This is a genomic window from Paenibacillus sp. TSM33 (assembly GCF_056099025.1).
On record NZ_JBLZXB010000018.1, the window covers coordinates 288,358 to 346,028 of the forward strand.

A 57,671-nucleotide genomic window follows, 5' to 3' on the forward strand; every position below is an offset into this window, starting at 1 on the left:
CCGACAAGGATTGTTCTGCTTGTTGGACCAGCTTTTTCGTGATGTATCCCCCAAGAGAACCTGTTTCGCGGGAAACGACATTACCGAAGTAACCGTCCTGAGGGATGGTGATGCCAAGTTCTTGAGCTGCCTCATATTTTAATTGTTGTAAAGCGGCGTTGGCCTGCGGTACTTGCAGGTTGTTTGAACGACGTCTGCTCATATTTGAATCTCCTTTCAGTTCTTTGTGAGTGAGGTTCATTGCAAGCTTGCAAGATTATTATGGCTCACTTACATCTACTTATTCCTGAAATTCAACATTCGAAGGCTGGAGGTTTTTACCATGAGCAAAGGTCTATCCCTATGGTTCGCCGTATCATCCATTGTCCTGCTGACAGCAGCCGCTATCTCCATCAGCTATTCTGCATGGCTTGCAATATTACTGGGACTTTTATCTGTCGGCAATATCGGCTGGGGCTTTGTAATCAAGGCCCGACAACGTCGCTCTTAAGTCAATTTGTAAAAGACCCGATATGTCTTGTTTTCAATAACCTCTAGCGTAGACGTGGCAAAAAGCCCATGCGCTCTTTGACCGCAGACAGCGTGACTTCAGCAGCTTCTTGAGCACGCTCTGCGGATTGGGCCAAAATATGCCCAATTTCACCGGATTCCCGGATATCGCGATAGCGCTGTTGAATCGGTTCAAGCATAGCTACAACCGTCTCTGCCAGTTCTTTTTTAAATGTCCCGTACATTTGGCCTTCATAGCGATCCTGCACTTCTTGGAGCGACAAACCAGAACATTGGCTGTAAATGCCCATCAGATTACTAATTTCCGGTTTATTGGCCGGATCATATCTAACCTCACTGCCCGAATCGGTAGTAGCGCGGCTGATTTTTTTGCGTATGACTTTTGGATCGTCCAGCAGCGCAATAAAACTGCCTGCATTCGGATTACTCTTACTCATTTTTTTGGATGCATCATCCAGGGACATAATTCTCGCCCCTACTTCAGGGATATACGGCTCGGGAACAGTAAAATAATCTCCATAACGGTGATTAAAGCGGCCCGCCAAATCACGTGTCAGCTCCAGATGCTGTTTTTGGTCGTCGCCTACTGGGACAAGGTCTGCATTGTAGAGCAAAATGTCAGCTGCCATCAATGACGGATATACGAACAGCCCTGCTCCTACAGAATCCTTGCCAGCAGCTTTGTCCTTAAACTGAGTCATACGCTCCAGCTCGCCCATATTCGTCAGTGTTGTCATCAACCATCCCAGCTCAGCGTGCTGAGGAACATGGGATTGTAAAAAGACATTGGATTTCTCTGGGTTAATACCCGCTGCGATAAATAATGCCGCTACCGCCTCCGACTGCTCACGTAATTGAGCTGGTTCCTGCGGTACAGTAATCGCATGAAGGTCTACGACCATAAAGTAACATTGATGATCCTCTTGCAATTTGACAAAGTTTTTCATTGCGCCGATGTAATTACCCAAAGTAAGTTGCCCACTAGGCTGAATACCTGAAAGTACGGTTTTCATATTCTTCCTCCTTCGATTATTTCAATATTTTAGAACGCAAAAAGGCCCCGCATCCTCAAGGGACGCGAGACCGTGGTACCACCCTTATTCATTGCTGTCAGCCTATGAGTTGTCGGAGCTATCCTCCGTGGCCGCTGCAATCTTGAAGCTCCGTTAACGAGGAGCAATCGGCCGTCATACTGAGGAAAGTAAAATCCTGTTCTGTACGGCACTCCAAGGTCCATTCAGCAGTGCAGGCTCACCGGTTCTCATCCACCACCAGCTTTCTGAAGAGCTTATGCAAAAGCTTACTTGTCCTCATCATCGTGTTAACCATGTCATTTCTTTCTAAGCTACATTAATGATAATTCCGCTTACTGTTATTGTCAAATGACGATTGTGCCATATGACCAAAAATCTGTTATCATAATGACACGAAGCTTCAACCGATTATAGTGGACAAAGGAGCATGAATATGAAACAAGTGACCAAAGAACACTGGAACGGTTACGACACGTATGTTTTACATAGTGGTGAATTGGAAGTTACAATGATCCCCCGTCTCGGAAATAATATTATCTCCGTGCGTGATCTGAAGCTGAACCGGGATATCGTACGTAAACCTGGCGAGGAAGAATTGGCATTTTATTTACAAAAGCCATATCATTTTGGCTTACCTATTTTGATTCCTCCTGGCCGAATTCGCAAAGGACAATTCGAGTTTGACGGCATCCCATATCAATTCGACCGTAATACAGCCAACGACAATCATATACACGGTCTGCACCGCAATCAATCCTGGCGTTGCAGCGATATTGAAGAGGATGAAGAAGGTTGCAGTGTAGCAACCGAGCTTCTGACAGAAAGTGATCCGCACTGGATGGAACAATACCCCATTCCTTTGCGGCTAGAAATGACGTATCGTTTGCAAGGCCCCGTATTAAGTCAAACGCTGCGCGTCACAAATGTAGGTAAAAAAACAGCTCCTTTCGGCTTGGGATACCACACTTGGTTTATGGTAGATGGAGAGCCTGAGCGCTGGCGTCTAAAGCTGCCGGTGAATGGAGTATACGAACAGGATGCCGAGCAGCTACCTACAGGTGTTATTACTTCTCTAGATCATTTGGAACAGCTCTCCTCAGGTCTATCTTTGAAAGGAACAAATTTGGATACGGTACTGCGAGCAACGGAAGGCCCTGCTGAAGCTGTTTTGACTCGTGATGATGGCTATCAAATCCGCTACACAGCAGATGAGCAATACTTTAAGTATTGGGTACTGTATACCAAAGGGGAATGTGATCAGTATCTTTGTATTGAGCCTTATACCTGGCTGTCTGATGCTCCCAATTTTCCTGACCCAGTCGCAGATGGTGGGCTGATTCGTCTGGAGCCTCAACAATCCATCGACCTCAAAACTCAGATTCATATCATATATCCGTAATTTCCCTATAGTCACTTTTCTTCCTTCGGCGCATATTTTCATAACTCTGTCGCATACTAACCTCATCACAGCCGAAGGAGGTGACTACACATGTATGAAGCCAATCAAGGCAGAGGACGTCGTAGCAATACTCTGGTCGTTCCTCAAGCCAACAACGCATTGCAACAATTGAAATATGAAGCTGCGCAAGAACTGGGCATCACCATTCCGGCAGACGGTTACTATGGTGATATGCCGTCCCGTGAAGCTGGGTCTCTGGGAGGCTATATCACTAAACGCTTAGTACAGCTGGCCGAACAGCAATTATCAGGTCGTTCAGGTCAATAAGCGTCATTATTCCACATGAGCATTCCGTTATCGTAATTTACCAAAATGCGTTATAACGGGTATATAACAAAAGCGGTCTTCCTTCGGAAGGCCGCTTTTCTTTGCTCTTTTTAGTATCGATGATTATTCAGATTTAGCCGCGCGATATGTAGGCTTGTTATAGCGGATCATGAGATTCGCCATGTTGTAGTTGGACTCTAATGTTGCATCTACCAAGATTGTTCCTTGTCTGATGGCAAAATCGAAAGCAATCTCACCATGAGTCCAGCTACGCTTGTGATTTAGCGTTTCCAGGGCCATACGCCGAAAATGGTCCCGATGCTGTACAGATAACCCTGGTTCTACTGCTGCAAATGTGCCACCTTTGCCTGCAATTGGATTATGCCGAATCCCAAATTTACCAACCACATTGTTCCGTATTTGTACAAATACGATACCTGACGATAAACCTGCCAATTCATTATCCAATTCTTTAAAAACAATATCCATCTGCCTCGCCAACGACAATTGACCTACTTCTTCCATCTAAAAACCCTCCTATATACCTTATATAAAAATATTTAATAGGTCTTACGACTCAATTATATGCCAATGTTTTTAAGCTTACAATCAAATTCAACATAATTGGGTATTAATAACTATTTTCTAAGTATATCCATCATTTTAAATTTCGCTAACAGGTAGTGTCAATTGTACTTCGACATTTTGCGACTTTATTCATCATCCTCTGCAAAAATTACAAAAAAGGCCCCCCTTACGGGAGACCTTCCAAAATGTAACTCGGTTATTTTGTCATTTGCAAAAATTGCTCAATATCCTGAACAGTAACTTGTGCGGCGTTGCGCCAGAAGTCAGCCTGTGTTAAATCGCTACCCATGTGCTTGGAGGCCAGTTCTTCTACTGTCATGCGACCTGTATCACGCAGCAAGGCATCATATTGGTCGGCAAAGCCATCCGGATTTTCCTTCGCAAAAGCGTAAATCCCTGCACTGAACATATACCCGAATGTGTATGGGAAGTTATAAAAAGGAGTTTCTGTAATATAGAAGTGCAGCTTGGAAGCCCAAAAATGAGGATGAGCCTCATCCAAAACCCCACAAAACGCTTCACGCTGTGCTTCTTCCATCAACTCGCTTAATTGCTGTGCTCCTACAACACCTTTTTTCCGCAGCTCGTAAAAGCGGGTTTCAAACAGGAAACGGGCATGAATGTTCATAAAGAAGGCTACACCACGCTGAATTTTATCCTCCAGCAAAGCTATCTTCTCCTGACCCTCAGCAGCTTCCAACAAAGCATCTGATACAATCAGTTCTGCCAGCGTCGATGCCGTCTCAGCCACGTTCATAGCATAATTTTGATTCAATGGATGCAATTCATTCATCACATGCTGATGATAACCGTGTCCTAGCTCATGGGCCAGTGTCGAAACGTTAGATGGTGATCCGGCATAGGTCATAAAAATACGGGTTTCTTTGCTTAGACGTAGAGATGTACAAAACCCGCCCGGACGCTTGCCTGGACGATCCTCTGCTTCGATCCAGCTTTTCTCAAAAGCCATCTGGGCAAAGTCAGCCATTCTCGAACTAAATTTACCAAATTGCTCAACAATCGTTGCAGCTGCATCGTCGTAAGGGATTTTAGTGGTCGATGTTCCCAGCGGAGCTTCAATGTCATGCCATGACAGTTTTTCTAAGCCTAGCAGCTTGGCTTTCCGCTCCAGGTATTTGACTACAATAGGCTTTGTTTCATTAATCACCTTCCACATCGTATCCAACGTTTGGGCTGACATACGACTGATTTCCAGCGGTTCCTTGAGCACGTCTGTCCAGCCTCGGTTTTCATATAGCTTGAGGCGAAAGCCTGCCAGATGATTCAGCGTATCGGCACAATAGTCCTCCACCTGAGTCCATGCCTCTTCCCAACGTGCAAATACGTCCTTACGTACGCTGCGATCTGCTTCATCCAGTTTATTCGCTGCCTGACCTACAGACAGGTGTACAATCTCACCGTTTTCAGGCACCGGGATCGTCATATTTTTGACAATGGTATCATAAAAGTCACCCCAGCCATGGTAACCATCCACTGCCAAATCCAATGCAAGGCTTTCCAGCTCAGGAGCCATTTTTTCGCGCGCTTCGTTCCGGTATTCCGTCAGGACAAAAGAAATTGGCTTGATTGCTTCGCGCTCCATCCACTTCTGCCAAATGTCTTCACTGGTTTGTGCCAGCAAGTTCTGGAAAGCGACTAAAGCACTTTTTCCTTGGGCATACAACGAATTGACACGCGCCCCCAGTTGAACAGCCAGCTTGTCATGCTGATTTTGAGCAGTTAAACAAGATACAAAAGAACCTGCCTGCGATGCTCCATTAAACAGCTCCTGTATGCTATTCAGAACACTATCCAGACGCTCGGTATCCAACACCGTTTGTGGCACTTTGGCTACTTTAAGCTGGGATTGCAGCTGTTGGACCTTGCTCTCCAGTTCTTCCAAAAATGCATGAAATGAGGCAGAGGAAGAGCCTCCGCTAAAAATTGATTCCAGATCCCATGTTTGCTTTAACGGTGTTTTCATAATAGTTCCACCTTTCTTTTTTGGCGAATTCATGTGGTTTCATATACAATAAAGCTACATCGTGATGGTACAATCACTACAATTAGGAGGAAAACAGGATGAGACCCTTACAAATTTCGCCGGAAACGGCTGTGAAATTATCCGAAAAACTCGGCATTCCGCTGGAACACCTTATGCATACACCCCAGCACATTTTGATGCAAAAGCTGGCCGAACTGGCTAAAGAAGAAACCGCTGGCTCGAACGGCGGAGAATCGGACAAATCATGATTCCTTTTGATAAAACCTGGCCTTATGACATTGTCATGGGAGATGTTTATGTACAGTCTTGTCCGTTTTGCAACCACGATAACGTCTTGCTGCCCCTGAAGCCCAAAGAGCTTAAGCTCATTCATGAAGGCATGAAAAAGCTGCTTGTGTTTCCATGCTGTCATAACAAGGTTACTTTGGTGGATTGTGACGACGATTATTTGCTGTCAGATACCACGTTGCGCCATCATTAATTATGAGCAGTTGCAAGATAAAATAACTCGTTTTACAAACAAGGTGTGAACCATGAGCCTAAATTGGTCATAGTGCACACCTTTATTTCTTCAAGAGGAGCTTGCGTTTTGCATTTCCTCAGGTAGCTGGAAGTTTTTTGCCAGCATTTGTTCACGCAGGACAGACCACTGTTCACGAGAAGCTCTAATCATCGCTGCATCCATAATTTTCTTGTCATTAATGACACGCGAAAACCAGCGCACTGCTTCGTTAAAGTTACCCGTACGTCGATGCAGTTCACCAATCAGATAAAGCAGTTTGGCATTATTCGCACCGACACCCTCCAGCTCATAGACTCGAACATAGGAATCCAAACTAAATTTGAGAAAGCGAAGTTCCTGCTCCTCATTCCCCTGGTATCTGTACATCCATGCAATATGCTGCAATAGACTGGCTACTACGCGTTCCTTTTCTCCGATGACCTGTGCACAGAGTAAACCCAACTTGTACGTTTCTAACGCCTCTTCCCAGCTACGATGCCCGCCATATTCGCGAGGCTGCCAGCGATTGCCGATTTTATTCTTAAATAACTTGGTTTGCTGATCGCTTAACTGAACGGTAGAGTGCTCTGTCGAAGTAAATCCACAATGAGGACAGACCCGTACGACATAAAAATCCGGATTTTCGTTCTTATAATAAGCGCAAAAATCTGAATCGGTACGAATAGCCTTCTTTAGGCTTGGTCTGACACGGGATGTCTGAAATTCTTGTTCGCATTGCGGGCAGACGATTTTGATCTGATATAACGGTTCAAGTTCCAATGTTTTTACAACCCTCTCCAAAATTCGGCAATCCCCGAAAGCTTACGGGGTATTTACAAAATGATGCGCAGGACCGGACAAACGACTAAGTATGATGGAACGAAGCGGCTCCTCAATTCCCGTATCCGTTAACGCATCTGCCATACAAGACAACCATGCCTCTGCTCGCTCCTCCGTCACGGGGAACTTCATATGTCTGGCACGTAACATCGGATGACCATATGCATCAGAAAAGAGGGACGGCCCTCCAAAAAACTGGCTGAGGAACATAAACTGCTTTTCCTTTACCGGCTCCATGTCTTTAGGAAACAGGGGACTTAACAACGGATCTTTATAAACTCTCGGGTAGAAGGCCTCAATAATAGCACGAATACCTTCCGCACCCCCAAGGTTGTCATAAATGCTCAGGCTAGGATTCACTTTTCCTCCAACTTTCTGTGCTATGGTAATAAATATACACTCGTATTATAACAAAAAACAAAAAATGACGCTAAAAATAAGCGTCATTTTATCAATTTAACATATGAAGAGGTTTGCTTCGCTGCTCATCGCTTCGTCATCATGAATACTACTAATAACTCCGCCAATCCTCTTCACCGGGATGGACGAGAGAGGCACGAATTACATACACAAAAGCACATACAAACAGACCGGCAACGATACTCATCCTGATCACTCCATCCTTAGGGTTATGGAATCGTTGTTTTTTTATTTTAACATACTCTTTACAAAAAAACAGCATTCCATGTAATCGTTTTCTTTACTTTTTTGTACTCTTTGTCCATCCCCGCGACATAGGTATAATAGTACAACTCCAAAGGAGGGGCCTCTATGTCGCTGTACCGCCGTTACTCGCTTCCCCTGCTCATTCTTATGCTGCTATTCCTATTCATACTGATGGCCGCGTATCCGCAATCTTCTCTGAGTGCCGGGCTTCGGGGTCTTGCCATCTGGTGGGACGTGCTATTCCCGTCCTTATTCCCATTTTTCGTTATTTCCGAGCTTCTTCTCGGCTTTGGAATTGTTCATTTCATAGGTGCGCTACTGGACCCACTGATGCAGCCTCTATTCCGTGTACCTGGCTGCGGGGGGTTTGTCGCTGCGGTCAGCTGTGCATCAGGCTATCCTATAGGAGCCAAATTAACCGCTAAGCTGTGGGAGCAAAAATGGATCACGCGCATTGAAGGTGAACGTTTGGTCGCGTTTACGACTTCCTCTGATCCGATATTTCTGATCGGTGCTGTTTCTGTCGGCTTCTTCCACCAACCCGAAATTACACTCGTACTGGGAGCGGCCCATTACGGTGGCGTACTCATCATCGGACTGCTCATGCGCTTCCATGGTTCCCGTTCAGAAAAAAACGATATTCGCAGCGAGCGCTCTCTACCTCCTCAAAAAGCCTGGTCGAAGTCTGCTAACATCATAACAACAGGTCGCAATAAGCAGCCTGGACCACTCCGCCAAGCATTATATGCCATGCATACAGCACGTTTGGAAGACGGCCGTCCATTGGGTGAGTTGCTTCGTCAGGCGATTGCTTCCTCCCTACGTCTTATTATTGTCGTAGGAGGGCTGGTTGTATTCTTCTGCGTCATTTTAGAAGCTTTGACGAACTCCGGCTTAATGAGCGGGCTTCATCTGCTTACGGCTAGCCTATTGTCTGCCTGTGGTCTTCCTCCTACATTAACAGAGTCGATCGTAGGTGGTATTTTTGAAGTCACGTTAGGTGCGCAAGCTGCAGGCGAAGCCGCAACAGCGGCATTACCGTTCAAGGTAGCCGCAGCAGCTTTTGTTCTCTCCTGGGGCGGGCTATCGGTTCATGCACAGGTTGCAAGTATTTTAAATATGACGAATCTCCGCTATATGCCATTTTTGCTGGCCCGAGCTGCGCACGGGATCATCTCTGCACTGCTTGCTCTCGTGTTATGGCGCCCCTTAATGGGGCAGGGAAGCTCTCCGGTGTTTTCTCCTGCACACGATATTGCATGGTCCCCTGGCTTCTCGTCCGCTATGCTGCTGCAAAGTCTGTTGCTTCTTGCCTGTATACTGGCCGGAATGCTGGCTCTCTCCTGGTTAAGCGTGGGTACACGTCGCTTATTCATACGATTGAAAGGCGCACACCGGCAATGAACGATTGTGTTCTTGCTCATAATTGATTATGATCGATATATACCCATGACAAAGGAGCTTTTCATCTTGAGATATTATGTTCTGGATCGCGGGGATCAGCACTCCATGGACTTGAGTCAGCAATTTCACCGTCTTGCCCAAGAAAAGAATTTCAAGCTGGATGCCGAATCGCCGGAAATCGTCGTGTCTATTGGAGGCGATGGTACGATGCTTCATGCGTTTCATACCTTCATTGACCGCATTCCGGATATTGCCTTTGTTGGTGTACATACCGGACATCTGGGCTTTTACGCAGATTGGCGTGCGGACGAGCTGGAGGAGCTAATCCACCTGATGAGCCAAAGCGGATCTGAGGGCCCGCTTAACCCGAGAATCGTTAAGTATCCACTGATTGAGTTGGAAATTCACAAGAAGTCAGGCAATGCTTCTTTTATTGCCCTAAATGAGTTTACATTAAAAGGGGTAGATGGCACGGTCGTTGCCCAAGTAGATATTAACGATATCACTTTCGAGATGTTCCGTGGTGATGGGATATGTGTTTCTACACCTTCAGGAACAACCGCCTATAATAAAGCACTTGGCGGAGCTATGGTTCACCCTACCATCGAAGCATTGCAATTAACTGAGATCGCTTCCATTAATAACCGTGTGTATCGGACACTGGGATCACCACTGCTACTACCAAAACATCATCATTGTGATATTTTTTCACGGAAAGATCAGCGTCTTTTACTGACAGTAGATCACCTGAACTTTCCTGTGGATGACTTAATCTCTGTTCGATGTCAGGTGGCAAGTCAGAAAATCAGCTTCGCTCGTTACCGTCCTTTCCCATTTTGGGATCGGGTACGAAACGCTTTTCTCAATTAGAACTTGTAAAAGAGCCGACCTCGGCTCTTTTTTTAATCGATCAGGAGGACAATCCCCCACTTTAAAACATGCAAAAAGTTGGTCATATACCATTGCTGGCTTAGGAGAAACTTACAAACAAAACGGCTCCTGAAATTCAGGAACCGTTTTGCTGTGGAGATGTGAATGTTTTATTTTTTTGACGCTGGCCCTCGGGTTCACGCGAGACACGAACTTGCCGTCCCTCCCGATTTTCCTTTGGTTGGCGATCATAGCGTGGCCCACGCGATTCTTTTTTATCGAAATTTCCTTGCGGATTGCGTTGCCTACGTGGTTCACGGGCTTGCTGCCCTTCCCCCGAACTTCGCCCATCCTTTGCTTCACGCGGTTCCCTTGGCTGGCGCGAATCACGTGCTTCACGCTGCCGATTTCCTTCACGTCCTTCTCTGGATGGGCGACTTTCACGAGCTTCACGCGGCTGTCGTTCACGTACATCCTGAGCATCCTTCGGTTCCCTGCGTTGCAACTCGCGTGGTTCGCGGGCTTCTGAAGGTTGCTCCACTCGTGACTCCTCTGGAGTTGTGGAATCCTGCTGTGGTTGCGGCCATTCCGTTTGTCGAGCTGTAGGCTGCGAACCTTCTTGACGCTCTTCGAAATCTAACGTCCCCGCTTGTTCCCTTTGAGCATCTACCAACTGCTGGATGTCGGGAGGAACGAAGTCATCACTGGTGCCATTCTTATTTTCAACTTCACGGCTTTTTTGCAGCACAAAATAGGCACAGCCAAAATTACAGTATTCATTAATATAATCGTCCAATACCACAATGGATGTATCCTTATTGGCTTTGGGGTGCCCCTCTCGATAAAACCCCTTCAAACGCAACTGATTGTAACCCCAATCGCCAATAATATAATCATAGCGATCCAACACTTCACTATATCGATCACGAAAAGCTTCGGGATTCCATCCGTTCTTGTGATCCTGCAACACTTCATAGTTTTTACCACCGATTTGAAACAAGCTATTCTGACCGCCTTTCCCGGATCAAACCTGCGAAAGGGCGCTTTCTTCCTTATGCTGAGCGGCCGACTTCACCTGCTCATGCGCTTGGTAGGAGCTGCGGACCATCGGACCGGATTCGACGTGGCTGAATCCTCGCTGTAATCCCTCTTCCTTTAACTTCGCAAAATCTTCCGGTGGATAATATTTTTGCACATATAAATGTTTCTCGGATGGCTGCAAGTATTGGCCAATTGTCATAATGTCACAATCGACTTTACGCAGATCATCCATGGTTTGTAAGATCTCGTCCCACTCTTCTCCGACACCTAACATGATGCTTGATTTCGTTGGGATCTCCGGATTTAATTGCTTTGCACGTTGAAGCAGTTCCAGAGAGCGATGGTATTTTGCTTTAGCCCGAACCTTATCGGACATGCGCTCCACCGTTTCAATATTATGATTCAGAATATCCGGCTTGGCATCCATGACGATTCGCAGCGACTCAATGTCGCCCATAAAGTCAGGAATCAATACTTCTACACTGCAAAGAGGTAATCGGCGGCGAATCGCACGAACCGTTTCTGCAAATATTGTAGCGCCCCCATCTTTCAAATCATCGCGGGCCACACTGGTTACGACACAGTGTTTTAAATTCATGTTCTCAGCCGCTTCCGCGACGCGTTCAGGCTCCTGCAAGTCCAGTTCCGTTGGCATTCCCGTATTTACTGCGCAAAAACGACACGCACGCGTACAAATATCACCCAAAATCATAAATGTAGCTGTCCTGTTGGCCCAGCATTCATATATATTAGGGCATCGTGCCTCCTCACATACGGTATGTAATGTCTTGGAACGCATCATGCTCTTGATTTCCTGATAGTTATCGCCTGTCGTAAGTTTAATACGAATCCAATCGGGTTTAGCTTCCTTCACTTTTTTAGACAATGGCATAGACCTTCTTTCTGATAAGCTTAAGCTGTCATTGCCATACATTATAGCATGAAAGCCATGGAAAAACCTCCATTCATTGTTCCCTTTTTGATATGACATTGATGCCGGAAAAAGTAAACTTTTGAGATGGATAAAAGCGGCGGATATGGCTCAATCTAATCAAAAGCGCCCTATTTACGCGAATACGGGCCAAGAATTAACCGGGCGCTTAAGCCCTTTTATAGGAGGTCGGTTCACGTGTCTTACCCTACGCGGGCAGTCCGCGCTGTTCGTCTGTTATCGCTGCTGTTGTGCGCTACTACACTGACAACGGCTTGTCCGCTTCCTGCTCACGCCTTTACCGAGCACACAAAGTCCTCGTCAGCCGGAAATAACCTGACAACAAATATGGATGCTTCACACGCTTCGTCTTCATTGTATACGTCCAGACTTGCTTTATATCACTCCATCGAAGCCCTGACAGGAGTCCCTTGGTACAGACTGGCTGCCATCGACCAGTACGAACGCACACTTACAGTGGCTCATCCCAAGGATCGCAAGCATGCGGAACGGATCATAGGTATTTTTGTGACGGGACCAGTATGGTCCGGTCTGTTGAACCCTGATTCCGAGGATCAAAATCCGCGTTCCATTGAACTATTTTCCGGGCTGGGGCAAGACGGCTCAGGTGATGGAATCGCTGACCGCAATAATGACAAGGATTTGCTGTTCAGCATCGCTTCTTATCTCGGAAAGTATGGAAATGACGAGGATGAATTTGGTATTGCCGTGTGGGAATATTACCATAACAGCCGCTCGGTTCAAAGAGTTCAGCAGTTTGCCAAGCTGTATCAGACGTATGGCAAGCTTGATCTGGTCAGTCAAGCTTTTCCGCTGCCTCTAGGCAGCATTTATAGCTACCGCAGCACTTGGGGAAGCCGTCGCAGCTGGGGGGGCTACCGTATCCATGAGGGGACTGACCTGTTTGCTGGCTACGGAGTTCCGGTTCGCAGCACCTGCTACGGTGTAGTTGAAATGAAGGGCTGGAATCCCTTTGGAGGCTGGCGAATCGGTATTCGTGATCTCAACAACCGCTATCACTACTATGCACACCTTTCCGGCTTTGATAAAACCGTTCATAACGGAGACATCGTCACACCTGGTCAGACGGTTGGCTGGGTGGGAAGCTCGGGCTATGGAAAACCGGGTACCCAAGGCAAGTTTCCACCCCATCTGCACTATGGTATATACCGGGACAATGGCTGGACAGACTGGTCCTTTGACCCATATCCGTTATTAAGACAGTGGGAGCAGAGCGAACGTAAAGCGCTCAAATCAGGAAAAACCAAAGGGACCTCCTCATAGGTCCCTTTGGTTTTTCTAGATAACTCACGCCAATCCCCTCTTCCTTATGGCGTTGGGGATTGATTGAGGGAATTTGGGTCTTCCTGTATCTCTGGAACACTTTCTATGCTGGAATCTACAGCACCGCTGCTCTCTATGGAATGGGCAGGCAGTGCCAACTGCGGAGCGGTTGCGCCATTTTTGCCGACTGGTTTCCCCTGATTGTCATAGTAGTACATCGGGACGTTGCCCACCACCAACAAATAAGAAACCGGAATTTCCGTCTCCACAATCTGAGGTTGCATCTCAAATGGTATAACCACAGACACTTCCGTCGTAATTCGAATGTACACTTCCACCAAGATCATGTTTATGCCCGCATCCTGCTGACGTGTATTGATATCCACCTTGATTGCTCCATGCGGCTCCACCTTTAGAGGGACCTTGGGTCCATAAGCTGCCAGCAGCGGACTCCCTAATGCCTGACCAATCGGAACGCTCTCGTCAAAATGACTCATACTGTCCATCGTTGCCTTGACTGCTTTGAGCGTGTCTGACGTAATTCTCATATGCTCCGCATAATTTAGGACAAATCCAGAGGTTCTCCCCTGTGTATCCGTTCTCCATTCGATCAAATTATCAGCAGTCTTCCCCTGCTCTACCTGCGCAGTAATGGCTGAATTAATAGCCTCTGTCGCCATTTGTTTGACCCGCACTTTGGCCAGATGCATCATGGGCGGCTTCAAATGCTGTTCCACATAGGCAGCCACCTGTACGATTCCTACCAGCAGCGCCAATGCCACAATGAGCCACATTCTGCGCCTGCCACGTCGCCTTCTGCTCGGTCTGCTGTGCCATTGCGGTTTTCTATTCATTCTGATCCCCCCGCAGCGATGAACTTACTTTAGAAGGATATGCCGCAAATAAACGAAAAAGAAGCCGCCCGTCCGGCAGCTCCTCCTGTAGTAAACATATATAATTTCAAATACGATTCAACTCAACATATTATTTGAAAATGTGGTCAATCTTTTCGATATCAGCCTGGCTCAGTTGCACATTCAGCGTTTTCAGATTCGCCAGAACCTGCTCCGGTCCCTTCGCACCTGGAATGAGGGCATCAATCGAATCGCGAGTCAAATACCATGCGAGCACTACATGAGCAACCTCTGCATTCAACGCATTAGCGATCTCCCGTACCTGCTCCACTTTGTCCAAATTACGAGCAAATGCCTCTCCCTGAAACAATGGATCTTTCGCTCTGATGTCCGTGAAGGTCATGTCTTTTGTATACTTACCACCCAGCAGTCCCGAAGCTAGCGGGAAATACGGTACAAACGAAATGCCATTTTCCTTAGTATAAGGCAGCAGATCCTTTTCAGCTTCCCGTTGCAACAAATTATAATGGGATTGAAGCACATCTACATAACCGTCACTATTCGCATCTTTAAGTTGTTCAATGGTGAAGTTAGATACACCAATAGCTTTAATTTTCCCTTCGTCCTTAAGCTTCTTCAGTTCTCCAACTGCTTCTGCCTTCGGCGTAGCTTCATCTGGGAAATGGATATAGAACAGATCTATATAATCCGTTTGCAATCTTTTCAGACTGGATTCTACGGATTCACGTAAAAAAGCAGGCGAGTTGTCAAAGACTACCTCTCCGTTCACAAATTTATGGGCTCCCTTGGTCGCAATGACAGCTTCCTCACGTTGGCCGCGCTCTTTAAGTACCTCACCGATCAACCGCTCTGAGTGCTCAGGTCCATAAATAAAAGCTGTATCCAAGAAATTGATGCCGTTATCCAAAGCTATGCGAACGACTTCTTTGCCTGTTTCATTGTTCAAACCGGAAAAAAGATTATGTCCTCCTACCTTATTCGCACCCAAACCGATTGGTTTTACATATAAATCTGTTTTGCCAATACGCACTTGCTCTGCCAATTCACGTCATCTCCTTTTCGAAAGTTACTTCCATTTTATTATTGAATTCCAAAAAAAGCAAAGTGCGTACCTGGCTGCTGCTCTTCTCTTATCCCTTGATCCCCGTCAAGGCAATGCCTTCCATAAAATACTTCTGTCCTATGGCAAAAAGAAGGATAGCGGGCAACACGACAATTAAAGAAGCGGCCATCAGAACACCCCATTGCGCCGAATATATTCCCTGAAACTGCTGTAGCCCAATCGCCAACGTAAATTTGCTTTCATCATTAAGATAAACGAGCGGGCCCATAAAATCATTCCATGTGTTCAAAAATGTAAACAATCCGATGACCAAAATCGCTGACCGGGACAAAGGTAAAATAATGCGAGTAAAGATAGTAAAATGGTTGCCCCCATCCACAAATACAGCTTCATCCAGCTCTCGCGGAAGAGTCATGTAAAATTGTCTGAGCAAAAAGATATTAAAAACGCCTCCACCAAAAAACGAAGGTAATACCAATGGTACGTAGGAATTAACCAGGCCTAATGCCTGCCAACCAATAAAAGAAGGAATCAGCGTAACCGCAAACGGCAGCATCATACTGCTTAATAACACGGCAAATACCTTATCTCTTCCAATCCATCTCATCCGCGCAAAGCTATAGGCAGAAATGGTACTAGACAAAAGTACACCTGCTAAAGTACCTGCAACGACGATAAATGTATTTACAAAATAGCGCCCAAACGATAACTCTTCAAACGGCTGTAAGAAGTTCTCAAGTACAAAAGGCTCTGGAATCCATTTGGGCGGGATCAGAAAAATTTGGCTTAAATCCATCATGGAGCTTCTGACCAGCCAGTAAAAAGGAAACATGCAAAAAAGTGAGCCTACAATCAGCACTGTGTAAAGTAATACTCTGCTCCAACGCAAACCGCGTTTTTTCATCCTTATGCCCCCCCGCCTTCGTAATACACCCATTTGCGGGCCGTCTTGAACAGAAAGGCAGTGAATATTAAAACTACAATGAAGAGCACCCAAGCAACCGCACAGGCATAACCCATATTCGAAAAAGTAAATGCCTCGCGGAATAAATAAAATGTATAGAACAAGCTGGAGTTATTGGGTCCACCCTGAGTCATGACGTAAGGCTGGACAAACACCTGAAATCCACCGATGAAGCCCATAATCGTATTAAAAAAAATCGTAGGCGATGTCAACGGAATTGTAATATAAACAAGCTTATGAAAAGCGCTGCCTCCGTCAATTTCAATGGCTTCATAATAATGCCTAGGTATATCTTGCAAGCCGGCCAGAAATATAATCATGGTTCCCCCAACGGTCCACAAACTCATTAAAACCAGCGTAGGAACTACCGACCCTTCACTATAAATCCATTGACTTTCCGGCAAATGCAGCGCACGCAGCACCACATTCAGCAAGCCAAGATCCGGATCAAACAGCCACATCCAGATCATAGACGATGCTATGAGTGGCACAATCGTAGGCAGATAAAAAACTGTTCTGAAAAAAGCCAAACCTTTTACCTTTTGATTGAGCAATATAGCCAAAAAGAAAGCCACTATAATTTGCAGGGGCACACTCAGAAACACATAATAAAACGTAACCCCAAGGGATTTATAAAAAAATTGGTCCGTACCGTCAAATAAGTGAACGTAATTATCCAGACCGATAAAATGGGCTTGTGAAGCAATCTTGTAATCGGTAAGACTGAACCAGAGACTAGCGATCATCGGTCCCAGAACAAAAATGACAAAGCCGAGAATAGCAGGGGCGGCAAAAAGCCACCCCAACCAATTTTCCTTCTTACGAATAGAAGATAATGATTGCATTCTACCCCTCTCTTTCTGTCAAAGCCCTCAACTTATTCTTTCGGATATGTCCCCTTAAATTCAGCGTTGGCCTTGGCGGAAACCTCCTTAAATGCTTGCTCCACCGTTTTCTTGCCCAGCCATACCTGATCCAGCGCCGGGTTAATAATCGCATTGATTTTTTCCGAGTTTTTTAGATAGTAGTCGTAAGAATTGACACCGTTATGCAGCGTTTGGTTTATGACTGCATCACGATATCCATCCGCATGGCCTGGCTTGACATCTGCCCATTTGCTAATCAAGTCTGGTTCGGTGTACCACTTTTTCATGACAGGCATCCACAATCCGCTGGAATGCATGTCAAGCCCGCTTTCAGCATCCAGCAAGAATTTATAAAACATCCATGCTTCTTTCGGATGTTTGGTTTTGGCAGAAATCACTTCCGGTTCGCCAAACAGGATCGTTTTGCTGCTTTTCAGTTTGGGTAACACGCCCACACCAAAATTCACCTTCGATTCTCCAAGATCCAATTGGACCCACTGCCCATCCAGATCCATCGCTACACGTTTGCTTTGCAGTGCTACAGCTGGGGAAGGGATATTTTTGGACTGCGTAGGCGACGGTGCCACATGATACACGTTGATCAGGTCCGCCATCTTTTGCACGGCTTCAATCACATCAGGGTTTTCAAGATTAAGCGAGTCCCCTTTATCTGAAATAACGCTTGCGTTGTTGGAAGGTACTAGCAGATGCCACATCCATGTGTCAAACCGAACTCCATACTGTTTGATGTTACTTGCATCGAAATTGGGGCTAAGCGCATTATTTCCCGCTTTATCAATGGTGAGCTTTTGCGCTGTCTCTAAGAACTGTTCCCATGTCCAAGCCTCTTCAGCTTTGATTGGCGGCAAGGCAACACCAGCCTCATCAAACAAATCCTTGTTGTAATAGAGCGCAAAAGCTTCCTCCGTCACCTTAATCCCTGCCACTTTATCCTTATCCCAATAGATGACTGAATTAGGAATGAGACTCTCCTTCGTTAGCTCCTTATCCTCCTTCAAAAATTCATTTAAATTATATAGTTTGCCTTGTTCAGCCCATTGCAGAGCCTGTGCTTTATAAATAGGAAATACATCTGGTGCCTGATTGGCGGCAAACATCGTCGTTAATTTGGTGACGTAATCCCCGGGGATGTGCATATAGTTGATTTTGATCCACGGATATTTCTCAGTGAATTTTTTGGCGATTTCCTGTTGAACCTTCTTCTCATCGGTGCTCCCCCAACTGGCATAGGTCAGTGTCACTTGCTCGTGCCCTTGTAAATCTACTGGCTTACTGCTGCTCTCATTTGAACTACAGGCTGACATCAGTCCAACGATCAAGCACATGCAGACAATCCATAACTTTCGTTTTAACATGAGTAACGCCCCCAAACCGTTTATTTTTTATCTTTTCGTTTGTTGCTTCGTCACTAAATTTATTCTAGCAAACGCTTACATTTTTGAAAGTCGCACTCTCATTGGATTGGTGTCATTTGATTAGATCTATGTGTTTCTCCGATTCGGATCAGGACAAATGTCCCTTTATCTTCTGGTGAGTGGAGCGCAACCCCATATTCCATCCCATATAACAGCCGTACTCTTCTGTCTACATTTTTAATGCCCGTTGACCGGATTTCTCCAGCTTGAATGCGGCGTATATGATCTTCTTGAATTCCTAATCCATTATCCTCGACTTTAAAACACACCAATTGCTTTTCGATCCAGGCTGTGATCTTAATCCGACCACCTGATTCCATTTCGGCGAAGCCGTGAATAATTGAATTCTCCACAAAAGGCTGTAAGAAAAGCTTGGGAACCTCCATCTGAAGCAAAATGGGATCAATATCATATTCCACCGTGAACTTGTTCTCAAAGCGATTCTGCATAATATAAATGTATTTTTCCAGCCAATTCAGATCGGTTTCCAGGCTCCATGTATCGCTTTTGTTTCGAGTCGTAATTTGCAGCATTTCCGCCAGACTAATGATCAATCGGCCCAGTTCCTGCTGTTTATGCTCTAGTGCAATCCAATACATTGTCGTTAAGGTGTTATACAAAAAATGGGGATTAAGATGTAAATTAAGTGCCATTAACTCCGACTCTTTGGCTCGCAGACGTGATTTGTAATTTTCTTCGATCAAATCTTTAATTTTCTCATTCATTTGATTAAATCGGATCACCAGATCCCCCAATTCATCATAGCCACGTTCAGGAATTCGAATATCAAAATGTCCCTTCTCCATTACCTTCATCGCCTGTTTCATATCCGTGATAGGCTTACTGATGTATACAGACAGCAAATAAGCAAGGATAACAGCAATGAGCATCATAAAGCCTAAAAAAAACAAGGTGTAGGTACGAATCGTTGACAGATGCCCCAGTACATCTTCCATGGGAATGGCTATATACGATACCCAGCCCGTCGTCTTCATCGCTTCGTAAACCAGTAGTATGCTTTGACCCTTAACGTTTACCATTTTCGTCCCTTGTTCCGAAGTAATGGCATTCTTCAACCAATCCGCCACAGGCTCCCCCGCTTGTTGCTGTCGATCTGAACTCATGACTATCCCGTTGTTATCGTGAATCATACCGTAGGATAGATGTGCAAATCCGCTGCGAGCTGCATAATCTTCAAAACCGTCCTTTAACAAATCAGGCCGGAAATTCAATACCAGTATAGGCTTTTCCTTTCCTTCAGGAAGCGTATGAAAGGTTCCAGCATCATCTAATGCAGTCAAATGAAGCTGCTTAACCACAGCAAATAAAGAACTAAAATCATAGGAGCCTTGTTTTAAATCCTGCTGATGAAAGGTATCGGCATACGAATAGGCAGGAATCCACTTGGTAGCTCCCTCTGCTTGTACCGCCGTTGTCGCCAAGGGAGAAGAATAGAACGCCAGAGCGGGAATATACATCCGCTCTGTACTTCCGTATGCATACTTTTGCGTCATGATTTGAGAAGCGTATACTTCCTCTATATTGCCAAAGTATCTGTACAAAATTTTCGTAATGCTGCGATCAGTTCGTAAAAGCGATGAAGAATCTGTAGTATCTACGTCCATAATGGTCTGTAGAAGATCATGATCAATCAGAATCATATCTACGGTTTTTTGAATAGCTGACAGCTTGTTATCCAGTAGCTGGTTATTACTACGCAGTACACTTGTAACGCTATCTGTTACGTTTCCAGTAATATTCCGCGCACTGGTTTCGAAGTAGACAAAGCCAAGGATCAAAACGATAAAACCAGACAACAAAAAATAGGACAGCATTAACTTCGTACGAAAGCTACTGTCCAAAAATTTTTGATATATATATTTGACTTGGCGCATTGTACCTTCCTTTCACCTAACGATCAATTGAATTTCCTGCGAAATTCTTCAGGTGTGTGCTTTACGTTTTTTTTGAACACTTTAAAAAAATACTTGATATCTTTATAACCAACCTGTCTACTAATTTCTGCGACCTTGGCGTCTGTATGCAGCAGTAAGTGCTGAGCCTTTTGCATTCTGAGCTTGACCATATATTCTGTGAACGAGAGCCCAAAATAGTTTTTGAACAAAATGCTAAAATAGGATGCATTATAGTGAAAGCGCCGAGCCACAATCTCCAGACTTAGGTCTTCATGAAGATGTGTATCCAGAAATTCCTTGCATTTTTTCATGATGGGTTCACCTTTGGAGCTGCCATCAAGCTCAAGAATCAGCTCTTTTAACCATGCTGCAATACAATCCTCAAGATTTTGAAGACATGTGGCCTCTTCGACAGCTCGGTTCAACTGTTCCGAGTAACGTGAGTAGACTTCCTCACTCCACCCTATACTTAACCGTGGTAAACTAACTAGCAGAAGCTGTATCAATTTAGCTTTAAGTGCTTCAGGGGCAGGATACCCTTGGGATATTCGTCCAATGAAATGTTGCACTCGGCCCAATAGCTGATCGATCTCTCCATTGTAGATAGCGCTTTCAATGAATTTCAGAAAGGCCATTTGTTCGTGGGTGCTCATTTCCTGTACCGGCTGTTCATCATCTGAAACGACAAGGTTCAAACATCTGGTGTGAGGTGTATAAAACCGCATGGAGATAAGGCGGACAGCCTTTTCGTGAGACGGGCTTATTTGCATCTTATCGAAGTCAAATGGCTGACCCCAAGCAAACCAAATGGAGATAGCTTGCTGCTGCTCCACCTTTTTCAGTCCAGCTTGAAGTGCGCTTTTGGCCTTCTCGCCTTCAGTCCTATCCCTCCAATTCACCACGGCGACCATATGCTCTTTAGGGGTTTCAAGTGGGAACACGACAGAAGATGCCCACGGTCGCAATATTTCAACAACCGCGTTTCGTAGCTTAGAATCCCACGCATATATATCCTCCGGGCGGGATGCAGATGTCCCCAACGCAAGAACTTCTCCTATCCCCTGCCATCCAAAGTAACTCTTTAATAAGCTTTTCTCGTTAGGCTGTAACTTGTCTGTCACGCATCTGCTAAACAAATGCTCCACAAATGCAGGCATGCTTTGCTCGATCTGATTCAACGCTGTTCGATTTTCACCGAGTGCTCCCTGCTCCTCTACAATGATCTTCTCCATTTGTTGAATCACTTCAATAAGTTGCTGTGATTGCACCGGTTTCACCAAATAATCATTCGCTCCGTACCGTACCGCCTGCTGTGCATAGCTAAATTCCTGGTAGACTGTCACTAAAATAACTTTGGTCTCATGCTGACCCGATGTTCTCAATTGTTGTAGATATTCAATCCCATTCATAATCGGCATTTGAATATCTGTAAAAACGATCTGGATCGGCTGGGATAATGAAATGGTCAAAGCATCTTTCCCATTCTTGGCTTCCCATACTTCGTATTCTGGACGTAAATCCCGGATCATGGCAGCCAACCCACGACGCTGCCTAGTTTCATCATCTACAACAAGTACTCCCAGCGGGATCGAATTCACAGACTCCCCTCCTGTCGGTCTTATACACGTATGTTTTTTCAGTATAACACTTACAGGCGGGGACCCATCCTATTTTCTTTTTCGCTTCATACTACGAATGGTCGTTTTTGTGGCCTGATCCACCCGGTATGATTCTGTGATTTTTTGCAGAGCTTTGTTGAAGGTAAAATCATCTAATGTATTATGATTTAAATACGCCATGGTTGCCTCAGGCAGCTTGATATAGCAGATAGATATCGCCCATGCTACCGCCATTTGTACATAATAGTCCTCACGATAGGTCTGGTCTAGCAAAGTAAGCACACGGTTAATATACTGTTCCTCAATATAAAAATTCAGAAGCATAACCACTCCAAACCGAATTTCATATTCTTTCTTAGAGAACAGATAGGGCTGAATAAAATCCCATACTCTTTCTTTATGTTGCTTCGTAATTTTCAATCCGGCACAGAAACTGTCACATACGGACCAATTATCAATTTTAGGAACGAACTTGGCGGTATACCTCAAAACTTCCTCAATATCTGTTTTAACAGAACCAATCACCATACCTTGCAGCATCACTTCTTCAAAGTGTTCACTTTCAGCGGTCTCCAGATAGAGGCGCCAATCTCCCTTGGCAATATCTTGAGCAAGCTTACGCAGCACTGGCAGACGCACACCCAGCACATTATTAATCGTCGGAAGCAATGCAGCCGTAAATTTCTGAAAATCTGTATCCACGTGTGACAATATCTGTTCTCTGATGGTCTTCTCCATATTTTCCACTCCCTGTTTGTTAACGAAATGAAATGCTCCACAAATAAATAGAGGCCACTGAACCATAAGGCGAATACACTCGGCGATACTCCTCAAATTGCTGCTTGGTCAGTGTATCTAAATGGTACAGCTTCATCATTCCCCGCCGAATAGCCATATCGCCCCAACTGACGACGTCCGGACGTTGCATGCAATTAATCAACATCATTTCAGCTGTCCAAGGGCCTATCCCTTGCAACGTGGATAATTTTTGGATCACCTGTGTATCGGAAAGCTCATATAATTCCTGTAAATCCAACAATCCCTGCTCGATCGTTTGGGCTATATTCAGGATACATGCTGCCTTTTTCATGGTGATCCCACAGCTTTGAATATCTTGAGCTGTCTGAACGGCTATATTTTGCGGAGTGATCGCGCCTAATTTCTCCTGCATCCTTGTCCATATGGTCTGAACCGCCTTGGCGGAAATAAGCTGCCCCACAATCGCATGGACAAGCGCTGCAAACAGGTCGGGAATGATTACGCGTTCTACCTTGCCCATTTGCGTTATAGCTGTACCAAGTACGGTATCTACCGTTTTTAGGTAGTTGATTTCCTTTTCCCCATAGTCAAAGTTCTTGGTCATTACCGTTTCCATTGGTTCTCCCGCTCTCCTTGTAAGGTGCACTCTTCATTTAATGGCATAGTTGCTTACATATCAGGGTTCGAATCCTTCTTTGCTCACATAGAGCTGTTCTTTCGGAAAAACCTGAAGAAAACGCTCATAAACCGCCTTATACGCAGCAGGGTGATACCATTCCTCCAGCCCCAATGACTCATACAGCGCACCAATGTTCAAGCTACGCGTCCGTCTTCCCCCGCTGCCGTCTCCCATAAAATAATCATCTATACAGACACGGTTGACCAGAGGCACGAGCTTGTCTGCAAAATGCTCACTGCTTGGCAGCATCGGAGCAATGGTAGCTTGCGTCGGTACACCTGCCTCTTTTAAAAGTTGCAGCGTTTGAAGACGAGCCTGGATGGGGGGAGCTTCCGGGGTGAAATGTTTGCGTATATCCTCGCGGTCTGTTTCTACAGTGATACTTACACGTACACGTTCCTTTAATTGAAGCAATAGATCAATATCCCGTCGTACAAGCGGACTACGCGTCTGTACAAAGAGAAAATCCGCCGGATCTTCCACCATCACTTCCAGCAGAGATCGGGTCACCTCTTGTTTGTACTCGGCCGGCTGATAAGGATCTGTGCTTGACGACATAAAAATCGTAACTTTACCTTTGGATTTGGCCCTGCGAAGCTCCTTACGAAGAATATCTGCCGCCTCTTTTTTAATATCAACCCATGTTCCCCAAGCTTCCCTCCGAAACGTAGAGACTGGCAATTGGCGTACATAACAATAAGAGCAACCAAAGGTACAGCCGGTATACGGGTTCAACGAGTGTGTATACCCTGACAAGAAGCCTGTCCCTTTATTCAAAAGAGTCTTGGGGGATTTGTAATACTCATTTTTCATACCTAACCTCACTACTATATTGGTTTGTGTGTGCAATTCTTTTCAAGCTGCAAAAGCTTCACCTTCATGTCCAGCCCCCCACGATATCCGGTCAAAGCTCCATTCTTACCAATGACCCGGTGACAAGGGATGGTGACCAAAATCGGATTAGCACCAATAGCAGTACCTACCGCACGAACAGAGTTCGGCTTTTGAATAGCGTTGGCAATGTCTGAATAGGATTGTGTCTCCCCATACGGAATATTACACAGCGCGTTCCACACAGCCATTTGAAATGCAGTTCCCTGAAAGTCAAAGGGGAATGTAAAACGTGTGCGCTCCCCTTGCAAATATTCAATCAACTCCTTGGCATAGGGCTGTAAAATGGTATCCTCTTCAACTAAAGGACTGCCGGGAAATCGACTTCCTGCCCATGTAAGCAATTCCTCTACAGGTTGATTAAGCGAACCAACATAACATAATCCTTCCGATGTAGCTGCAATATATAAATTCCAATCCTCATGCACCAATAATGACCAATAGATCGTTTTATTCATTTGATATACCATGCTGTGTATCTCCTTTTTGAGTTGCTATGGATTCGAGTTGGCGATATTGCAATGGAGTGTAGCCTGTATTCTTTTTAAACAACGTAATAAAGTAAGGGGTATTGGACAGGCCTACGTTCTCCCCCACTTCCGCAACAGATTGTTGTGAGCAAATAAGCAGCTTCTTCGCTTGTTCCAACCTAGTACGCTGTATATATTCCATCGGAGTTACATGCATGATTCGCTTGAAGGTACGATGTAAATGATACGGACTTCCATGACTGATCTCTGCCAGGACGTTCAATGTTAAGCCCTTCATATAGTTCGAATCTACGTATTCTGCAACTCCTGCGATCCAGTCGTGATCAGGCAATCGTTGTCCTGTCGGTTTACATCTTTTGCATGGACGAAAATGCTCAGCCAAAGCCTGCTCTGCTGATATAAATAAACGGATGTTCTCTCTTTTAGGAGGTCGGGATTTGCAGGAGGGGCGACAAAATATTTTCGTTGTCTTTACAGCGTACAAAAATACCCCGTCATACGACTTGTCATTTTCTATAATAGCTCTCCACTTCTCGTCTGTTATGGATAAATCGGATGTTCTCATTTCAATCTCCCCTCTTGTGCAATGTACCCTGCCTCATACCTAAATTATAAACTAAACACTGAACATATGTACCCCTTTTGGAATGTAAAGGCAAGATAATGAAAAAAGATGACTCCATGAGGAGCCACCTTTAAATGTAGTAATCTATCTTAATTAGGCTTGGAGCTTACCTGGTTCAACCGTGATCTTCAACTCATCTGAAGGATGCTGATATGCCTGTGACCAATAATCTGCATTTGAAATTCCCGCCTGCTTCGGGTCAAATACCGGGTCTAGCCCTTGGCGCCGTTGCCGCTCGTAATCCTTAAGCACGAGAAGCGCAGGCTTGGCCAAAAGGATCATAGCAATCAGATTCACCCACATCATAATACCGACGCCCATATCCCCTAGTGTCCACGCCAAGGCCGATTCTTTGACGACCGTTCCATAAAACGTCGAACCCAGAATAACCAACTTTAACAGGAACATAGGCCATTTGGCTTTACGGTCGGCAATCAGGTAGGCCATATTGGTTTCAGCGATGTAATAATACGCAATAATGGTGGTAAATGCGAAAAAGAACAAGGTTATGGACAAGAGACTTGAGCCGAAACCCGGGAATACCGATTCAATAGCAGCCTGTGTATATTGTGTTCCTTCTTCAACACCCGGGAGATGCTGTACAATATAACCCCCACCCGGTCCCTTCACGTTGTACATCCCTGTAAACAAGACCATGAAAGCCGTGGACGTACAGACTAAAAAAGTATCTACATACACGGAAAAGGCTTGAACCAGCCCCTGTTTTGCTGGATGGGACACTTCTGCGGCTGCTGCCGGATGCGCACCAGAGCCTTGTCCCGCTTCATTCGAATAAATGCCTCGTTTTACACCCCAAGCAATGGCTGTCCCTGCTATACCGCCGAACACTGAATCTACACCAAAAGCACTGCGAAAGATCAGGGCAAATACCTCGGGAAGCGCAGTAATGTTCGTCATCATAATATAGAAAGAGACAAGGATGTAGCCCAGTGCCATAAACGGTATGACTACCTGAGCCACATTGGCAATTCTTTTGACACCGCCAAAAATGATAAGCGCCAGCAATACGACCACTAATATCCCAGAAACCTTCATATCCATACCAAACGAACTATGAAAGGCTACGGCGATGGAGTTCGACTGAGTTCCCGGCATCAGCAAACACATAGCGACCAACGCTACTACCGCAAAAATAACGGCAAACCATTTTAAGCCTGTTCCTTTTTCAATATAAAAAGCCGGGCCGCCTCGGTACTGACCATCACGCTTTACCTTATATACCTGAGCCAGTGTAGATTCAACAAACGCGGTGGCCGATCCGATAAAGGCCATGACCCACATCCAAAATATTGCCCCAGGTCCCCCCATACCGACTGCCAATGCAATCCCAGCAATATTCCCCGTCCCTACACGTCCCGATAGCGCCATCGTAAAGGCTTGAAAAGAAGAAACACCTGCCTCTGAGCTTTTTCCTTTAAAGACAAGGCGAATCATCTCTTTGAAATGCCTGATTTGTAAAAATCGAGTCATGATCGAAAATAATAGCCCCACGCCCAAACAGACATATACCACAGGATTGCTCCAAATGACGCCATTTACTGCCTCTGCCCACTTCTCTAACATTCCTTGTATTTCCCCCTGATCCATCAATTCATCTAGTCTATGTTTTCAGAAAATTTGCATAATTACAAAAAATTATAGATTAGTTTTTACAACCGTACAAGCTAATTTAATTGACATATTGTCAATTACAAATAGCCTTATTCGGCATCATAGGACGACAAAAAAGCTCTGATGATCCGAGAATGTGGATCATCAGAGCTTGGTCCTTACTTAAGGCAATCAGGCGATACCTTCTTGCTCATTATGAGCGCTAGAAAGTTTCAATAACGGTGCCTGCTCCGTTACCTGCCCTTGAGGGATGGGGAGGATTTCTGTATATTCAGAAGAATTTGTAATGATAACTGGCGTAATCGTAGGATAACCCTCTGCCTTGATTTGCTCAACATCAAATTCGAGTAGCAAATCTCCTGCTTTTACTTGATCGCCTTCTTTGATATAGGAAGTAAAATGTTTACCGTCCAGCTTGACCGTATCTACCCCGACGTGGATTAGAACTTCTGCGCCATGATGTGAAACCACTGCAAGCGCATGTTTTTTCTTGAACGCTACAGTAATGGTTCCGTCGAACGGTGCTACAACTCTACCCGTTGTCGGTTGGATGGCGATACCTTTACCCATAGCTTCCGCAGCAAATGCTGGATCGGGAACCTCCGACAGAGCGACCACCGTTCCTTCAATCGGGCTTAGTACCTCTTCATTAGAAGCTACAACTGTAGATATCGATTCTTTAGACGAATGGTCTGTGGTTTCTTCCTCTTCAACTGGATCTTCGAAGCCTAAAATATAAGTCAAGATGGCCGAAACCAAGAATGAAACGGTAATCCCTAAAATCAATCCTGGGAAGCCTTGTCCGCCAGGACCGTAAAAGATCGGCAAGGTTAGCAATCCAGGTGCGCCAGAGGCGAATGCTTGCGTCCCTGCTTGACCGATAATGGCACCACCGACAGCACCGCCGATAACACCGGCAATAAACGGGCGCTTCAGTGGCAGCGTAACCCCATAGACCGCTGGCTCTGTAATACCGAACAAAGCGGTAAGTGTAGCAGAACCTGCCAGCGTTTTCAGCTTTTTATTTTTCGTTTTCAGCATGACACCAAATGCTGCACCGGTTTGAGCAAAGATGGAAGCCGAAGCAGCAGGTTTAATACCGTCTCTGCCGTTAACAGCAATGTTATTAATAAATACAGGTACAAGACCCCAGTGAACACCGAAAATAACGAGCAACTGCCAACAAGCACCAAGAATTGCTCCAGCCAGCAGCGGACTAAAGCTGAACGCAGCAACGAGCGCGGTGGCGATTGCATTGCCCACATACACCCCAACTGGACCAAAAACCATCAGAGTCAGAGGAAGCATAATTACAAGTAGAATCAAAGGTGTAATAAAGTTTTTGACGCTCTCATGGATCAGTCGATTGCACCATTTTTCCAGCTTACTCATGACGATAACGGCTAAAATAATCGGGATAACGGTTGATGAATAACTCATCATCACAATAGGAATTCCGAAAAAGTCTGTTGCTGTACCTTCTGTTTTCAGCGTGACAATCGTCGGGTAAAGCAGCCCTCCGGCAATGGTCAAAGCAACGAAGATATTACCCCCGAATTTCCGTGCCGTTGTAACCGCTAACAAGAGCGGCAGGAAATAAAACAAGCTGTCGGCCGCAGCATACAAAATCATATAAGTAGTGTCTTTCGGAACCAGCCAGCCAAGGTTGCTCGCAATCAGCAGCAGGCCCTTCAAAATACCGGACCCCGCCATAACTCCGAGCAATGGTGCAAAAATGCTGGAAATTACGTCAATTACAGCGCCAAATCCTTTTTTGCCTTTAACTGAGTTCTCTTCTTTTCCAGTTTCATTCAAAATGTTGGATACTTGGCCGATGGCACTATATACTTCTGGTACTTTGTTGCCGACCACAACCTGGAACTGGCCACCGCTCTGCTTGACCGTAATAATTCCGTCGGTTTTCTCCAGCTTTGCCTTATCTGCTTTCGCCTCATCTTTTAGCACAAAACGCAGGCGCGTGGCGCAGTGTACGAGCGATACTACATTTTTTTCGCCGCCTACCAGGTGCACAATTTCTTTAGCCAGTTTTTCATAACTCATGATGGACACCTCCATGTTCTAAGGGGCTTTTTACATATTTAGGCACACAAAAAACCTAAGCCTTGAAAAATGGTGGGCACTTGAGTCCCGCAATTTTTCATGACTTAGGTTTTGCCTGCATAACCAGTAACAATCCCAGTTAAAACTTATTAAATTCCTGTTACTCACATAATACATTTAATCTACCATATTTGTCAACAAAAACATTTAAACTTTTGTTTTGATTCTTTTCGAATAGAAAGTTTAGCTTATCTGTTCACCACTCGTTCAATGTGCACAGTCAAATACAGCTTTTCTTCGTTCGTTAATTCATGATTGTATTCTTTTTTAACGAAAGTTCCGATTTTCTCCGTACAAGCGGCTGCATCCTTGTGCTTTTCCTTAATCAAGTCATATAAATGATCATAGTTATTTTCATAGTGATTTCCCTTAAATACGCGCTGAGCGAAAAATTTCAGATGCGTAATAAAGCGGAAATAACTTAGAGAATCCTCGTCAAAATCAACCTTAAAGTGGTATTTTGCGATATTGATAATTTGCTGGATAAACTTCGTAATGCTCATGGTCGTAATGACTTCCTCATTCATTTCAGCATTCACAATGTGAAGGGCAATATAAGCCGCTTCATCCACAGGCAGTTCAATACCGAGCTTTTGTTTGATTTGTTCCAGCGTTCTCAGACCAATCGCGAATTCTTCTTTGTACAGCTGCTTGATTTCCCACAATAACGCGTTTTTGATCTCCAGTCCTTCCCGGTACCTTTCAATAGCGAAATTGATATGGTCGGTCAGAGAAACATAAATATTTTCGTTAAGCTTTCTGTTCAGACTATGCTTAGCGTCATTAATGACTTCCTCCACAATCACGATCAAATCCAGCGGTACCTCACGCAGCAGCATCTTGAAGTTATCGGATGTCTGCTTGTTCTTCAGCGCAAATACCTTCTGAATTCTGGTTTCATCTACTTTGTCTCCAGGCTTTTTCTTAAAAGCAATCCCCCGGCCCATGACCACGAGTTCAGTACCGTCTGTTTGGTAAACACTAATTACATTATTGTTGATGACCTTTGCTATATTCATCTCGATCCCCCGTTCCATATGCCAGCAAGAGCCACTCATGCTCCATCCACTTTATTGCAAACAAAAAAACCGAAGCACGCCAAATAAACAAGACTGTAAAATCCGCTTATTCGTGGCTTAGGTTTTGCCTGCTATGCAGTAACAATCCTAAAAATGATGGAATTGCGTCAAGTATAGCCCGAAAAGGAACGATTGTCAACGCTTTCAATCTAGAAACAAAGATCGGAAATCCCCTTTGATCAGGGATGTCCGATCCTATTTTCTTGTGGTACGATTATTCGCCGAGATTTTCACCGTCGGAATGAATTACGTTTTTATACCAATCGAAACTTTTCTTTTTAATACGTTTCAACGAACCATTGCCTTCGTTGTCGCGGTCTACATAAATATAACCGTAGCGTTTTTTCATTTCCCCAGAGGAAGCGCTGACAATGTCAATAGGTCCCCAGCTGGTGTAACCGATAATTTCGACGCCGTCTTGAAGAGCCTCACCCATTTCGGCAATATGCCGCTTGAGATAGTCGATTCGGTAATCGTCATTAACTTCTCCTTCAGGCGTAACCACATCATTGGCACCAAAACCGTTTTCCACTACGAATAAAGGCTTTTGGTAGCGGTCATGCAATTGGTTGGCTGTAATACGGAAGCCTTTGGGATCGATCGTCCAGCCCCATTCGGACTTGTCCAAATATGGATTGGCCACGGAGCCGAATACATTACCGCTGGTCATATTTTTTACAACTTCCGGGTCTGTACTGGTTGTCCGGCTTGAATAGTAGCTAAATCCAATGTAGTCGACGGTATGATTTTTCAAAATGGCTGCGTCGCCGGATTCCATCTCGATGTTTAATCCATGATCCTTGAAGAAGCGCTTCGCATAACCAGGATATTCGCCGCGTGACTGTACATCGATGAAGAAGTAGGACTCACGGTCTTTTTCCATTCCCTGATACACATCTTCAGGGTTACAGGTATATGGATAGAAGCTGCCAGCAGCAAGCATACAGCCAATCTTCGCATCTGGAATGATCTCGTGGCATGCTTTCACAGCCAGCGCGCTTGCAACAAGCTGATGATGCGCAGCCTGGTACTGAATTTGTTTAATGTTTTCACCTTCTTGAAATACAAGCCCCGCGCCGAGAAACGGCAGATGGAGCAGCATGTTAATCTCATTAAACGTCATCCAGTACTTTACTTTATCCTTGTAACGAGTGAATACAGTTTTGGCATAGGTTTCAAACAGACCTACCAATTTCCGGCTGCGCCAGCTTCCATATTTTCCAATCAGAGCTACCGGTACGTCAAAATGAGCAAGGGTAACGACCGGCTGAATGCCATGTTTATGCAATTCGTCGAACAAATCATCGTAGAATTGCAGCCCCGCTTCATTGGGAGTAGCGTCTTCTCCAGTTGGAAAAATACGAGCCCAGGCAATGGAAACACGCAGCGCCTTGAAACCCATTTCTGCAAATAGCGCAATATCCTCGCGATAATGATGATAGAAATCAATGGCTTCATGGGAAGGATAGAATTCGCTTTCAAGTGGGTTCAGCGAAGGAACATTCCCTTTCATTATGCCTCTTCTCTTCTCTCCGGTAGGTAACAGATCTACCAAACTCAATCCTTTACCGTCTTCCAGATAAGCCCCTTCGGCCTGATTGGCAGCAAGAGCACCGCCCCATAAAAAGTCTTTAGGAAAAGTATAACTGGACATAAATGTTCTCCTTCCAAATGTGTAATAAAAGGGATACAGAAAGGGTGATAAACAATAAAAAAACCCAAACCAGCCTGATCACACTTACAGTGTAAACAAGCCAATTCAGGTTATGCCCTATCGGTAACATCCCACGAAAAGGTTATTCGTATTTGATTGAAACTCTAACAAAGATTTAGGAGCCTGTCAAATTCAAGTTGTAAAACTCAGGAAATATATCTCAATTTGATACGTTTTGAGGCTCTGTGAAGCGAAGACTTTACTGAATTTTCACTCTTATTTAAAATTCTAGCCGTTTCTTTTATGGAGTATCCTTGGACTACACGCAATTTAAGTACCGTCCTTTGCTCGGTATTACTTGCCATCAAAAGAATTCGATCGACCTCATCCTGAATTTCAAAATCGAGGGTATCCCAGTGATAGTAGACTTGCTCCTTACGTAAGAAATATTCCTCCATCTTTTTTCGTTTTCTTATTATATCTATGGCTAAATTTTTAGCAATTCTCAAAAGATAAAATCGGATACGATCTTCGGGCAAATCAGGGGAAGCTCTTATAAACCGAATAAAGCATTCATGCAACAAATCTTCGGCATCCTGTTTGTTATGCACTATTCTCAAAAGATAGCCAAGGAGTTCTGATTTATGAGATAAATATAGATTTTCCAGATCTTTAATGTCCATATTATTGCTAATCCTTTCTGTTTCGATGGGTTACGGTGTTCCCCTTGACTTAAAATACACTGGCTACTTTATAGTCTTAAATTCATATCCCTGCTTTTTTAAATATGTTATGATTTCAGGCAAGGCTTTAGCTGTTTCTTCCTTCCCGTAAGTGTCATGCATGAGTACCACTGCTTTTTCTCTAGTCCCAATGCTCTGCATAAATTCGTGTATTAATTCCTCGGCATTCTTAGATGTACCTTCCGCATCTTTAGGCAACACATTCCAGTCAATCTGATGATAATCCTTATCATGTAAAAATTTATCTAACGCTTCCATACCTTTGGGATCCTTTCTCTGCCACGTCAAATGGCCACCTGGAAATCGAATCACTCTTGTGGAAAAATCCTGTCCCAAAATTTGCTTTAAAATTTGATTTGTTTTTTCAATATCGCTCATAAAAATGCTCGAATTCACAGTCTGATTAGGATATAAATAACCATAATCATGTGAGTAGGTATGATTTCCGATAGCATGCCCTTCTTTAACTATTCTTTTGGTTAAATGTTTAGTACCTTCATTTTCTTCGACTGCTTTTCCGACCACAAAAAACGTCGCTTTTACATTTTGTTCTTTAAGAACATCTAAAATCTTAGGCGTCACGGTTACTGATGGCCCATCATCAAAAGATAAATAGACAACCTTTTTACCGTCTATCCCATCGGGCTTTTGACCTTGGATTTGCTGATTTAAGTACTTTTCAACAAATGCAGCATCCTCAACACCCGAAACATTTTTTACAGGGAATTCGCTCCCTTTGGATTCGTTATTTAATTTGTCGGTTGATACGGATTCTATTTTTTCTGCAAATTCAATCGTTTTGACTGGTTGTGGTTTACTACTGAAAATGTCAAAGAGTTTTAAAATAATTAGAACAATACAAATGATAATAATAAACAGTAGTCTTCTTCTCTTCCTCTTCATCCGATGAGCTCTGGTTCTATTTTGCACATAGCTTTTTTCCATAGTATATGTTCCTCCAAAATCTAGAAGCAGTTCACGTTTTATGTTGCGACCATGTGCCAATTCAATTATTCGTATCTCAATGCATCTATTGGCCTCAAACTTGCTGCTTTATAAGCCGGATATACTCCGAATAGGATGCCTGTGCCCGCAGAGCTAAGAAACGAATATATGATAGGCGAGATTGTAAATTCAATGGTCATATGCGCAGCCGCCTCAAGTATTTTGGATGCTCCTATACCTGTAACAACTCCGATTGTGCCTCCTAACAGACCAAAAATGATCGCTTCAGACAGGAATTGAATCATAATATCTCTCGGCTTGGCACCAATGGCTTTCCGAATACCGATTTCTTTTGTACGCTCTATAACTGAGACCATCATAATATTCATAATTCCGATTCCCCCTACCACGAGGGATATCGCGGCTACCCCACCCAATAGGCTGGTCATAATACTATCTACACCAGAAGCTGCACCTGCTGCCTCTGACAGACTCATAATTTGAAATTGATCTGGTTCCGAAGGTTTTAGCTGGTGTGTCACACGCAAGCTTTCCAAGATGTCTAAGCGAGCCTGATCCATCAAGGCTGGTGACTTGGCAGACACGTCCAATCCGGTAATATTCTTCTCACCCAGACGGTTCATCATGGTTGTAGCAGGGATGTAAATTTGTTCATTACTACTGTAGCTTAAGTTCGTAACTGGCTGAGTATCCAATACTCCGACTACCTTGAAAGGGATCTGCTTAATTTGAAACGTCCGTCCCAATACATTTTGGCTATCTCCACCAAAAAGACGTTGAACCGCTTGGCTTTCAAGTATGGCGACATTCATGCGTTTGTCCATCTCATCGTTGGTAAATGTTCTACCCTCGGCAAAGGAAAACTTTTTGACCTTATAGAATGAAGCGGAAGTTCCTACAATAGTGGCGTTATAGTTATATCGCCCCCACGTAGCTTTTGAATTGCTCGTTATATTCGGCATTAATGCATCTATAGACTTCTTTTGTTCCAACGCCTCGACATCAGCCCAAGTAAATGATGGTGTGTGGTCATAATCTATTTCACCATCGACCATTGTCATAGCCGGCGCAACCATCAATACGTTATTTCCTAATTTATTAATTTCCGCCTTTATGCGGGCTGTAGATCCGTTTCCGATCGCCATAATGGCAATAACTGCTGCCACCCCGATAATAATACCGAGTATCGTTAAAAATGAGCGTAGCTTGTTAGTGAATAAGCTATTCATGGATACACGGATGGTTTCCATTACATTCATAGGCTTACCTTCCTTGATGAAATTCGTCTATTTGCAATAGGCTCATCTCGTTCAATATTACCATCCCGAAAGCTGATCAATCGTTTGGCATATTCAGCAATCTCCAGCTCATGCGTGACCAAGACGATGGTTTTCCCCAGCTCATTCAAGCCTTGAAATAATTCCATAATTTCGATACTTGTCTTCGTATCCAGGGCTCCCGTAGGCTCATCCGCCAGCAGAATAACAGGATTATTCACCAATGCCCGGGCAATGGAGACACGTTGCTGCTGACCACCAGAAAGCTCGTTAGGCTTGTTGTACATCCGTTCTGCAAGGCCAACGCTGCGTAGTGCCTCTACGGCTCTTTCCCGACGCTCCTTGGCAGGTACACCTGCATACATCATAGGCAGCTCTACATTTGCTAATGCTGTAGTTCGGGGAAGTAGATAGAATTTCTGAAATACAAAACCCAGCTTCTGGTTTCTAATCTCCGAAAGCTCGTTCTCTCTAGCATCCAATATGGAGTACTCATCCAGGTAGTACTCTCCGGTATCGGGATGATCCAGGCAGCCAATGACATTCATCATGGTAGACTTGCCCGAACCAGAGGGCCCCATGATAGCAACAAACTCCCCTTCGCTAATAGATAAATTAACACTGCGCAGAGCCTGAATCTTCTGTCCGCCTACCTCATACATTTTTTTCAGTTCTTTAATTTCGATTACAGCTTTATGGGATTGAGTTTCACTCATTGTGCCTGCCCCCCATCAGGGTCTTGACCCTCTGGACTGCCATTCGAACCAGCACTACCACCCTGAGGTGGGATCACAATGATCTCACCGTCCTTGACACCAGACTTGATTTCCGCCTGATCTGCTGTATAGACACCCAGTTTCACTGGTCTAAACTCATAATCCGCCGGATTCGCCGCGTTCTTCGCCACATATACTCCATCCACACCGCCTTCAGATCTCAGTGCAAACAGCGGCACAGATAACGCATTTTTGTGTTCAGCTAACAGAAGGGATACATCCATATTCATCCCTGGTTGCAGCCTTATCTTTTGGCTATCCAAAGACAATTCGATTTTGTATGTAGTCACATTGGATTCGGTAACCGGCTCTGGAGAAACAAAGAGGACTTCGCCTTTAAATTGTTTGTCCGGAAATGAATTCGAGTGCATTGTCGCCTGAAGTCCAGTCTTCAATTTAGCAATATCACTTTCATTAACCTTGGCAAGAACCTTCATAGCCCCTGTATTTGAATTATTCATTACAATAAAAGGTGCAGTAGGACTGGTACCCACATCGCCGTTGACCTTCAAAATGATCCCGTCCCACGGCGCCGTAACCTGTAATTTACTCAGGACACTTTTTTTCTGCTCTAATGCCGTTTCAGCCTGCAATAAAGAAGCCTGTGCGGATTGGATGTTGGAAGCTTCGGGCGGGGACTGTGCAGCCTTTAATTGTATTAAAGCTGTTTTATAGCCCATTTCCGCCTCTTCGATCGCCTCAGTTTGCTTGGTCTGTGCCTTCTTGTACTGCAGCTCCACATTGCTCATATCCAATTTTGCCTTATCCAGATTTTGCTTGGCTGTTGCCAGGTCACTTTCTGCTGCCGCATCATTCTGAACCAGATAAGCCTGGTCATCATAATCCTTCTGAGCCTTATCCAAAGTCACCTTGGCCGACTCCTTTTGAGCAGCGGCTTCTTCCAGCTCAATGGAATCCTTGGCTGTTTTAATCGCCATTTGCGCCTTTAGGACATTTGCCTTCTGGAGCTCAATATCACTGGGCTTTGGTCCACGCTTGGCTTCCTCCAGCTTGGCTCTGGCAATCGCTACATTGGATTCAGCATTCTTAATTTGTAACCTGGAATCCGAATCATCCAAACGTGCCAAAACCTGACCCGCTTTAACGCTATCTCCTGCTTTGACATTCACAGCGACGAGCTTGGCACCCTCTACATTTGTAAAATTAATATTCACTTCTTTGGAAGCCTGAACGGTTCCAGTTACTTTAAGCGATTCGGTCATGTTTGTTTTCTGTACCTGTACGATCTGGTTGGCAGAGCCCTGCACAGGCTTTTCCTTATTCCTATTCATATAAACCGTACCGCCAATCCCCACAATAATGATCAGGACAAAAATGCCTATGATTCTTTTTAGCCATCTTCTCTTTCTTACTACCTGCAATGCATCTTTCTTTTCTGTTTCCGACAATGTTATATCCCCTTCAAAAGTATTTTCCTAAAACCTATACGCTCCACGGTTTGTTTAAAGCATGTTGAAGCATTGTCATTTGAACAATCAGTTCATCCATATTCCGTTCGATTTGCTTCACTTTTAACTGATTCGTAGCAACTTCTGTCCCTGTGGCAAATCCTCGTTCCTTTTTTTTAAGAGAAATGCCTAATACTTTATTAGCGTTCTGCAAATTACTCTGCATCTGTTCGTACTGTTCATCATTTTGCTGTAAGTTAAAGTACATACTCTTCAACGTTTCTGCCAATTGATCTTTGGTATTTTCCAATCCGCCTTCTGCTGAATCTACATCAATCTGCTTAATTTCATAATCATCAGTTCCTGAATTCCACGTGTAATATTTAACTTCCATCTTGGCCAGCTTGACCGCCTCCTCCTGCCTCCATACTGAAGGACTCGCCGAGATTGCACGCGTCACAAGCGTATCCAAATTTGTGTTGTCCATCTTCCGATAAACAGGTCGATCAACCAGTTCATATACCGTACCTTGAGGTTGACCCATTTGCGTATTTAATGAATCCATCGCTTTTCGCAGTGCAGTTTTTGCAATCTCTACATTTTTTTGTGCTTCTATACGATTCTGAATAATAGTGCTCCGATCACCTGGTGGGATTTTCCCGCGGTTAGCTTTCGCCTCAGCAGCCTTTTCCTCTAATAACGCGAGCGAAAGTGCATCCTCACTACTCTTCACTTTGTTATCAGCCAAAAGTACATCGTAATAGTTTTTCATTGCAGCGTAGTCTGTCTGATCTTGGGCAAGTTCAATTTGCTTCTTGGATTCCAGATAAGAAACCGTCGATGAAGCATACCCCTTCCAGGCTGAACTACTAGCCGCATCCTCTTCACCGTTGCCTGTACCTGCCGGAATAAAATCCAGATTCTTACCAGCATTTTTTAGGTTAATCCGGTTACGATCTATCGTTTGCTGGGCCTCCTTCAAGCTAAAGCTATTAGACCGCGCCCATTGCTGCGCTTGACTCAGTGTTAATTTCACACTTGTATTGGAAGCCTGCTGCTGCCCCTCTGCTTGAACAAAAGACTCTGAAAAGGGGCTGACCGACAAGGCCAGCAGCAATAAAATGAACACACTTTTTTTCATGATATCCCCACTTTTAAAATATGGTATCGACTTGAATAGAATTCACTAATTTGTTGTTATATGAATTTGATATCTTCTGATAAACAAATTCGCCCTGCACCTACTCGTCAAGGCTCTCAGCCCATTGAGACCTTATTTTGTATTTGATGAAAAATTCCAGAAAGGAGGAGTCTAACCCTACCCTTCTGCAACTTTTTTTCATGTGGCTTATCGCTCTTTACAGCATCTTTAAATCCAATTGACGAAGGTACAGGAAACGTACAATAAGAAAGGAAAAGAATTGAATTACCCAAAAGCAAATCATAATTTGAATAAGCGTAAGATGAAAGGGTACTACAGATGGTTCTGACATAACTAAACAAAGCACTATTCCAATGGATGAAACGACTAATGGCAAAAGAAATAGGAATGCAATTTGTCTGGATGCAGCTCGTCTCATTTCCCTTGAGCTTAGTCCAATTTTGGATAAAGCCCGGTATATTTCCTCATCCCGTTTAAGATCTACATACAATCTGAAATAAAGTAGGCTTACTGTGCTTGCCAACATAATGATGGCGATAAATCCGCCAATAAATTTACTAATATTCAGATCCATCTCCGATGTCAGATAATCCACTGCTCTAGAGTTAAGCGATCCTTTATTCACCTTGTTGGCCAGCAGGGAATACAACCACACCTCTTCTTGGGTCTCAGAAGTTTCCAATGATACTTGGCCACTCTTCCACTTAGGCACAAAATAATAAACAGATTTGTATGCCAATGGAACATTGAAATACTGTTGTTTAACTAAATGTTCGTAAGTTTGATCTGAGACAACAAGCAACCTTCCTAGTTCAGAAATGATGTTTCCATCAAACTTTATGCTATGGTCTATCTTCTGAGTGCCCACAATCTGGATACCCGTAATTCGGGATTTCCCTTGATTGTAAGTTAGCTTTTTTTCAAAAAAGGTTTTCTGTTCTTCTAAAGACATCCCGTTTGAATCAAAAATGAAAAAGCCTTGATCATCTCGAAGCGCAGGTACCTGTATTTGTTTCTTTAATTTAGAAGCAAGAGGCTCATAGTTGGATTGTTTCATCACAGGTGCCAACTGTTCACGAAAGGGAAAGATCAGTACTTCACTTTTCGAATAATCCACCCCAGCCTTATAAAGATTTTGATCAATCTCATCTTCAAGATCTATGGAACTTACAACATCAGAAAAAAATGCAAATGAATAAGACTGCTCCCTAAGAAATCTATTTTGCTGCTGCATGGAGTCAAAAGTTGAAGCTGCTCCTAGAAAGGAAACGATAGAAATTAGGGTAACCAATGTAAACAGCCCGGCATTATTCCTCATTTTGTATGTGATTTCAGAAAGCCATAACAAACGAGTTCCACTCCAACACCATTTCCTGTTGGCTCTAAACAATTGAACGAATAATACACATGATTGGGCATATAGTAAGTAAATTCCAATAAACCCCATTACAATCGTATATTTAAATGTGTCTCCAACTGAATAGTGCAACATATAAAAGGATAGAGTCCCCAAACGATACGGTGCCAGATAAATATATGGTGGAAAATCCAGCTTCATTAAATATACAGCCGCTCCTATTAGCGCTATTGCAAGAAAGGACAGGCTCCATGAAGCTTTGGGCTCTTTTTTGAGCTGAGGAACCTTGCTAAAAAGCTGCTGTAATTTAGATTGGCGTATGAAGAAAACAGATACAAGTGAGATTAAGGTAAACAAAAACATAAAGCCAACTACGGTGAAAGCCAGTGCTTTCCAAGGAAAATAAAATGTTAAATACAGCCCTGTGGCACTGGAGCCCAAAAGTAGAAAGAATTTTGCGGAAACAAATCCTCCCGTAATCCCGGTAATCAAGGATAAAAAGCCTATAATCAGATTCTCATAAGCAACCAAAAAATAAATTTGTCTGCGATGTGTCCCCAAAATAGTCAGTATACCGAATTCTTTTTTACGTGCAGCAATAAAAATATTGTTTGTGTATAATACGAAGAAAAAGGAAAATACAAAAATCAATAGATCAGCAACTTGTAATCCCTTTTTTACATTAAAGGCCATGATTGCATTGGAGACATCCGGGTGAAAAATAAACATCGCATATACGAAAAAAATTGTAATCATCAAAGAGCTGCTTAAATAATAAGGTACATAAGCACGCGCATTATGCTTGAGATTATTCCATGCTAACAGACGAAAGCTCATGTGCATGTCTACTTCCCCCCAGAAAGGAGAGCATATCTATGATTTCCTGAAAAAATAATTGCTGACTGTGACTACGGTGGATTTCATTAAATAACTCGCCATCTTTAATAAAAATTACCCGATCACAATAGCTGGCTTCCAAGGCACCGTGTGTTACCAGCACGATTGTGGAATTGTCTACGCGATGGATGAGTTCTAACATTTCCATCACAACTCGTGAAGATTTGGAATCGAGATTTCCAGTTGGTTCATCTGCCAACAGGAGTGAAGGAGAATGAATAATAGCTCTGGCTATAGCTGCTCTTTGCTTTTGCCCCCCTGACACCTCAAGAGGCCGTTTGTCTAAAATATCTGCAATATCCAGTTTCTTCGCTACCTCTTCCAGTTTGTGTCCCATTTCCTTTAAGCCTTTTTTATTCAGCATCAGAGGAAATAGTATGTTCTCTCCCAGACTAAGAGTTTCCAGCAAATTATAGTCTTGAAATACAAGCCCCAATTCTTTGCGACGAAATAAAGCGAGCTTATCCTTCTTGAGCAGATGTGGATTTTCCCCATTAATGCTAACCTCGCCAGAAGTCGGCATATCAATGGAGGAAATCATATTTAGTAATGTTGTCTTCCCACTACCAGACGGACCCATAATGCCTACAAACTCACCTTGTTGAATCGTTAAATGGATATTGTTGAGAGCTCGGTAGGGAACCTTACCATAGTATATTTTGGTGACTTGATCCATTCGTACAATCTCCATCGTTCATTCCTTTCTTTTTCCTATGTCATGATCATAATTCATCCAGAGGGATGAAGCGATCGATTAACATTACAGAAACCTTAAATATGTTGTAAGGTTCTTATTTGTGAATTGAAAACAAGATCTCAACCGTCGTTCCTTCACCAATCGTCGATTTCAGTTGAATGTCATGACTCAGCCTTTTGCAGATTTCTGACACCATGTACAGGCCCATTCCGGTAGATTCACTATACTTCCGTCCATTTTCACCTGTGTAATAAGCCTCAAATACCCGTTCCATATCTTTTTTAGGGATACCGATTCCTTCATCCTGTACTTTCAGCACAAACACTTTATCTCTTATCTCAGATATCAACTTCAGACTGTGGGCATGACCTGAAGAGTATTTCACCGCATTGGTCACCAATTGATTAATTATAAATCTTAGCCATTTGGCATCGGTAATCACACTCAACTGCTCGTCCACTTCATTGGAAGGATAAATTTCGTTACGAATCAATAATCTTTTGTTATCATAAATCACTTCACTAACCAGCTTTCGTAATACAACAGGCTCCACATGAAAGTCAGGTTCAAAGGCCTCCAATCGTGACATATATAAGATCATTTCCAGTCCTTTTCCCATTCGATCAATCTCATCATGAATCTGATCCGACTCGGGATCTATTTTTCCTTTGAGAATTAAATGAATAACAGAGAGGGGAGTTTTCATCTGGTGAACCCACTGGTTAATAAAAGTAATGTGATCACGCTGTTGATGCTCTAACTGATGAATTCGAGACTGATACAATCGGTAAAATTGTAAAAGCAAATTCTGTAAAGAAGAGGCAAGAGGATTAAGTACCTTCATCTGAATGAGTTCATCTAGATCTCTAATATTTGCAGTGGAAAGTAATCGATATAAACTAGAATACATGACGTACCGGAACAGTAAATAGATCAGCAATATGGAGGTCCCAAAAAAGACGGAATAAAGAGCAGTAGACAAGTTATGATAACCATCCATCCAATAAATGCTTAACACAAGAAAAAGTTGGACGATATTGAATATGATCATTGAGAAATGATCACGCCAAAAAAGCTTCACTGTTCTTCCTCCTCAGTCAAGTGCAGCCGATATCCAGCTCCTCTAACCGTCTCTATGATATCCTCCAACCCCAACTCGGCCAGCTTTTTACGGACACGAGTAACATAAACATTCAGTGTATTTTCACCGACATATTGGTAATCATCCCATAAAGCTTCTAAGAGATGAACTCTCCCTACAACCTGCTTTGGATATGTCATCAGTAGCTCCAGTAGCGCAGCTTCTTTATGGCTCATCTCTACCTGCTTGTCATGAAACACAAGCTCCATAATGTCAGGATATAGAGTCAAGCCTGACACTGTTATGGAGCGTGATTTTTGGGCAACTGCATATAAACCGTAGGCACGTCGCAGATTACTTTCTATTTTGGCTAACAGTACTTCGGGATGAAACGGTTTAGTAATGTAATCATCCGCCCCGTTTTGCAAAGCAATGACCTGATCCATTTTATCATCCCGCGCGGACACAAAAAGGATAGGACAAGTAGATTGGGTGCGAATTTGCCTACACCAATAAAATCCATCGAAACGAGGTAAATTCACATCAAGTATGACCAAATCAGGCTTTACTTCCTGAAAAGTACTCAATACCTGATCAAAATTTGAAACGACAACTCCTTGATAACCATACTTTTCAAGATAGGATTGGAGTAAAGAGCTAATTTGAGGGTCATCCTCTACGATTAATATTTTATGCATTGTGTTTTCTACCTTCTTAGTGCTTGAATTTTTAATAATATGATTTTCTCTATATAATGCCTTGATTTAATCATCCAAGCAATAACAACAAGCGAATTCCGTTTAATTGTAGATTAAGAGGGTTTCGTGGTGTAAATTAAATCCTGAATTATATGCATGGTGCCATACACCAGTGTGATTAACATAATCATTATAATGGCGATAACTATTACTGTAATGATGATCCCTTTATATTTTTTTAATATTTCATCACAACATAATTTGGACTTTAATTGTTCTTTGATTTTATGCTTTGAATAATTCATATTTTGCTCACTTCTCTCCTCGGCTCGCTATTTTTCATACTAATTAGCTTCTACCTAAGGAGCAACAGCCAAAGCTTACAAAAACATTACTTTGTTGTAAGGTATAAAGAATTCAGAACATCAGGAGGGTGTGTCTTTATAAAAAAATGAGTCAGGTTCTATGACTCGACTCATTTTCCGTATTTCTAGTAATCCCACATAGGAATGTCTCGGACTCATGCCTCTTAATTTTGACTTGATGCGTTACCTCATTAAAAACGATAATAGAGAATAGCTAGACTTATAATATAAACTCTTTTGAAAAATTTTCTTTACTAAGTTTAATTTCCTTTTTATCTCTTATTAAGAATTCTATATTTTTATGGAAATATTCCCTCCCAGTTCACAAACCACTCTGTTGACTTGAATACATGTTTCGCCTCTTTCAATCGAAGTTCAGATATGTATGCTGTTGGGACTGACCCCATAACGTGACACAAATCATAGTGAGCCGACAAATGAAAAGAAAGCTTCAGACCGGATGAATCAGTCTGAAGCTTTTTTTGTTTCGTTTATCGTGTTTTACTTAACTGTATCAAACACCTACACTCTGTATTGCTCCCCTACCAAGGCGTTTCCGTTTTGTGTTCAATCACTTTTAATACTTTGGGTTCAAGAATCCGTTTTAATAGTTCCAGCGTACGATCGTCAACAGTAGCTCCACCATGCGGATCGGCTTGGATTTGTTTTTTAGCCTGCGTACTTGCGATAACGTCCATGACTTGTTGTTTGGAAATCTTTTTAGATGCTGCGATCTCGACGACAGATGCACCCTTTGCCAATTCTTTTTTTAATTCTGCTGGACTCATATGAAGTAAAGAGTAGAGCTTTTCATCGTTTAAAAAGGCGTCCGCAGTATAGTCAGGCTTACCGTTTGTCGTGAAAAAGCCTTCTATGGATGGAGCAGGGCCGCCTCCGATCAGAGTAACGCTGATCGTATTCCCTTTAACCAATGCCTGATAAAACGGCGTTGTTGATCCCTTTTCGGTGTAGTTCAATATAAACGTTTTTGGGTCCGATTTCTGTATCGGCTCCATGTTACATTCGTACTTACTGGAGCTGCCGTACAGTTTGTTAATGAGATCATCAACTTTCGATTTGATTTCTTTATCGGTTAAGGAGATGATCGGCTTTTCCTGAGGTTCCCAATTCTCTTGGTTCACATGTTCGATTTCACCCGTGATACCGTTCAAATCAAGTCGGATCTTTTTGCCGTGAGCTCCCTTTTCCTGCAGCACGATGCTTGTTTGAATGGCTTTCCCCTGACTTGCATCCGCGGGGTCTCCTCCAATCTGGCTGGCGTCGATGACTTCAAACGACTTGGTTTCCGGATAAGAGCGATACAACTTTTCAAGTGCTGCTTGGCCAACCGCATCCATCTTGACTTGTTTGGCTGTCATAGGTATTCTGGTAATCATTTCAATCAGGGGAGGGGCTGCGAATGCTGCGGTTGGAATCATAATTACTGCAGCGACGATGCCGCCGATCAATCGTTTTTTCATCGTTTTTTTGCTCCTTTGCCGTTGTACGTATTGAGAATAGGATTGTTCGACTCGTTTGGAAACAGCCGGGGGGCATTCCATGGTCTCTGCTTCTTGGTGCAGGTACTCGCTGATTTGGCTTTCAATAGGCATTGTTCTTTTCCATCCTTTCCAAGGAGAGATTTCCCAAGTGTTTTCGAAGCGACTGCAGGCCGGCATGATATCTGGACTTAACTGTACCCAGCGGAATATCGAGTAATGTCGCAATCTCCTCCAGCCTATAGTCGTGGTAAAAGCGGAGTATGATCACCGTTCGCTGTTTATCGGTCAGCTTGTGCATGGCCTTCGATATTTCAGGGTCTGTCCCATCCGTCCTCACCGTGGTCTGATCCCAATGACGCTCTTCCCGAGAAAAGACACGGATGCGTTCGAAAATTCGGAATCTCCTCCAGCTTTTCACCCGGAATCTTTGCACTTGTCGGATGACCAAGCCATGCAGCCAGAAGTGAAAAGGACGATTCGGATCGTAGTTGGGAAGCGAGGTCCACATTTGCATGTAGATCTCATTCATAATATCTTCGCGATCCTGTGGATGAGCTACCAGAAAAGAGACGGTCCGGTAGACATCCTTATAGGTGGCATCATACAACGTGTGAAACGCCTGCTGATCTCCTTCAATCATTTTAATGAGCACGTGGTACATAGATTCACTTTCCATTCAGAGGGCCCTCCTAAGTAAGCAGCTTACACCCTATATTGTCGCTCGATGGAAAAAAGGTTCGGTTTTTTATGTTCTCGGTTGGGAGTCTATAGATTGCGGGAAGGCGAGCAGCGGCATGAAAGCGTGGAAGACATCTTGTTCTTTCCCTCAGATTGAACGGTGAGCTCAAAGAATTGGGCCTGCTGTTGGACGATTATAACAAGGTCTGCAGATGTAAAATGGCCTTCATCAATAGGTTTCAAGAGACGAAGCCAACAAAACGCAATACTGGCTACTATGCAGCTCAAGTTTTCAACTATGATTACAATTGTGAAGGCCCCTGTTGCTTAACGACGTAGTGTAGTCTACAGGTTTATTCATACTGATTGTCCCTCATGATAGACAGAAAAAAGTAAACACTTTACTCTCGGGACTGATCCCAAAACGTGAGACACATCAAAACTTCATTCTCAAAGCAATCACAAGATCCAATGATAGCTTGTATTTATTTTTTTCTAATTTACTTAATGCTCCTTGTGATACCCCAATGATCTGTGAGAATTCAGTTTGATTATGTTGTTCTTCATTATTCCACCTTCTGTCTATAAATTAAAAAACAGCCCCAAAAAGTAATTTTTTTATCGGGACTGTCAAATTAGCTAAATATTAAGTTAATTCTTAGGAAAACTCGAATCAGTGAATAATAAACACTCAGGTATTAGCCTCGCTGTCTCATCGCCTCGAATAATAACACCGTAGAGGCCATCGCTGCATTCAGTGATTCTGCTTGTCCCTGCATTGGAATGAATACCGCTTCATCCACCATACTTGCGGTAGCAGCAGAAATACCCTGGCCCTCATTGCCAATCACGAGCCAAGTGGATACACGCAAATCCACGGCATAGCATGACAAGCTTGCATCCAGCGAGGTACTGAGCAAGCGGGCCCCTTTGCCTTTGGCCTGCGGCAAAAGCTCCTCCAGGCTGCCTTCGATCACCGGCAGATGAAACAACGATCCCATCGTGGAGCGGATCGTTTTAGGGTTGTACAGGTCGGCGCAGCCATGACCCAATATAACGCCTGCGGCTCCAGCAGCGTCCGCGCTGCGGATAATGGTGCCTACATTGCCGGGGTCCTGCACTCCGTCCAGCACCATCACCAGCGCATCTGGTTGCTCCAGCAATGCTGCGAATGTGCTCTGCTCCTGCTTACGCACGATAGCAAAGACAGACTGCGGCGTCTTGGTATCGGTGCATTTGGCAATGACCGCCGCCGACACGGGAATCCATTCCACCGGCTGGTCGGCTGAATCCAGACCATTCAGCTCGGCTGGAATCCCCTTGTCTAAGTCATAGGCGACGCTTTCGACAGCCGCGTTCGAACGCAACGCTTCCTGCACTAGGTGAATACCCTCAACAATATATTTATGCTGCCGTGTGCGATGCTTTTTCTCCAGCAATTGCGACCATTCTTTTACACGCGCATTATTCGGTGAAATGATTTCCATTGGTTTAACCTTCCGTTCTATGATCCGTTTCTTTAAAAATAAATGATGTATCACTTGTACTTGAACATCAAACCTCTCTAAGCTGCAAAAGCCAGCTCCAGCTTGGTTAGATCGTCCTTGTGGCCCACAATGACCAGCACATCACCCGCTTCCAGACGATCCTCGGCATAAGGTGAAATGTTCATCTCCTGATTTCTGCGAATCGCCATTACATTGCAGCCAAAGCGTGCCCGTATGTCTAGCTCCTTCAGATTTTTGCCGATCATGGAATCAGCGGCTCGCATCTCCAAAATACTATAGTCCTTGGATAGCTCAATATAATCCAAAATATTGGGTGATGTTAGATGATGGGCTACCCGCAGTCCCATATCCCGTTCAGGATAAACCACTTTATCTGCACCTATTTTTTGCAGCACCTTCCCGTGCAGTTCATTTTGTGCTTTGACCACAAGAGCGGGCACACCCATGTCCTTGAGAATCAATGTTGTTAGAATGCTGGCTTGTATATCTTCACCAATTGCGACTACAATTACGTCAAAATTGCGGATACCCAGTGCCCGCAGTGCTTCCTCATCCGTCGAATCGGCAGACACCGCATGCGTCACAATATTCGACATTTCCTGTGTACGCTGCTCGTCCGAATCGATAGCCAACACATCAAAACCCATCTCACTTAGAGCGCTGGCAACACTGGAACCAAAGCGCCCCATGCCAATGACCGCATACTGTTTTTTCGCCATTCCTTCTTAACCTCCCGCTCACCATACTGTCCGTCATAGTATAGCATATCATGCTACAAACATAAATTTTGGCATCCTTATTCCAAATGCTTCTCCATGTATACTGGACCACAGCCCAAGCCATAATACATTCGATCACTATTACAACATACGGGAGGTACACATGCCCATTACTATGGATTTACGACAAGCGATTGTTCACAAAGTTCACGGCAAATCAGAGGCTGACCTTACGGATATGATTATTGGGTCAGTGGATGGACCGGAAGCCGCTTTGCCTGGATTGGGTGTCATTCTTGAAATCGCATGGAAGCATATGAGTCCAAACCAGCAGCATGACTTCGTCCATTTGGCACATGAACAAATCGATAAAATCAAACCCGTTCCCTTAACCTAGCTCTAGCTATTCAACTTCTTGTTATGCTTTAATTGTGCTCATTATTTTTACCCGTACTCGAAAATGAGAATAGTCCACTCGCATTCATGTCGAGTGGACTATTCGTGATATATATCAAATGACTGAGATCAGACTGCTCTGCATATAAAATTTTATGGAGCCATTTCCAAAAACTTAGCGGTCGGATTTTTTTCTATAGCCGTACGCATGGCATACTCATTTTCGAACAAGGCAACATAATTGCCTTTCTTATCTTTTACCAGCGTAGAGTTGATACGGAACTTACTCGGATCAATCTGCTCATCCACAATCCAACGTGCAAATTGGAAAGGCATACGCTGAAGCTGTACATCTACCCCATATTCACCCTTCATGCGGTATTCAAATACTTCAAATTGCAGTTGGCCGACTACACCTAGTAACGTATCATCAAAGCTTACCGTACGGAACACCTGAATCATACCTTCTTCAGTCAACTGGTCGATACCTTTCAGATACTGCTTGTGTTTCAAAGCATTCTTTACAGTAACCTTGGCAAAAATCTCAGGTGAGAAGGTCGGCAGTTCATCAAATACAACCTCGCCACCTTGACTAAGTGAATCGCCAATGCGGAAAATACCTGGGTCAAACAAGCCTATAATATCCCCCGGGAATGCTTCTTCGACAATATCACGGTCCTGTGCCAAGAACTGCTGTGGTTGGGACAGCTTAATCTCCTTGCCCATCCGAACATGTTTAACACTCATCCCGCGTTGGAACTTACCAGACACGATACGCAAAAATGCAATACGGTCACGGTGAGCCGGGTTCATATTGGCCTGAATTTTAAATACATAGCCGGTAAACTTCTCGTTCGTTGGTTGAATTTCCCCCACTGTACTGTGGCGCGGTTCCGGCTTAGGAGCAAGCTGGAGGAAGTTTTCCAAAAATGTTTGCACACCAAAATTATTAATCGCACTGCCAAAGAATATAGGCGTTAATTCTCCACGCTGTACTTTTTCCATATCAAAAGGGTCACCTGCAACATCAAGCAACTCTAAATCTTGGCATAATTGGTCGTGCAAATATTCGCCTGCCATCTCGCGAATAATCGGATCATTGTAATCTTCCACTTTTTGTACCTTGATCGTGGAATGGTCATCTCCCTGAAACAACTCAACCTGATTTTTAACACGGTCATAAACACCGCACAAATCACGTCCTGTACCAATCGGCCAGTTCATAGGCACCGAACGGATACCAAGCACCTGTTCCAGCTCCTCCATCAGATCAAAGGGGCTACGTCCTTCACGGTCCAGCTTATTAATGAAGGTGAAAATCGGTATTCCACGCTTCGCACAAACCTGAAACAGCTTGATCGTTTGCGCTTCCACACCTTTCGCTACGTCAATCAGCATGACCGCACTATCTGCGGCTGTTAAGGTGCGGTACGTGTCTTCACTGAAATCCTGGTGACCCGGGGTATCCAAAATATTTACGCGATGCCCATTATAATCAAATTGCATCACTGAGGATGTTACCGAAATCCCCCGTTGTTTTTCAATCTCCATCCAGTCACTCGTCGCATGCTTGCTGGCTTTACGAGCTTTGACTGTACCTGCAAGACGAATAGCGCCCCCGAACAGCAGCAACTTTTCCGTCAGTGTCGTTTTACCCGCATCCGGGTGAGAAATAATCGCAAACGTACGCCGTTTGTCGACTTCCTGTTGAAGTATATCTGTTGTTTTACTCATTTCACATATCCCTTCATGATCAAATCCACTGCATTTCTGTTCAAGCTATTCATAAAAAGGCCATGATGCACGCCTATATTCATAAGTTCATCGGCTCATTGCCGTTAGCTCCAGTATTCGGCATACTCCGTCACCATATTCATGATAAATACGATCTATTTACATGTTTTAGCCTGCCTTTAACGTATAATCAATTGCAAACTGAAAACCTGAGACTAAGCTATTATAGCATACTCCGAACGCAAAGCATCCCCTTACATCCTGAACAGGACATAGGGGGATGCTGGACAAATCAGAATTACTGAGTGCCGCCTACTCGCCAGATGACATTATCTTCATCCTGACCGCTAACTGGCCACCACTTGTAACCATCCTGCTCCAATAGCTTATGGGCACCATCGGGTCCCCATGAGCCTGCAGCATAGGTTTCCAGTGTATCCGGGGTCTGCTGCCATGCTTTGGCGATTCGATCAACGAATCCCCACGCTGTAGCAACCTCATCCCAACGCGTGAAGTACGTCGAATCGCCCTCGATTGCATCCATCAGCAACCGTTCATAAGCCTCCGGTGAGTTGATCCCCACCATGCAGCTTTGGCAAAAGTCCATAGCCAGCGGCTCAATATCTGATTCCGAACCGGGTTTCTTGGCATTAATTTTAATGTAAATGCCCTCCATTGGATTGACCCGAATGACGAGCAAGTTCGGTTCCAGCTTATGCTTTTGACCGAGATATACATTGGTCGGCATGCTCTTAAATTCCACCACGATCTCCGTAGTTTTTACAGGGAGACGTTTGCCAGTACGAATATAGAACGGTACGCCAGCCCAACGGAAGTTATCTACAAACACGCGTGAAGCAAAATAAGTCTCTGTATTCGATTGTGGATCAACCTTGTCTTCTTGACGATACCCTGACAACTGCTGGCCGCGATAACTGCCTTCAGTATATTGACCACGTACCACATTGCTCTTCACATCCTCAGATGATTCAAAAGGTCGTAGTGAACGCAGCACTTTTACTTTTTCATCTCGGATATCCTCTGGCAACAAACGACTAGGTGGCTCCATCGCGATCATCGTAAGCATTTGCAGCATATGGTTCTGTCCCATATCACGCAAGGCACCGGAATGATCATAATAACCTCCGCGTTCCTCTACCCCCACCGTTTCACTCAGCGTAATTTGCACATTGGCAATATGCTTGTTATTCCACAGTGGTTCAAAAAAGGCGTTAGCAAAGCGGATCACCTCGATATTTTGTACCATTTCCTTACCAAGATAGTGATCAATCCGATAAATTTCTTCTTCGGCAAATACTTCACGTATTTCAATGTTCAGTTCTTGTGCAGATTCGAGGTTGTAGCCGAAAGGCTTCTCTATAACCAGACGATTCCAGCCCTTGCCGTCCAACATGCCGCCCTCTTTCAAGCTCTTCGACACACTTCCGAATAATTCAGGAGCCAAGGCCAAATAAAACAACCGATTTCCCGGTATGTTAAACTTACCTTCTATAGCCTCAGTCTGCTGTCTCAGCTCATGAAAACCATCGACATTGTTGATATCCAGCGATTTATATTCAAAATGCTCGGCAAATGCCTGCCATTCTTGATCATTTTCTGCTTTATACCGACTAAACTCCTGTATGGAAGCGTACAGGTCATTACGGAATTCTGCTTCTGTGCGAGGACGTCTTGCTACACCAATAACAGCAAAATCTTCAGCAAGCTTGCCTTCGCGGTACAAGCTGTAAATAGCAGGAAATAACTTACGGCGAGCCAAATCGCCCGTAGCACCAAAAATAAACAGAACTGCACCTTGTGTCACAAGAGATTCTTTAACAGGTATGTCAGCCATGAAGTACCTCATTCTTCCCATGTCAAGATTCCGCAATCCACAATCCTCGAAATCCGCATGTAGTATTGTGTATATTTATACAAGATCATACTTGATTTTCGAAAAACATGGAACTAAAGATTTGATGACATTTTAACATATTCCACATGGATAAGCTATCCGATGAATCATAAATTTACCTTATAAGTCAGTATTCAATCGTGATAAGCGGAAAACCAAGTGTTATGCGTTTATCCTGCTGCTCCTTATTTTCATGTACAGCCATCTGCATCTGAACTTGATGCTCACCGCTTTGAACCATTAATGGCAGGTCTGGAGCTTCATAAGATACGGCCACTGTGGTTGCATCTGTGTATCTTTCTTTAGCCTGCATGGAGATGGTCCCTGCTAAGCTCGCTTCTGTCCGTTTCATCAGTTGATCCACGCTTTCCTTTGCTTGCAGCGAACGCTGAACGGAGGTGTTCCACTGCGCTTGCACCCCTATAGAAGTTAATTGCTCAGCACAAAGCTTATGAAGCTGAATCAATTGCTCACGTCCTGTGTCACTGCTTTCCAGCTGAACGACTACATACCATTGTCCAGTTTGACGTTCCATCACATTTAAACGAATTTTCAAATCCTCACGATCACGAACAGAACGATAAAGTGTATGTCCATTTTCCACGAGTTTACTTGCTGTGGGTATATTCAGTTGATCAGCTATCTGTGCCGCTATATCTGCCGGATCTTCATGATTAGGAATCCAATCACCTTGCCATTTTACAACCAGCTTATCCAGTGTACCGGGGGTTTGATCCGATAGGATTAACAACGAGCGTAACGTCGTTTCTGCCTCGCGGGAATCAGTTCCGTTGGTCAGAATAGTTCCGTAACGCCAGCCAGCCATTACCAACACTGTTCCTAATACCAAAATCACAATAACTCCCTTTTTAATCATCTCTGCTTTTAGCATGGGCGTTCCTTCCCCTTCTTAACCATTCGTTCTCCGCATACACACGATAGAATGCCTTTTTTTTCGGCTCGATTGAAATCTATGAATCTATCAATAGCATGCCCGTTGCCAGAGGTTTTATACGCAGAGGAAGTCAGCACAACCGTTCAGAAATATTCATTCGCCTACTGGGTGTTCGACCATACACCGTAGGCACTATAAGAATAGACTATAATCACAACGCATCTTACACCAAAAGAGGTGAAATCATGTTTCCCATTTATCCAGTAAATGAAGCCAGTGTGGCACCTCATGGCGGACGGATGGTCTGTGCCGTCATGCGTGATGGTACACGACACATCGGCATCTTAAGCGGGTGTAGCAAAGGCAAGCTGATGTTGAACGGATATCCATCCTCCTTTCCTGGTAGTCTCTATGCCGGAAGCTACAGTAACAAAGGAAAACAAAAAGCTAAAAAAATCTCCTCTAAAAAGAAAAAAAGGAATTCCAAAAACAAAGTTCGCCCTTCTGCCAAGCTAAATGCCTTTAATAGACCGCCCGACGAACTTCTAAATCCATACTTTCCTTATAACGTAGGCGAATTTGGCTCAAACGGAAATGGAAATTATGCAAACGGCAGAGCAGGCTATCGCGGCAGATACGGATACGGGACAGGGCTTGCATTAGATCTGGCTTTAATCGCCTTTCTATTCCTCCTTATCTAAACGCCGTATTTCAGAACACAAAAAAACCGGAGGACCATTCATCGTCTCCGGTTTTTTGTATTCGTCGTTTTATATCTACTCTGCTAAGCCGTTCTTATAGGCATAGATTGCCGCCTGTGTGCGGTCCTCAACTCCTAATTTGGCGAGAAGGTTGGTGACATGGAATTTTACCGTCTTAATCCCGATAATCAGTTCATCTGCGATATCCTGGTTAGACTTCCCTTGTGCTAACAGGCGAAGAACCTCCATCTCACGATCTGTTAGCTCTTTATGTGCGGGCGCTTCAGCCTGAGGCTGGCGGAATCGATTCATCATTTTAGAGGCCACCTGTGACTCTAGGACAGACTGTCCGCGTGCAGCTGCACGGATCGCATCCGCGATCTCGGAAGCACGAGACGTTTTGAGCAAATAACTGAATGCACCTGCCTCAATGACCGGATACATTTTCTCATCATCCAAATAACTCGTCAGTACAATCACCTTTGTCTCTGGAAGCAGGCGTGTCACTTGGCGTGTCGTTTCGATACCATCCATGCCATCCATGACCAAATCCATTAAAATCACATTGGGCTTGTATTCTGAAGCTAATCGGATACCTTCTTCTCCGCTTCCGGCCTCGCCGACCACTTCAATTCCTTCTTCCGTCCCCAGCACTGCCGCAAGTCCAATCCGCACCATTTCATGGTCGTCTACCAGCAGTACGCTAATCGGTAATTCCGTTTCCATGATCATCGTTCCTTCCGCTTTCATCATAAATAACGGGCACAGACACTTCGATCCGTGTCCCTTTTCCCGGAGCCGTTATATACTGAATAGCTCCCCCAATTTCACTGACCCGCTCCTGCATGGTGGATAATCCATATGATGTCTGCTTTTTCTCATCCATTTCAAAACCAATACCATTATCCCGAATCGTCAGCCGAATGGAATCCGGGCGTTGCACAATACGAATTTCCATACGGGTTGCTTTGGCATGGCGCAATGTATTAGACATCGCTTCCTGAACAATGCGAAACAAGTGATTCTCAATGCCCTTAACCAACTGTACTCCGCTTTCCATCTCAAAATCAATCTCCATTGGTACTTTTGCCTGTAATTCCTGTACCAAATCACGCAAACCCTGCTCAAGCCGTTTCCCTTCCAGATAAACAGGCCGTAGATGAAGGAGTAACGCCCGCATTTCAGATTGTGCCACGGAAGACATTTCTTCAATTAATGCAACTTGACGCTGCGCTTTATCAAAATCCTTGTCCAGTGTCCTGCCCACAGCCGTCGCTGTCATTGAAATAGCAAATAATTGCTGCGATACTGCGTCATGCAACTCCCTGGCCAGCCGCTGCCGTTCCTCCACGATCGCAGTCATCCGTGCCTGTTCTGCCAGCTGAGCATTATCTGTAGATAAACGTTGTAAAGACGTAACTTGTTCCTGCCATTTACGTCCGATTCGTTCCAACTGCTCTCCCAGCCTGCCAAGCTCATCATGCCCTAGGGGGGGCAACTCACGTGCAGGGGTACCCTTTTCCCACATCAGCAACGTCTCTCTCAACATTTCCAGTCTACTTTTAAAGCGATAACTTTCATAAAATCCGTACATTGCCCCTGTACCAATCAACACCAGTATAACGGCTCCTGCTACTTTCAGTATCATTCCCCAGGTTGGGAACGACTTCACATATCCATATGTATACAGCATATAAAAGACAACTACGCCCACAACAACACACAGGAGGATACCTTCACCCATACTGCGGGTTACCATGTTGGACGTTTTTTTGTGATTCATCCCGGTTCCTCCTGATTCAATAAAATCGAATGCGAACATCGCCCGCCAAGTACGAAACGACAAACTTCACTTTATATTCACTCTGCTCAAAATGAGGAGACTTCCACACCAGTCGATTGAGCATCCCCGCCTCATGATCCCGGTCGAACTGAATTTGCCCGAACAATACGAACATCTCTACCTCTACACCGTAATTATCCGGCAGCGTGATGTCAATGTCACCGAAGATCCCCTGTAAAAATATGACGGGCTCACGTTCCTCTGGAAGAGCCAGCGTCAGGTCAGCATCCACATCACCAACGACATGCCATATGCTTGTGCTGCGCAAGCTCCACGGCACTTCATCCCACTTATGATTGGATATAAAATTGTGTTTGAATATGGAACTTTGACCTTTATGCAGCTTCCTCGAACGTGAATAGAACACAGCCAGCGAAGCCAATGTGATCACCACAAACAAGAACAAATGATCCAGTACCAGTAGACCGGCACCGATGGCAAGTATCGTATAGCCCTTTTTGATTTTGGAATTGCGAATCTTATATATTCCCGCCAACATTAGGATCAGTGCAAACACGGAGAGGAACCCAATCCACTGACCGAATAAAATGATAATCCCGATGCCAATCCCTGCCAGTGCCAAGGCTGATTTTCTTTTCTCCATGCTGCACCCCCTTTTTTGTTTATACAGGAATGAAAAGCCATAGTGGCGAAATATATCGCCATATGGCTTCCCGAACCATACAGATTGAGCACTGTTATTGGTCAGTGTCCATCTATACAGCATATCATAATGTTTGAGTTCCGAGTAGTTAGTCCTTCTTCATATCTACAGGTTTAGCACCTGTCTGAATTTTGGACTTCAACTGTTGAAGCTGTTCATCCACTTTAAATTGTTTTTCAGCTTCTGCGGGATTAACATATGCCTCTCCCGGTGCTTGACGATAAGGGGCACGTAGTACGTCAGCTTCTGCCTCCATTTGCATGATTTTTTCCTCCATGCGGTGGAAGCCCAGCGAAGCAGACCCGCTTTCAATCGTGTGCAAGCTATTGATTTGCGACATTTGCTTTTTGGCTTTTGCCATTTGAGCACGGGATACCAGCTCATTACGCTTATTGCGCATTTTGTAGAATTCATCCTTCATCCCGTGAAGCTGCTGTACCAGTTCTTTCGCTTGGAGCTCTGCTTGAGTGTGCAAATCACGGTATTCATCCTGCTTTTGTACAAAATAAATCTTCTCGCCCAGCAGCTTGCGTGCTACTTCTTCCTGGCCATTTCGCAATGCAGATTCAGCCTGCTTTTCGCGCTCATTGGATACACGCACAGCCTCCTCCAAACGCTGTTTCATACGGCGCTCATTTGCCATTTGCTTGGCGACCGTTACCTCAGCTTCGTGAATTTCTGCCTCCATATCGCGCAAGTACTGATTTAACATGATAATCGGATCTTCCACTTTATCCAACATTTCATTCACCGATGCTCTTGTCATATCCTTCATTCTTTTAAAGATTCCCATTATTTACGTTCTCCCTTCTCGAATTGCTCTACTTTTTTACGTAACTCTTCCAGTTCCTTTTTCATTGCTTTTTTCTCGATATCTTCCATCATGGAATCTAGATCACTGTTGTGTCCTGTATTAAATTTGGATGAATAGCGGGCATCCTGACCAAACGGGTTCGAGTTGCCGTATGCTCCGCCTTGATTGTAACCAGTTCCTTGTCCGTACTGTGTTCTAGTATTACTACCGCCATAATAGCGGGGATCTTGCTGGGTATAGGGACCGCTATCTGGACCAAATCCTCCATCGTAAGGAGATCTTGGTTCCTTGGAAATAACCAACGCTGCAATCACATAAATCATAAATGTGGTGCCTGCTGTAATAAAGAAACTGATCACAACCAGAATACGTATCCAAGTTGAGTCCATTCCTGTTGCGTCAGAAAGACCGCCACATACTCCAGTTAATACTCTATCCCGGCTTGATCGGTAAATTCGGGTCATAATTACTTACTCCTTCCCGCTGTTGTTCAGCTTGCTTTTCAGTCTCGCCCACTCTTGTTCGAGCAGCGATCCACCGCTGTGAGCATCCCTTGTATACTCGTCATCCCGGCGCAATTCACGCAGACTCATCGTTTCTGCTTCCATATCGGCTACCCGGTCTTCCAAGCGGTTGAACATTCGGGGAACATTTCGTCCGCCGTATGTACCTGCCCGTTCGTTCATTTGCTGCTGGAGTCTCAACGTTTGTACACGTGCAGCGTAATACTGACGCTTACTGTGTACCGTCTGGTATTCTGTCTTTAATGTATCCAGCTGTTG

Annotated in this window: 58 protein-coding genes and 1 other annotated feature (2 of these 59 only partly in view); of the genes, 10 read left to right on the forward strand and 48 right to left on the reverse strand. The window is 44.2% G+C overall.

The genetic code is table 11. The annotated features are described in order from the left end of the window. On the reverse strand, positions 1-202 hold the 5' portion of the coding sequence (locus ACN6NF_RS20380) for an alpha/beta-type small acid-soluble spore protein (RefSeq protein WP_013311857.1). 20 nt of this gene lie to the left of the window's left edge; only the first 202 of its 222 coding nucleotides appear in the window; it begins with the start codon at positions 200-202; its stop codon lies beyond the left edge, outside the window. Between the two features lie 120 nt (positions 203-322). Between ACN6NF_RS20380 and ACN6NF_RS20385 the strand changes: the two genes are divergently transcribed. Beyond that, positions 323-490: a hypothetical protein gene (locus tag ACN6NF_RS20385; RefSeq protein ID WP_016324694.1), complete on the forward strand. Its 168-nt coding sequence runs from the start codon at positions 323-325 to the stop codon at positions 488-490. 43 nt (positions 491-533) lie between these two features. Here the strand turns inward: ACN6NF_RS20385 and trpS are convergent, their stop codons facing one another. After that, positions 534-1,523 carry a tryptophan--tRNA ligase gene (gene trpS, locus ACN6NF_RS20390; RefSeq protein WP_016819987.1) on the reverse strand — a complete coding sequence of 330 codons (990 nt, stop codon included), beginning with the start codon at positions 1,521-1,523 and terminating at the stop codon, positions 534-536. A 55-nt stretch (positions 1,524-1,578) separates the two neighbouring features. Beyond that, positions 1,579-1,836, reverse strand: a binding site (T-box leader). Positions 1,837-1,977: 141 nt separating this feature from the next. Here trpS and ACN6NF_RS20395 point away from each other — a divergent pair. Both ACN6NF_RS20395 and ACN6NF_RS20400 read left to right on the forward strand, forming a co-directional pair. Continuing rightward, positions 1,978-2,943 (forward strand): aldose epimerase family protein, encoded by a 966-nt coding sequence (locus ACN6NF_RS20395; RefSeq protein ID WP_474319404.1) that lies wholly within the window; start codon positions 1,978-1,980, stop codon positions 2,941-2,943. A 90-nt stretch (positions 2,944-3,033) separates the two neighbouring features. Beyond that, entirely contained in the window at positions 3,034-3,270 is a 237-nt protein-coding gene (locus ACN6NF_RS20400) for an alpha/beta-type small acid-soluble spore protein (protein ID WP_013372934.1), read from the forward strand. Between the two features lie 123 nt (positions 3,271-3,393). Here the strand turns inward: ACN6NF_RS20400 and ACN6NF_RS20405 are convergent, their stop codons facing one another. Together ACN6NF_RS20405 and ACN6NF_RS20410 are read right to left on the reverse strand one after the other, a co-directional pair. Further along, entirely contained in the window at positions 3,394-3,795 is a 402-nt protein-coding gene (locus tag ACN6NF_RS20405) for an O-methyltransferase (RefSeq protein WP_474319334.1), read from the reverse strand. A gap of 259 nt (positions 3,796-4,054) precedes the next feature. Next, positions 4,055-5,842 (reverse strand): M3 family oligoendopeptidase, encoded by a 1,788-nt coding sequence (locus tag ACN6NF_RS20410; RefSeq protein WP_474319335.1) that lies wholly within the window; start codon positions 5,840-5,842, stop codon positions 4,055-4,057. 98 nt (positions 5,843-5,940) lie between these two features. On the opposite strand from ACN6NF_RS20410, the gene ACN6NF_RS20415 reads away from it, so the two are divergent. Continuing rightward, a complete protein-coding gene (locus tag ACN6NF_RS20415) occupies positions 5,941-6,111 on the forward strand; it encodes a YycC family protein (RefSeq protein ID WP_080683342.1) in 171 nt (56 codons plus the stop codon). Next, on the forward strand, positions 6,108-6,344 hold the full coding sequence (locus tag ACN6NF_RS20420) for a hypothetical protein (protein ID WP_013372938.1): 237 nt from the start codon (positions 6,108-6,110) through the stop codon (positions 6,342-6,344). Before ACN6NF_RS20415 ends, ACN6NF_RS20420 begins: the two co-directional genes overlap by 4 nt. Before the next feature lie 90 nt (positions 6,345-6,434). Here ACN6NF_RS20420 and ACN6NF_RS20425 read toward each other — a convergent pair whose 3' ends face one another. Together ACN6NF_RS20425 and ACN6NF_RS20430 are read right to left on the reverse strand one after the other, a co-directional pair. Further along, entirely contained in the window at positions 6,435-7,145 is a 711-nt protein-coding gene (locus ACN6NF_RS20425) for a DUF2225 domain-containing protein (protein WP_474319336.1), read from the reverse strand. A 42-nt stretch (positions 7,146-7,187) separates the two neighbouring features. Further along, positions 7,188-7,565, reverse strand: a complete 378-nt coding sequence (locus tag ACN6NF_RS20430) for a globin domain-containing protein (protein WP_013372940.1) — start codon at positions 7,563-7,565, stop codon at positions 7,188-7,190. A gap of 411 nt (positions 7,566-7,976) precedes the next feature. Here ACN6NF_RS20430 and ylbJ point away from each other — a divergent pair, with 411 nt between their 5' ends. Together ylbJ and ACN6NF_RS20440 are read left to right on the forward strand one after the other, a co-directional pair. Further along, a complete protein-coding gene (ylbJ, locus tag ACN6NF_RS20435; RefSeq protein ID WP_474319337.1) occupies positions 7,977-9,275 on the forward strand; it encodes a sporulation integral membrane protein YlbJ in 1,299 nt (432 codons plus the stop codon). Positions 9,276-9,341: 66 nt separating this feature from the next. After that, positions 9,342-10,145, forward strand: coding sequence for an NAD kinase (locus tag ACN6NF_RS20440; RefSeq protein ID WP_013372943.1), 804 nt, complete (start codon positions 9,342-9,344; stop codon positions 10,143-10,145). Between the two features lie 136 nt (positions 10,146-10,281). Here the strand turns inward: ACN6NF_RS20440 and ACN6NF_RS20445 are convergent, their stop codons facing one another. Then, on the reverse strand, positions 10,282-11,145 hold the full coding sequence (locus ACN6NF_RS20445) for a YutD family protein (RefSeq protein ID WP_474319338.1): 864 nt from the start codon (positions 11,143-11,145) through the stop codon (positions 10,282-10,284). Positions 11,146-11,169: 24 nt separating this feature from the next. Next, positions 11,170-12,072 (reverse strand): lipoyl synthase, encoded by a 903-nt coding sequence (gene lipA, locus ACN6NF_RS20450; protein ID WP_474319339.1) that lies wholly within the window; start codon positions 12,070-12,072, stop codon positions 11,170-11,172. Between the two features lie 243 nt (positions 12,073-12,315). Here lipA and ACN6NF_RS20455 point away from each other — a divergent pair, with 243 nt between their 5' ends. Further along, positions 12,316-13,422, forward strand: a complete 1,107-nt coding sequence (locus ACN6NF_RS20455; protein ID WP_474319340.1) for a M23 family metallopeptidase — start codon at positions 12,316-12,318, stop codon at positions 13,420-13,422. Positions 13,423-13,466: 44 nt separating this feature from the next. On the opposite strand, the gene yunB is transcribed toward ACN6NF_RS20455, so the two are convergent. From yunB to ACN6NF_RS20610, 31 genes are all read right to left on the reverse strand, one after another. Then, positions 13,467-14,216, reverse strand: a complete 750-nt coding sequence (gene yunB, locus ACN6NF_RS20460) for a sporulation protein YunB (protein WP_474319405.1) — start codon at positions 14,214-14,216, stop codon at positions 13,467-13,469. A 190-nt stretch (positions 14,217-14,406) separates the two neighbouring features. After that, the gene (locus tag ACN6NF_RS20465) at positions 14,407-15,339 is read right to left on the reverse strand and encodes an aldo/keto reductase (protein ID WP_474319341.1); all 933 of its coding nucleotides are present in this window, start codon (positions 15,337-15,339) and stop codon (positions 14,407-14,409) included. 88 nt (positions 15,340-15,427) lie between these two features. Then, positions 15,428-16,264, reverse strand: coding sequence for a carbohydrate ABC transporter permease (locus ACN6NF_RS20470; RefSeq protein WP_474319342.1), 837 nt, complete (start codon positions 16,262-16,264; stop codon positions 15,428-15,430). Positions 16,265-16,266: 2 nt separating this feature from the next. Continuing rightward, entirely contained in the window at positions 16,267-17,169 is a 903-nt protein-coding gene (locus tag ACN6NF_RS20475) for a carbohydrate ABC transporter permease (protein ID WP_474319343.1), read from the reverse strand. A 32-nt stretch (positions 17,170-17,201) separates the two neighbouring features. Then, complete coding sequence (locus tag ACN6NF_RS20480; RefSeq protein WP_474319344.1) at positions 17,202-18,566, reverse strand: ABC transporter substrate-binding protein; 1,365 nt, start codon at positions 18,564-18,566, stop codon at positions 17,202-17,204. 98 nt (positions 18,567-18,664) lie between these two features. Further along, complete coding sequence (locus ACN6NF_RS20485; RefSeq protein ID WP_474319345.1) at positions 18,665-20,521, reverse strand: sensor histidine kinase; 1,857 nt, start codon at positions 20,519-20,521, stop codon at positions 18,665-18,667. 23 nt (positions 20,522-20,544) lie between these two features. Continuing rightward, positions 20,545-22,140 (reverse strand): response regulator transcription factor, encoded by a 1,596-nt coding sequence (locus ACN6NF_RS20490; RefSeq protein WP_474319346.1) that lies wholly within the window; start codon positions 22,138-22,140, stop codon positions 20,545-20,547. A gap of 69 nt (positions 22,141-22,209) precedes the next feature. Further along, positions 22,210-22,899, reverse strand: a complete 690-nt coding sequence (locus ACN6NF_RS20495) for a DNA alkylation repair protein (protein ID WP_474319347.1) — start codon at positions 22,897-22,899, stop codon at positions 22,210-22,212. 19 nt (positions 22,900-22,918) lie between these two features. Beyond that, positions 22,919-23,536, reverse strand: a complete 618-nt coding sequence (locus ACN6NF_RS20500) for a DNA-3-methyladenine glycosylase family protein (RefSeq protein WP_474319349.1) — start codon at positions 23,534-23,536, stop codon at positions 22,919-22,921. Positions 23,537-23,596: 60 nt separating this feature from the next. Continuing rightward, positions 23,597-24,412 (reverse strand): SPL family radical SAM protein, encoded by an 816-nt coding sequence (locus ACN6NF_RS20505; RefSeq protein WP_474319351.1) that lies wholly within the window; start codon positions 24,410-24,412, stop codon positions 23,597-23,599. Positions 24,413-24,426: 14 nt separating this feature from the next. Next, a complete protein-coding gene (locus ACN6NF_RS20510; RefSeq protein WP_474319353.1) occupies positions 24,427-24,960 on the reverse strand; it encodes a methylated-DNA--[protein]-cysteine S-methyltransferase in 534 nt (177 codons plus the stop codon). Further along, positions 24,941-25,546, reverse strand: coding sequence for a bifunctional transcriptional activator/DNA repair enzyme AdaA (locus tag ACN6NF_RS20515; protein ID WP_474319354.1), 606 nt, complete (start codon positions 25,544-25,546; stop codon positions 24,941-24,943). The genes ACN6NF_RS20510 and ACN6NF_RS20515 overlap by 20 nt, the downstream gene beginning before the upstream one ends. Positions 25,547-25,699: 153 nt before the next feature. After that, the gene (locus ACN6NF_RS20520) at positions 25,700-27,190 is read right to left on the reverse strand and encodes an alanine/glycine:cation symporter family protein (protein ID WP_123797632.1); all 1,491 of its coding nucleotides are present in this window, start codon (positions 27,188-27,190) and stop codon (positions 25,700-25,702) included. 219 nt (positions 27,191-27,409) lie between these two features. Then, positions 27,410-29,299 carry a beta-glucoside-specific PTS transporter subunit IIABC gene (locus ACN6NF_RS20525; protein ID WP_474319357.1) on the reverse strand — a complete coding sequence of 630 codons (1,890 nt, stop codon included), beginning with the start codon at positions 29,297-29,299 and terminating at the stop codon, positions 27,410-27,412. A 248-nt stretch (positions 29,300-29,547) separates the two neighbouring features. Next, positions 29,548-30,378, reverse strand: a complete 831-nt coding sequence (licT, locus tag ACN6NF_RS20530; RefSeq protein WP_474319359.1) for a BglG family transcription antiterminator LicT — start codon at positions 30,376-30,378, stop codon at positions 29,548-29,550. A gap of 274 nt (positions 30,379-30,652) precedes the next feature. Further along, a complete protein-coding gene (locus ACN6NF_RS20535) occupies positions 30,653-32,092 on the reverse strand; it encodes a 6-phospho-beta-glucosidase (protein ID WP_474319361.1) in 1,440 nt (479 codons plus the stop codon). Positions 32,093-32,298: 206 nt separating this feature from the next. Then, positions 32,299-32,775: an RNA polymerase sigma factor gene (locus ACN6NF_RS20540; RefSeq protein ID WP_474319363.1), complete on the reverse strand. Its 477-nt coding sequence runs from the start codon at positions 32,773-32,775 to the stop codon at positions 32,299-32,301. Positions 32,776-32,838: 63 nt separating this feature from the next. Continuing rightward, positions 32,839-33,780 carry a polysaccharide deacetylase family protein gene (locus tag ACN6NF_RS20545; RefSeq protein ID WP_474319365.1) on the reverse strand — a complete coding sequence of 314 codons (942 nt, stop codon included), beginning with the start codon at positions 33,778-33,780 and terminating at the stop codon, positions 32,839-32,841. 65 nt (positions 33,781-33,845) lie between these two features. Further along, the gene (locus ACN6NF_RS20550; protein WP_126666218.1) at positions 33,846-35,060 is read right to left on the reverse strand and encodes an ABC transporter permease; all 1,215 of its coding nucleotides are present in this window, start codon (positions 35,058-35,060) and stop codon (positions 33,846-33,848) included. After that, on the reverse strand, positions 35,057-35,794 hold the full coding sequence (locus tag ACN6NF_RS20555) for an ABC transporter ATP-binding protein (protein ID WP_016819949.1): 738 nt from the start codon (positions 35,792-35,794) through the stop codon (positions 35,057-35,059). The genes ACN6NF_RS20550 and ACN6NF_RS20555 overlap by 4 nt, the downstream gene beginning before the upstream one ends. After that, on the reverse strand, positions 35,791-37,263 hold the full coding sequence (locus ACN6NF_RS20560; RefSeq protein ID WP_474319368.1) for an efflux RND transporter periplasmic adaptor subunit: 1,473 nt from the start codon (positions 37,261-37,263) through the stop codon (positions 35,791-35,793). The genes ACN6NF_RS20555 and ACN6NF_RS20560 overlap by 4 nt, the downstream gene beginning before the upstream one ends. 34 nt (positions 37,264-37,297) lie before the next feature. Next, positions 37,298-38,404: a TolC family protein gene (locus tag ACN6NF_RS20565; protein ID WP_474319369.1), complete on the reverse strand. Its 1,107-nt coding sequence runs from the start codon at positions 38,402-38,404 to the stop codon at positions 37,298-37,300. Between the two features lie 217 nt (positions 38,405-38,621). Then, complete coding sequence (locus ACN6NF_RS20570) at positions 38,622-40,625, reverse strand: ABC transporter permease (protein ID WP_474319370.1); 2,004 nt, start codon at positions 40,623-40,625, stop codon at positions 38,622-38,624. Then, positions 40,591-41,370, reverse strand: coding sequence for an ABC transporter ATP-binding protein (locus ACN6NF_RS20575; RefSeq protein ID WP_025365805.1), 780 nt, complete (start codon positions 41,368-41,370; stop codon positions 40,591-40,593). The genes ACN6NF_RS20570 and ACN6NF_RS20575 overlap by 35 nt, the downstream gene beginning before the upstream one ends. Before the next feature lie 100 nt (positions 41,371-41,470). Further along, the gene (locus tag ACN6NF_RS20580) at positions 41,471-42,457 is read right to left on the reverse strand and encodes a sensor histidine kinase (RefSeq protein WP_474319371.1); all 987 of its coding nucleotides are present in this window, start codon (positions 42,455-42,457) and stop codon (positions 41,471-41,473) included. Further along, on the reverse strand, positions 42,454-43,155 hold the full coding sequence (locus tag ACN6NF_RS20585; protein ID WP_123797643.1) for a response regulator transcription factor: 702 nt from the start codon (positions 43,153-43,155) through the stop codon (positions 42,454-42,456). Before ACN6NF_RS20585 ends, ACN6NF_RS20580 begins: the two co-directional genes overlap by 4 nt. Before the next feature lie 907 nt (positions 43,156-44,062). Further along, a complete protein-coding gene (locus ACN6NF_RS20590) occupies positions 44,063-45,133 on the reverse strand; it encodes a hypothetical protein (protein ID WP_474319373.1) in 1,071 nt (356 codons plus the stop codon). Continuing rightward, on the reverse strand, positions 45,123-45,698 hold the full coding sequence (locus ACN6NF_RS20595) for a sigma-70 family RNA polymerase sigma factor (protein WP_474319374.1): 576 nt from the start codon (positions 45,696-45,698) through the stop codon (positions 45,123-45,125). Before ACN6NF_RS20595 ends, ACN6NF_RS20590 begins: the two co-directional genes overlap by 11 nt. Before the next feature lie 438 nt (positions 45,699-46,136). Beyond that, entirely contained in the window at positions 46,137-46,286 is a 150-nt protein-coding gene (locus ACN6NF_RS20600; RefSeq protein WP_474319406.1) for a helix-turn-helix domain-containing protein, read from the reverse strand. Positions 46,287-46,398: 112 nt separating this feature from the next. Continuing rightward, positions 46,399-47,187 (reverse strand): TrmH family RNA methyltransferase, encoded by a 789-nt coding sequence (locus ACN6NF_RS20605; protein WP_474319376.1) that lies wholly within the window; start codon positions 47,185-47,187, stop codon positions 46,399-46,401. Between the two features lie 77 nt (positions 47,188-47,264). After that, complete coding sequence (locus ACN6NF_RS20610; RefSeq protein ID WP_016819940.1) at positions 47,265-47,927, reverse strand: potassium channel family protein; 663 nt, start codon at positions 47,925-47,927, stop codon at positions 47,265-47,267. Between the two features lie 163 nt (positions 47,928-48,090). On the opposite strand from ACN6NF_RS20610, the gene ACN6NF_RS20615 reads away from it, so the two are divergent. Beyond that, positions 48,091-48,324: a small acid-soluble spore protein SspI gene (locus ACN6NF_RS20615; RefSeq protein WP_016819939.1), complete on the forward strand. Its 234-nt coding sequence runs from the start codon at positions 48,091-48,093 to the stop codon at positions 48,322-48,324. 152 nt (positions 48,325-48,476) lie between these two features. Here ACN6NF_RS20615 and ACN6NF_RS20620 read toward each other — a convergent pair whose 3' ends face one another. The 3 genes from ACN6NF_RS20620 to ACN6NF_RS20630 form a co-directional block, all read right to left on the reverse strand. Beyond that, complete coding sequence (locus tag ACN6NF_RS20620) at positions 48,477-50,057, reverse strand: peptide chain release factor 3 (RefSeq protein WP_474319377.1); 1,581 nt, start codon at positions 50,055-50,057, stop codon at positions 48,477-48,479. 298 nt (positions 50,058-50,355) lie between these two features. After that, positions 50,356-51,912: a glucose-6-phosphate dehydrogenase gene (gene zwf, locus ACN6NF_RS20625; protein ID WP_474319378.1), complete on the reverse strand. Its 1,557-nt coding sequence runs from the start codon at positions 51,910-51,912 to the stop codon at positions 50,356-50,358. Positions 51,913-52,099: 187 nt separating this feature from the next. After that, positions 52,100-52,864 carry a YwmB family TATA-box binding protein gene (locus tag ACN6NF_RS20630; RefSeq protein WP_474319380.1) on the reverse strand — a complete coding sequence of 255 codons (765 nt, stop codon included), beginning with the start codon at positions 52,862-52,864 and terminating at the stop codon, positions 52,100-52,102. A gap of 248 nt (positions 52,865-53,112) precedes the next feature. Here ACN6NF_RS20630 and ACN6NF_RS20635 point away from each other — a divergent pair, with 248 nt between their 5' ends. Next, complete coding sequence (locus ACN6NF_RS20635) at positions 53,113-53,568, forward strand: hypothetical protein (protein ID WP_474319381.1); 456 nt, start codon at positions 53,113-53,115, stop codon at positions 53,566-53,568. A 75-nt stretch (positions 53,569-53,643) separates the two neighbouring features. On the opposite strand, the gene ACN6NF_RS20640 is transcribed toward ACN6NF_RS20635, so the two are convergent. The 6 genes from ACN6NF_RS20640 to ACN6NF_RS20665 form a co-directional block, all read right to left on the reverse strand. Then, positions 53,644-54,294, reverse strand: coding sequence for a response regulator (locus tag ACN6NF_RS20640; RefSeq protein WP_474319382.1), 651 nt, complete (start codon positions 54,292-54,294; stop codon positions 53,644-53,646). Beyond that, a complete protein-coding gene (locus ACN6NF_RS20645) occupies positions 54,272-55,351 on the reverse strand; it encodes a sensor histidine kinase (RefSeq protein ID WP_013372996.1) in 1,080 nt (359 codons plus the stop codon). Before ACN6NF_RS20645 ends, ACN6NF_RS20640 begins: the two co-directional genes overlap by 23 nt. Before the next feature lie 16 nt (positions 55,352-55,367). Next, on the reverse strand, positions 55,368-56,015 hold the full coding sequence (gene liaF / locus ACN6NF_RS20650; RefSeq protein WP_474319383.1) for a cell wall-active antibiotics response protein LiaF: 648 nt from the start codon (positions 56,013-56,015) through the stop codon (positions 55,368-55,370). A gap of 148 nt (positions 56,016-56,163) precedes the next feature. Next, positions 56,164-56,868: a PspA/IM30 family protein gene (locus ACN6NF_RS20655; protein WP_016819933.1), complete on the reverse strand. Its 705-nt coding sequence runs from the start codon at positions 56,866-56,868 to the stop codon at positions 56,164-56,166. After that, positions 56,868-57,353: a PspC domain-containing protein gene (locus ACN6NF_RS20660; protein ID WP_102998138.1), complete on the reverse strand. Its 486-nt coding sequence runs from the start codon at positions 57,351-57,353 to the stop codon at positions 56,868-56,870. Before ACN6NF_RS20660 ends, ACN6NF_RS20655 begins: the two co-directional genes overlap by 1 nt. A 6-nt stretch (positions 57,354-57,359) precedes the next feature. Beyond that, positions 57,360-57,671: the final stretch of a PspA/IM30 family protein gene (locus ACN6NF_RS20665; protein WP_474319384.1), read on the reverse strand. Its footprint extends 357 nt past the window's final position; only the last 312 of its 669 coding nucleotides appear in the window; its start codon lies off the right edge, out of view — the gene reads right to left on this strand; its stop codon occupies positions 57,360-57,362.

Excerpts from the sequence above, each read along its gene's own strand:
- ACN6NF_RS20385 (WP_016324694.1), top strand. The coding sequence starts at position 323 with ATGAGCAAAGGTCTATCCCTATGGTTCGCCGTATCATCCATTGTCCTG.
- trpS (WP_016819987.1), bottom strand. The coding sequence starts at position 1,523 with ATGAAAACCGTACTTTCAGGTATTCAGCCTAGTGGGCAACTTACTTTG.
- ACN6NF_RS20395 (WP_474319404.1), top strand. The coding sequence starts at position 1,978 with ATGAAACAAGTGACCAAAGAACACTGGAACGGTTACGACACGTATGTT.
- ACN6NF_RS20400 (WP_013372934.1), top strand. The coding sequence starts at position 3,034 with ATGTATGAAGCCAATCAAGGCAGAGGACGTCGTAGCAATACTCTGGTC.
- ACN6NF_RS20405 (WP_474319334.1), bottom strand. The coding sequence starts at position 3,795 with ATGGAAGAAGTAGGTCAATTGTCGTTGGCGAGGCAGATGGATATTGTT.
- ACN6NF_RS20410 (WP_474319335.1), bottom strand. The coding sequence starts at position 5,842 with ATGAAAACACCGTTAAAGCAAACATGGGATCTGGAATCAATTTTTAGC.
- ACN6NF_RS20415 (WP_080683342.1), top strand. The coding sequence starts at position 5,941 with ATGAGACCCTTACAAATTTCGCCGGAAACGGCTGTGAAATTATCCGAA.
- ACN6NF_RS20420 (WP_013372938.1), top strand. The coding sequence starts at position 6,108 with ATGATTCCTTTTGATAAAACCTGGCCTTATGACATTGTCATGGGAGAT.
- ylbJ (WP_474319337.1), top strand. The coding sequence starts at position 7,977 with ATGTCGCTGTACCGCCGTTACTCGCTTCCCCTGCTCATTCTTATGCTG.
- yunB (WP_474319405.1), bottom strand. The coding sequence starts at position 14,216 with ATGTGGCTCATTGTGGCATTGGCGCTGCTGGTAGGAATCGTACAGGTG.
- ACN6NF_RS20470 (WP_474319342.1), bottom strand. The coding sequence starts at position 16,264 with ATGAAAAAACGCGGTTTGCGTTGGAGCAGAGTATTACTTTACACAGTG.
- ACN6NF_RS20475 (WP_474319343.1), bottom strand. The coding sequence starts at position 17,169 with ATGCAATCATTATCTTCTATTCGTAAGAAGGAAAATTGGTTGGGGTGG.
- ACN6NF_RS20480 (WP_474319344.1), bottom strand. The coding sequence starts at position 18,566 with ATGTTAAAACGAAAGTTATGGATTGTCTGCATGTGCTTGATCGTTGGA.
- ACN6NF_RS20485 (WP_474319345.1), bottom strand. The coding sequence starts at position 20,521 with ATGCGCCAAGTCAAATATATATATCAAAAATTTTTGGACAGTAGCTTT.
- ACN6NF_RS20495 (WP_474319347.1), bottom strand. The coding sequence starts at position 22,899 with ATGGAGAAGACCATCAGAGAACAGATATTGTCACACGTGGATACAGAT.
- ACN6NF_RS20500 (WP_474319349.1), bottom strand. The coding sequence starts at position 23,536 with ATGGAAACGGTAATGACCAAGAACTTTGACTATGGGGAAAAGGAAATC.
- ACN6NF_RS20505 (WP_474319351.1), bottom strand. The coding sequence starts at position 24,412 with ATGAAAAATGAGTATTACAAATCCCCCAAGACTCTTTTGAATAAAGGG.
- ACN6NF_RS20510 (WP_474319353.1), bottom strand. The coding sequence starts at position 24,960 with ATGGTATATCAAATGAATAAAACGATCTATTGGTCATTATTGGTGCAT.
- ACN6NF_RS20515 (WP_474319354.1), bottom strand. The coding sequence starts at position 25,546 with ATGAGAACATCCGATTTATCCATAACAGACGAGAAGTGGAGAGCTATT.
- ACN6NF_RS20520 (WP_123797632.1), bottom strand. The coding sequence starts at position 27,190 with ATGTTAGAGAAGTGGGCAGAGGCAGTAAATGGCGTCATTTGGAGCAAT.
- ACN6NF_RS20525 (WP_474319357.1), bottom strand. The coding sequence starts at position 29,299 with ATGAGTTATGAAAAACTGGCTAAAGAAATTGTGCACCTGGTAGGCGGC.
- licT (WP_474319359.1), bottom strand. The coding sequence starts at position 30,378 with ATGAATATAGCAAAGGTCATCAACAATAATGTAATTAGTGTTTACCAA.
- ACN6NF_RS20535 (WP_474319361.1), bottom strand. The coding sequence starts at position 32,092 with ATGTCCAGTTATACTTTTCCTAAAGACTTTTTATGGGGCGGTGCTCTT.
- ACN6NF_RS20540 (WP_474319363.1), bottom strand. The coding sequence starts at position 32,775 with ATGGACATTAAAGATCTGGAAAATCTATATTTATCTCATAAATCAGAA.
- ACN6NF_RS20545 (WP_474319365.1), bottom strand. The coding sequence starts at position 33,780 with ATGGAAAAAAGCTATGTGCAAAATAGAACCAGAGCTCATCGGATGAAG.
- ACN6NF_RS20550 (WP_126666218.1), bottom strand. The coding sequence starts at position 35,060 with ATGAATGTAATGGAAACCATCCGTGTATCCATGAATAGCTTATTCACT.
- ACN6NF_RS20555 (WP_016819949.1), bottom strand. The coding sequence starts at position 35,794 with ATGAGTGAAACTCAATCCCATAAAGCTGTAATCGAAATTAAAGAACTG.
- ACN6NF_RS20565 (WP_474319369.1), bottom strand. The coding sequence starts at position 38,404 with ATGAAAAAAAGTGTGTTCATTTTATTGCTGCTGGCCTTGTCGGTCAGC.
- ACN6NF_RS20570 (WP_474319370.1), bottom strand. The coding sequence starts at position 40,625 with ATGCACATGAGCTTTCGTCTGTTAGCATGGAATAATCTCAAGCATAAT.
- ACN6NF_RS20575 (WP_025365805.1), bottom strand. The coding sequence starts at position 41,370 with ATGGAGATTGTACGAATGGATCAAGTCACCAAAATATACTATGGTAAG.
- ACN6NF_RS20585 (WP_123797643.1), bottom strand. The coding sequence starts at position 43,155 with ATGCATAAAATATTAATCGTAGAGGATGACCCTCAAATTAGCTCTTTA.
- ACN6NF_RS20590 (WP_474319373.1), bottom strand. The coding sequence starts at position 45,133 with ATGCCTATTGAAAGCCAAATCAGCGAGTACCTGCACCAAGAAGCAGAG.
- ACN6NF_RS20595 (WP_474319374.1), bottom strand. The coding sequence starts at position 45,698 with ATGGAAAGTGAATCTATGTACCACGTGCTCATTAAAATGATTGAAGGA.
- ACN6NF_RS20605 (WP_474319376.1), bottom strand. The coding sequence starts at position 47,187 with ATGGAAATCATTTCACCGAATAATGCGCGTGTAAAAGAATGGTCGCAA.
- ACN6NF_RS20610 (WP_016819940.1), bottom strand. The coding sequence starts at position 47,927 with ATGGCGAAAAAACAGTATGCGGTCATTGGCATGGGGCGCTTTGGTTCC.
- ACN6NF_RS20615 (WP_016819939.1), top strand. The coding sequence starts at position 48,091 with ATGCCCATTACTATGGATTTACGACAAGCGATTGTTCACAAAGTTCAC.
- ACN6NF_RS20620 (WP_474319377.1), bottom strand. The coding sequence starts at position 50,057 with ATGAGTAAAACAACAGATATACTTCAACAGGAAGTCGACAAACGGCGT.
- zwf (WP_474319378.1), bottom strand. The coding sequence starts at position 51,912 with ATGGCTGACATACCTGTTAAAGAATCTCTTGTGACACAAGGTGCAGTT.
- ACN6NF_RS20630 (WP_474319380.1), bottom strand. The coding sequence starts at position 52,864 with ATGCTAAAAGCAGAGATGATTAAAAAGGGAGTTATTGTGATTTTGGTA.
- ACN6NF_RS20635 (WP_474319381.1), top strand. The coding sequence starts at position 53,113 with ATGTTTCCCATTTATCCAGTAAATGAAGCCAGTGTGGCACCTCATGGC.
- ACN6NF_RS20640 (WP_474319382.1), bottom strand. The coding sequence starts at position 54,294 with ATGGAAACGGAATTACCGATTAGCGTACTGCTGGTAGACGACCATGAA.
- ACN6NF_RS20645 (WP_013372996.1), bottom strand. The coding sequence starts at position 55,351 with ATGAATCACAAAAAAACGTCCAACATGGTAACCCGCAGTATGGGTGAA.
- liaF (WP_474319383.1), bottom strand. The coding sequence starts at position 56,015 with ATGGAGAAAAGAAAATCAGCCTTGGCACTGGCAGGGATTGGCATCGGG.
- ACN6NF_RS20655 (WP_016819933.1), bottom strand. The coding sequence starts at position 56,868 with ATGGGAATCTTTAAAAGAATGAAGGATATGACAAGAGCATCGGTGAAT.
- ACN6NF_RS20660 (WP_102998138.1), bottom strand. The coding sequence starts at position 57,353 with ATGACCCGAATTTACCGATCAAGCCGGGATAGAGTATTAACTGGAGTA.